The 42110-nt window shown below is 73.2% G+C and carries 23 protein-coding genes and 1 pseudogene; 9 read left to right on the top strand and 15 right to left on the bottom strand.

Features of this window, described 5'->3' with window-relative positions; all coding sequences use genetic code 11:
* Positions 1–625: 625 nt before the first annotated feature.
* The 4 genes from AB0903_RS29385 (at position 626) to argB (ending at position 4360) form a co-directional block, all read left to right on the top strand.
* Positions 626–1348, top strand: coding sequence for a DUF2470 domain-containing protein (locus tag AB0903_RS29385; RefSeq protein WP_366707754.1), 723 nt, complete (start codon positions 626–628; stop codon positions 1346–1348).
* A gap of 78 nt (positions 1349–1426) precedes the next feature.
* Positions 1427–2146 carry a siderophore-interacting protein gene (locus AB0903_RS29380; protein WP_366707753.1) on the top strand — a complete coding sequence of 240 codons (720 nt, stop codon included), beginning with the start codon at positions 1427–1429 and terminating at the stop codon, positions 2144–2146.
* Between the two features lie 109 nt (positions 2147–2255).
* Positions 2256–3293, top strand: a complete 1038-nt coding sequence (gene argC, locus AB0903_RS29375) for an N-acetyl-gamma-glutamyl-phosphate reductase (RefSeq protein WP_366707752.1) — start codon at positions 2256–2258, stop codon at positions 3291–3293.
* Between the two features lie 2 nt (positions 3294–3295).
* Positions 3296–4360 carry an acetylglutamate kinase gene (gene argB / locus AB0903_RS29370; protein WP_366707758.1) on the top strand — a complete coding sequence of 355 codons (1065 nt, stop codon included), beginning with the start codon at positions 3296–3298 and terminating at the stop codon, positions 4358–4360.
* 108 nt (positions 4361–4468) lie between these two features.
* Here argB and AB0903_RS29365 read toward each other — a convergent pair whose 3' ends face one another.
* The 6 genes from AB0903_RS29365 to AB0903_RS29340 all read right to left on the bottom strand — a co-directional run bounded on the left by AB0903_RS29365 (position 4469) and on the right by AB0903_RS29340 (position 10550).
* Positions 4469–5002: a GNAT family N-acetyltransferase gene (locus AB0903_RS29365; RefSeq protein ID WP_366707751.1), complete on the bottom strand. Its 534-nt coding sequence runs from the start codon at positions 5000–5002 to the stop codon at positions 4469–4471.
* 88 nt (positions 5003–5090) lie between these two features.
* The gene (locus AB0903_RS29360) at positions 5091–5735 is read right to left on the bottom strand and encodes a 4'-phosphopantetheinyl transferase superfamily protein (protein ID WP_366707750.1); all 645 of its coding nucleotides are present in this window, start codon (positions 5733–5735) and stop codon (positions 5091–5093) included.
* A 118-nt stretch (positions 5736–5853) separates the two neighbouring features.
* Positions 5854–7434 (bottom strand): amidohydrolase, encoded by a 1581-nt coding sequence (locus AB0903_RS29355; protein ID WP_366707757.1) that lies wholly within the window; start codon positions 7432–7434, stop codon positions 5854–5856.
* Positions 7435–7450: 16 nt separating this feature from the next.
* Positions 7451–8341: an ABC transporter ATP-binding protein gene (locus tag AB0903_RS29350; RefSeq protein WP_366707749.1), complete on the bottom strand. Its 891-nt coding sequence runs from the start codon at positions 8339–8341 to the stop codon at positions 7451–7453.
* Positions 8342–8373: 32 nt separating this feature from the next.
* Positions 8374–9477: an iron chelate uptake ABC transporter family permease subunit gene (locus AB0903_RS29345; protein ID WP_366707748.1), complete on the bottom strand. Its 1104-nt coding sequence runs from the start codon at positions 9475–9477 to the stop codon at positions 8374–8376.
* Positions 9474–10550, bottom strand: a complete 1077-nt coding sequence (locus AB0903_RS29340; protein WP_366707747.1) for an iron chelate uptake ABC transporter family permease subunit — start codon at positions 10548–10550, stop codon at positions 9474–9476. Before AB0903_RS29340 ends, AB0903_RS29345 begins: the two co-directional genes overlap by 4 nt.
* A gap of 251 nt (positions 10551–10801) precedes the next feature.
* Here AB0903_RS29340 and AB0903_RS29335 point away from each other — a divergent pair, with 251 nt between their 5' ends.
* The 4 genes from AB0903_RS29335 (at position 10802) to AB0903_RS29320 (ending at position 15064) form a co-directional block, all read left to right on the top strand.
* A complete protein-coding gene (locus tag AB0903_RS29335) occupies positions 10802–12499 on the top strand; it encodes an ABC transporter ATP-binding protein (RefSeq protein WP_366707746.1) in 1698 nt (565 codons plus the stop codon).
* Positions 12500–12585: 86 nt separating this feature from the next.
* Complete coding sequence (locus tag AB0903_RS29330) at positions 12586–14376, top strand: ABC transporter ATP-binding protein (protein ID WP_366707756.1); 1791 nt, start codon at positions 12586–12588, stop codon at positions 14374–14376.
* Positions 14377–14537: 161 nt separating this feature from the next.
* Entirely contained in the window at positions 14538–14810 is a 273-nt protein-coding gene (locus AB0903_RS29325) for a type II toxin-antitoxin system Phd/YefM family antitoxin (protein ID WP_366707755.1), read from the top strand.
* Positions 14807–15064, top strand: coding sequence for a Txe/YoeB family addiction module toxin (locus AB0903_RS29320; protein ID WP_366707745.1), 258 nt, complete (start codon positions 14807–14809; stop codon positions 15062–15064). The genes AB0903_RS29325 and AB0903_RS29320 overlap by 4 nt, the downstream gene beginning before the upstream one ends.
* A 68-nt stretch (positions 15065–15132) precedes the next feature.
* Here AB0903_RS29320 and AB0903_RS29315 read toward each other — a convergent pair whose 3' ends face one another.
* The 4 genes from AB0903_RS29315 to AB0903_RS29300 form a co-directional block, all read right to left on the bottom strand.
* Entirely contained in the window at positions 15133–15342 is a 210-nt protein-coding gene (locus AB0903_RS29315; RefSeq protein ID WP_366707744.1) for an MbtH family protein, read from the bottom strand.
* The gene (locus AB0903_RS29310; protein ID WP_366707743.1) at positions 15339–29558 is read right to left on the bottom strand and encodes an amino acid adenylation domain-containing protein; all 14220 of its coding nucleotides are present in this window, start codon (positions 29556–29558) and stop codon (positions 15339–15341) included. The genes AB0903_RS29315 and AB0903_RS29310 overlap by 4 nt, the downstream gene beginning before the upstream one ends.
* Before the next feature lie 242 nt (positions 29559–29800).
* A complete protein-coding gene (locus AB0903_RS29305) occupies positions 29801–30847 on the bottom strand; it encodes an iron-siderophore ABC transporter substrate-binding protein (protein WP_366707742.1) in 1047 nt (348 codons plus the stop codon).
* A 148-nt stretch (positions 30848–30995) separates the two neighbouring features.
* Positions 30996–32348: a lysine N(6)-hydroxylase/L-ornithine N(5)-oxygenase family protein gene (locus AB0903_RS29300; RefSeq protein WP_366707741.1), complete on the bottom strand. Its 1353-nt coding sequence runs from the start codon at positions 32346–32348 to the stop codon at positions 30996–30998.
* A gap of 260 nt (positions 32349–32608) precedes the next feature.
* On the opposite strand from AB0903_RS29300, the gene AB0903_RS29295 reads away from it, so the two are divergent.
* Complete coding sequence (locus AB0903_RS29295; RefSeq protein ID WP_366707740.1) at positions 32609–33556, top strand: methionyl-tRNA formyltransferase; 948 nt, start codon at positions 32609–32611, stop codon at positions 33554–33556.
* A 177-nt stretch (positions 33557–33733) separates the two neighbouring features.
* Here the strand turns inward: AB0903_RS29295 and AB0903_RS29290 are convergent, their stop codons facing one another.
* The 5 genes and pseudogenes from AB0903_RS29290 to AB0903_RS29270 all read right to left on the bottom strand — a co-directional run bounded on the left by AB0903_RS29290 (position 33734) and on the right by AB0903_RS29270 (position 42002).
* Entirely contained in the window at positions 33734–34441 is a 708-nt protein-coding gene (locus AB0903_RS29290) for an antibiotic biosynthesis monooxygenase (RefSeq protein ID WP_366707739.1), read from the bottom strand.
* A gap of 109 nt (positions 34442–34550) precedes the next feature.
* Positions 34551–34679, bottom strand: a pseudogene (locus tag AB0903_RS29285) (DUF4235 domain-containing protein); the annotation flags it as partial.
* Positions 34680–35032: 353 nt separating this feature from the next.
* Complete coding sequence (locus AB0903_RS29280; RefSeq protein ID WP_366707738.1) at positions 35033–36427, bottom strand: TIGR02679 family protein; 1395 nt, start codon at positions 36425–36427, stop codon at positions 35033–35035.
* A complete protein-coding gene (locus AB0903_RS29275) occupies positions 36418–40737 on the bottom strand; it encodes a TIGR02680 family protein (protein WP_366707737.1) in 4320 nt (1439 codons plus the stop codon). Before AB0903_RS29275 ends, AB0903_RS29280 begins: the two co-directional genes overlap by 10 nt.
* Positions 40734–42002: a TIGR02678 family protein gene (locus AB0903_RS29270; RefSeq protein WP_366707736.1), complete on the bottom strand. Its 1269-nt coding sequence runs from the start codon at positions 42000–42002 to the stop codon at positions 40734–40736. The genes AB0903_RS29275 and AB0903_RS29270 overlap by 4 nt, the downstream gene beginning before the upstream one ends.
* Positions 42003–42110 lie beyond the last annotated feature (108 nt).

Below are 42110 nucleotides of genomic sequence, written 5' to 3'. Positions count from 1 at the left end.
CATCGCCCGCACGGTCGCCAACTGGGCCTTCCGCACCTACCGCCGCAAACCCCTCATCATCCCCGTCATCATCGACGCCTGACGAGACCCGCACGGTCCGGTCGGGGACGCCACCGACGCCCCGGCCCTGTGGCCGGGAGCTCCCCCCGCCCCGCTCCTGCCGGTACCCGGGGCTCCGCCACTGCCCCCCGGGGCCGCGCCTCGGACGTCACCGGTCCGGCGCGCAGGGCCCCCGGGGCCGCCCGGGCCGGCACCGGTCCGCGGGGCCCGGGTGGGCCTGCGCGCCGGACCGGGGCGGCCGGGCGGCGCGGAACGTCACGCGCAGCAGCCGGTCAACGAGGACGAGCTCCACGCTTTGCGCACCCGTCACCGTCACCGCACCGTCCGGGGCGGCAGGGACGGGTGCGGCGCGTGGGGACGGTGTACGCGCGGACGAGGGCGCGATGGCGCACCGTGTCGTGGTCGGCGTTCACCCCTCCCGCGACGGACGGTCGACGTTCGGTGCGCGGCTGACGGGGAGCGGAGCAGACTCCCACAGCGAGAGTAAGTTAGGTTAGCCTTACCTCAAACAAGGGGCTGCCCTCAGACCCCTGCCCGGAGCCGCAACGTCCCGCGAGGAGTCGCCGTGAGTACCGCCGCAGACACCGCCCTGCCCGAGCAGAGCCCGGCGGAGCAGGTCCGCTCCGTGCTGGCCCGGGCCGTGTCCCTGTCACTCACCACGGACGGGCAGGAGTACGACCTGATCGGTATGCACTCCGTGGGCAGCAAGGGGCGGATCACCCTTCACCCCTCCACGGACAGCCCGTTGGCAGTCCAGGCCGCGGCCGCGCCGCGAGGCAGTCTCGCCGCCCTGCTGGAGTTCACCGACATCGCGCCGACGGCCCTGCGCGACCGTGTGCGCGCCCGGGTGACGATCTCCGGCTGGCTCGCTCCGGGCGGCGCCGGGGACGGTGACACGCTCCGTCTCGACCTGGCGCGCGTGACGCTGCGGACCGCGGCGGGGAGCCGGGACGTCGCACTCGACGAGTTCGCCCTCGCCGACCCCGACCCGCTCGCCGTCGAGGAGGCCGCGATGCTGACGCATCTCTGCGACGCCCACGAGGACATGGTGGCCGACCTGGTCGTCCTCGCCGGGTCGCGGCTCCCGCACGGCGTGGTGCGGACCCTGCCGCTCGCGGTGGACCGCTACGGCATCAGCCTGCGCTGCGAGTACCGCGAAGGCCACTGCGATCTGCGCCTGTTGTTCCCGGCCACGGCCCGGGACGCGGCCGAGGCCGGGGAGCAGGTCCGCCGGCTCCTCACGACGCCGCGCTGCGCCCACCAGCGGCACCCTTCCACCCGCCCCTGACCTCGGCACTCACGACCGACCGAGCGGCAGGCACACTTCCGGATCGACGCGTCTCCACACGCGACCAGGGGGCAGACCATGGGACACGGCTGGCAGGGCGTCGCCCTGAAACTCATGCGGGGCAGGGACTTCACCTTCACCGTGCGCTCGAACGAACGGGTCTCGGAGCACCTCCACCGGTTGACCTTCACCGACGGCGGCATGCTCGGCACGACGGGAACGCACCCCACGATGTGGGTGCGTCTCTGGTTCGACGACGCCGGACGGCCGCACCAGCGGGCCTACACGCTGGTGGACCCGGACCCCGGCGCAGGCACCTTCAGCCTGGAGTTCGTCCTGCACCAGGGGCGGGCCAGCGACTGGGCGCGCTCCGCGCAGGCGGGCGACACGATCGAGGCCACCGTCCAGGGCACCGGCTTCACCGTGCCCGATCCCGCGCCGTCGCGGCTGCTCGTGGTCGGTGATCCGGCATCACGGCCCGCCATCAACTCGCTGCTCGCGTCGCTGCCGTTGACCCCGGCCACCATCTGGTTCGAGACCTCGGAGCCCACGGACGCGGACGGTATCGCGCATCAGGGCACCCCGGGCCGGCAGGTGGTCCGCGTCCCCCGGCGCGACGGAGGAGCCGCGCTGGTGGAGACCGTGCGATCCGACCTCCCGGAGCAGCTGGACGCCGACTCCTACGTGTGGATCGCCTGCGACACGGTCACGACCCGCACGCTCGCCGCCTTCGCGCGCAAGCAACTCGGCGTGCCCAAGGAGCGGTTGCACGCGTTCGGGTACTGGCGAGCCGCTTGATCCGAGCCACCCCGGGAAAAGACTTCAGGTTAGGCTCGCCTAATCAATACTGTGCCGCGGCCGAGGTCCTGCCGCTCGACCTTCTGACGCATGAGAGAAACGGAAGAACATGACCGTAAGGGTCGCGGTGGCCGGTGCCAGCGGCTACGCGGGCGGAGAACTCCTCCGCCTGCTGCTGTCGCACCCCGGCGTGGAGATCGGCGCGCTGACCGCGCACAGCAGCGCGGGCCGGCCGCTCGGATCCGTACAGCCGCAACTGGCCACACTCGCGGACCGGGTCCTCGACGAGACGTCGGCGGCTGCCCTGCGGGGTCACGACGTCGTCTTCCTGGCCCTGCCGCACGGACAGTCGGCTTCGCTGGCACGGCAGTTGGAACCCGACACTTTGATCGTGGACTGCGGAGCGGACTTCCGGCTGCGCGACCCGGCGGCCTGGGAACGCTTCTACGGCTCCGCCCACGCCGGGACCTGGCCCTACGGGTTGCCCGAACTCCCCGGCGCCCGCGCCGAGTTGCGCGAAGCCTCACGGATCGCCGTACCCGGCTGCTACCCCACGGCCGTCACGCTCGCGCTGTTCCCCGCCTACGCGGCCCGGCTGGTGGAGCCGGAGGCCGTCATCGTCGCGGCCAGCGGGACGTCGGGTGCCGGACGGGCGCTCAAGCCGCAGCTGCTCGGCGCCGAGGTGATGGGCGCGATGAGCCCGTACGGGGTCGGGGGCGGCCACCGGCACACGCCCGAGTTGACGCAGAACCTCTCCCGCGCGGCGGGCGAGCACGTCACGGTCTCCTTCACCCCGACGCTGGCGCCCATGCCGCGGGGCATTCTCGCCACCTGCTCCGCCCGCCTCCGGCCGGAGGCGACCCCGGGCGGGCAGGACGAGGTGCGCGCGGCGTACGAATCCGCTTACGCCGACGAGCCGTTCGTACGGATACTGCCTCCCGGGCAGTGGCCCTCGACGGCCGCCGTGCTCGGCTCCAACACGGCCCAGGTGCAGATCGCCGTCGACCCGGACGCCGGCCGGCTGATCTGCGTGAGCGCCATCGACAACCTGACGAAAGGCACCGCGGGTGGCGCGGTGCAGAGCATGAACGTCGCCCTCGGTCTGCCGGAACGGCTGGGCCTGCCCATGAACGGAGTGACTCCGTGAGCATGACCGCTGCCCATGGATCCCTTGCGCACGGTGCGGCCGCCGGTGACGGACCGACCGCCGGCGAGCCGGCCGACGACGCCCTGGCGGCCGACGACCTGCCCTGGCTGGAGGAGCTCCAGGGCCGGACCGTCGTCATCAAGTTCGGCGGCAACGCCATGGTGGACCCCGCCCTTCACCGGACGTTCGCCCAGGACGTCGTCGAGCTGTGGCAGGCGGGGCTGCGCCCGGTCGTCGTGCACGGTGGCGGACCGCAGATCAGCGCCATGCTCGACCGCCTCGACCTGGACGTCCGCTTCGAGGCGGGCCTGCGGGTGACCACGCCGGAGACCATGGAGGTGGTCCGCATGGTGCTGACCGGCCAGGTCCAGCGGGAACTCGTCGGCGCGCTCAACGCCCACGGCCCCTTCGCCGTGGGCATGTCGGGCGAGGACGCGCACACGATGACCGCCGTACGGCGGCCCGCGTGGGTGGACGGCCGACCGGTGGACATCGGTCTCGTCGGAGAGGTCGTGGCCGTGGAACCCGGAACCGTGCGCAGCCTGCTGGAAGAGGGCCGCATCCCCGTGATCTCGCCCGTCGCACGGGGTGCGGACGGGGAGGTCTACAACGTCAACGCCGATCTCGCGGCGTCCGCGCTGGCCGTCGCCCTCGGCGCGGAACGGCTGGTGATGCTGACCGACGTCGAGGGGCTGTACGCGGACTGGCCGCACAGCACCGAGGTGATCGACCGGCTGACGGCCGGTGAACTGGCCGACCTGCTGCCGGGGCTCGCGAGCGGCATGCTCCCGAAGATGGAGGGCTGCCTGCGGGCGGTGCGGGCGGGTGTCCGCAGGGCCAGGGTGATCGACGGCCGGGTGCCGCACGCGCTGGTGCGTGGCGTCTTCGCCGAGGACGGTCCGGGCACGACGGTGCTCCCGGATCCGGGAGCGAGCCCCGGCGCGAGCCCCGGCACAGGTACCGGTCCGGGAGCGAGCCCCGGCGCGGGTCCGGGCGCGAGCCCCGGCACAGGCACAGGTACGGGCGCGGACGCTGGTGCTGGCCCGGAGGACGAGAGCGGCGCGTGAGCGCCGCCGTACGCGTTCCGTTCCACGAAGGGGCGGGCCCGGGAGCCGTATCGGCGATGCCGTTGGTGCCGTATCGGCTTCCGGGCCCGCCCCTTCACGTTCCTCGGCTCACAGGACGCGGGCCAGCACGCGGGCGTTGCGCCGGGGGTCCAGGGAGCGGGCCCAGGCCGCGGGGGCCAGGCTTGCGCAGGCCGGTGCGAAGCCCTGCCGGAGGAAGAGGTGGCCGCTGCCGGTCGTCGCCGTGAACACGGTGCGCAGCGACTGGTTCCGTGCCCTCGCCAGCGCGGAGTGCAGGAGCCGGACGCCCATGCCGCACCCCTGCCGGTGCCCGGCGACGCAGAAGTTGTAGAGGACGCCGGCGGCGGGCCGGCCGGCGGGCGGCTCTGCGGGATGGACGCTGAGCCCGAGGCACCCTTCGAGGGTTCCGTCGGCGGCCTCGGCGACGAGGAAGTCGCCCGCCTGGGAGGCGTACTGGGCCCGCGGACGCTCACGGAGCGCTCCCGATCGCACGAACGGCAGGGAGAGGGCGGCGAGCGCGTCGGCGTCGGCGGGCCGCGCGGGCCGGACGGAGAAGGCGCGGAAGCCGGTCGATGGGAGAGTGCGGGGTGACGGCGTGACAGGGCGCGGCGTGGCCGTGATCAAGGCATTCCTTCCTCGGATCCACCGTGCGGGAGGGGCGGTTGGATCACCGCATGACCCCCGGTGGACTTAGAACTAAGGTTAGCCTTGCCTAAGTCGAGAGCCAAGTCGGGTGATCAGAGCCGTCCTCCGTACGGAGCGCGCAGGCGGCCGCGTAGCCCGCAAGAGCCGGCACGTCGGTGACCGACCAACCCGGGACGGCCGCCGGAACGCCCCCGGCACCCACGTACGTGACGGACGGGTCCTCTCCGAGTCCGATGCCGACCCCCTTGAGGTACGCCTCCTTCCGCGCCCAGCAGCGCCCGACGGCGGCGGGACGGGCCGACGGCGCCAGCGCCGCCAGCTCGGCGCGCTCGGTGGCGTGCAGCAACCGCCCCACCTCCGCGGCTGCTTCGGGGCTCGGCCACTCCTCGACGTCGACGCCGACCGGCGCGTCCGCGAAGGCCAGCAGGACGGCGTCGCCGGCGTGCGAGAGGGAGAAGTGGAGCGGTACGGGCGAGGCGCCGGCCACGGCCGGGCGGCCGTGCGGCTCGCCGCACCCGGGACACGGCTCACGCCCGAGACGCACCCCCGCCGGGTCGCATGCGAGGTACGCGCCCAGCAGTTGACGAAGTGCCACATGGGCGACCCGGTACCGGTCCCGGTCGACCGTCCGCACGAAGCCCTGGCACCGGGCCCGCTCGCCGTCGTCGAGCACCGTGTGCAGCGCACCGGCCCGCGCGGCGTACTCGCTCACCCGCACGCTCCACAGCCTGGGCCCCTGCCCTCCCGGCCAGGGCGTCGGCAGGGGGTCCGCTCCCAGGCGCGCCGGGGCCGTCACCGTCCGCACGGCGGGCCCGTGCGGTCGTCGCGCCTCACAGCTTCCCACCCCGCGTCGCCTCGCGTCCGTCCACGAAGGTCGCGACGACCTCGATGTCACCGATCCGGGAGGGGTCGACGCTCCGCGGGTCGTCGCCCAGCACGACGAGGTCGGCGCGCTTCCCGGGGCCGAGGCTGCCCGCGCTGTCGTCCCACCGGCAGGCGTACGCGCCGCCGACCGTGTAGGCGCGCAGGGCCTCGTCGACGGTGACGGCCTCTTCCGGGCCTATCAGCCCGCCCGAGACGGAGGCGCGCTCGACCATGAACTGGACGGCCCGCAGCGGCGATCCGTCGGTGACGGGCCGGTCCGAGCTGCCGACGAGCGTGACCCCGTGGTCGAGGAAGCCCCGGCCGCGGTACATCCACGGCGCCCGGTGCGGGCCCATGATGCTCGCGTAGTCGTCGCCGAAGTAGCGCAGGAAGTTGGGCTGGACCACGGCGCTGAGCCCGAGCCGTGCGAAACGCGGAAGCTGGTCGGGCCGGATCAGCCCCGCGTGTTCGATGCGGTGGCGGGCGTCGGTGCGGGGCCGCAGCGCCTGGGCCCGCTCCAGGGCGTCCAGGGCGAGGTCCGCGGCCCGGTCGCCGATGGCGTGCACGGCGAGCTGCCATCCGGCGAGGTGCCCGTCCACGATGAGGGACGTCAGGTGCTCCGGGTCGTCCTGGAGCTGTCCCGTGTGGTCCGTACCCTCGTACGGGGCCGTGAGGGCGGCCGTACGCGCCATCATGCCGCCGTCGGTGTAGATCTTGAGCGCGCCGACGGACAGCCAGTCGTCGCCGAACCCGGTGCGCAGGCCGAGGTCCAGCGCCCGTGGGATGCCGTCGTCCTCATGCGCGCCGAGCGGCCGGAGGGTGTCGGCCCCCGGCATCAGCTGGACCCGCAGCGGCAGTCGCCCCCGGTCCCGCAGGAGTTGGTAGGCGCCGAGCTCGACGGGGCTGTGGCCGAGCAGGCCGGCGCCGATGCCCGCCTCGGCGCAGGCCGTGATCCCCTCGGCGAGGCAGACGCGGCCGGCGTACTCGATCGCGTCGGCGAGCTCCTCCTGCGCGTACGGAAGGCGCAGCCGCCGTACGGCGCCCATCGCGCTCTCCACGAGGAGTCCGTCCTCGTGGGGGACGCCGGGCGGGAGCAGGTCGAGGACGGCGCTGTTGACCACGCAGGCGTGGCCGGAGTCGTGCATCAGGAACACCCGGCGGCCGTGGCTGACCCGGTCCAGTTCGGCCGCGGTCAGATGGCGTCCGAGGGCCCGCTGGTCGTAGCCGCCGATGTGCACCCAGGCGCCGGGCGCGCCGTGGCGGGAGGCCGCCGCCTCGACGGCGGCGAGGGCGTCCTCGGCCCGCTCGCACCCGGCGATGCTCGGCGAGCTCGCCTTCAGGCCCGTCCATGCCAGGTGGACGTGGCTGTCGATGAACCCGGGCAGCACGGTGGCGCCTTGGAGGTCGACGACCTCGCGTGCGGGCAGGTCGGACACGGCCTCGTCCAGGCCCACGATCCGGCCCTGCCAGATGCCCAGCTCGCGGGCGACCGGGTGGTCGGGATCCATGGTGAGGATGCGCGCGTTCGTCAGCCTGGTGCACAGGATCACGGGCGGTCCGTCCCTAGGAGGTCTCGGCCAGCACGGCGTCGGCGGCGCCGGCCCTTTCGGCCCGCCGCGGGTCGCGCGCGCCGCCCTCCGCCCCGTACCGCCTGGGCGCCGCCGGCACCATCAGCGGCGTGCCGGTCTCGGGGTCGTCGATGATCCGGCAGGGCAGTCCGAACACGTCCTCGACCAGCTCGGCCGTCATGACCGTCGCCGGGTCGCCCTGGGCGGCGATGACGCCGCCGGGACGCATGACGATGAGGTGGGTGGCGTAGCGGCACGCCTGGTTCAGGTCGTGCAGGACGGCGACGACGGTGTGTCCCTTGTCCGCGTGGAGGTCGGCGCACAGGTCGAGCACCTCGACCTGGTGGGCGATGTCCAGGAACGTGGTGGGTTCGTCGAGGAGCACGATGGAGGTCTTCTGCGCCAGGACCATGGCGAGCCAGACGCGCTGGCGCTGGCCGCCGCTGAGGTCGTCCACGGGCCGGTCGGCGAGTTCGAGAACGCCGGTCTGCCGCATCGACTCCACCACGGCCGCCTCGTCCTCGGCGGACCACTGCTTCAGCAGCCGCTGGTGCGGGAACCGGCCGCGCGCCACCAGGTCGCCGACGGTGATGCCGCCGGGCGCGCTCGACGACTGCGGGAGCAGGCCGAGGCGGCGAGCGACTTCACGCGAGCGGTACGAGGCGATCGCCGCGCCGTCGAGGTAGACCTGACCGGCCTTGGGCTTGAGCATCCGTGCGAGCGCCGTGAGCAGCGTCGACTTGCCGCAGGCGTTGGGCCCGATGATGACGGTGAAGGAGTGGTCGGGGATGTCGACGTCCAGGGACGTGGCCACCGTCCGCTGGTCGTAGGAGAGCGTGAGGCCCTCGGCACGCAGCCGGGGCTGCGGGGCGTTCGTTGCAGTCATGCGCGGCTCTTTCGCGACTCGGTGAGTTGCAGTCATGCGCGGCTCTTTCGCGACTCGGTGATCAGCAGCCAGATGAGGTAGAGCCCGCCGATGGCGCCGGTCGCGGTGCCCACCGGAAGGAGGGCGGGCGCGAAGATCCGCTGGACGGCGAGGTCGCTCACGACGAGCAGGAGGGCGCCCATGAGGGCGGAGGGCACCAGCGCCGGCGCGGACGACCGGGTGAGCCTGCGTACCACTTGGGGTGCCGCCAGGGCGATGAACCAGATGGGGCCGGTCACCGCGGTGGCGAACGCGGCCAGGGCGACGCTGATCACGAGGAGGGCGGTGCGCGTGCGGGTCACGTTGACGCCGAGCCCCATGGCGGTGGTGTCGCCCATCTCCACCATGGCGAGGCGGCGGGAGAGGAGGAGGGCGGGTGGCAGCAGGACGGCCAGTGCGAGGCCGATGGCGTTGGCGTGGACCCACAGTCGGTTCCCCAGGCTGCCGATCAGCCATGCCTGGGCTTCCAGGGCCTCCTGGAACGTGGCCCGGGTGATCAGGTACGAGTTGACGGCGAGCAGCAGCGCGCTGACGCCGACACCGATGACGACCAGCCGGAAGCCCTGCAGCCCGCGGCCGATCATGAGGAGGTGGACGGCGAGGGCCGTGGCGAGGCCGCCGATCAGCGCTCCGAACGCGATCTGCGTCATGCTGCCGTGCAGCACGATGATGACGACGAGAGCGCCCACGGCCGAGCCGTTGGTGAAGCCGATGATGTCGGGGCTGCCGAGCGAGTTGCGGGTGAGGCTCTGCAGGATCGCCCCGCTCACGGCGAGGGCCGCTCCGACGAACACCGCGGTCAGGATGCGGGGCATGCGCAGCGTGTTGACGACGAAGTCGGCGGCACCGGATCCGTTGCCGGTCAGTGCCTGGAGAACCTCCCCGACGGTGAGCGGGAAGTCGCCGGTGGTCAGGGTGACGCCCACGACGAGGACGAGGGCGGCGAGCAGCAGCGCGGTGACGGCGACGGTGCGGCCCTGTACGCGCAGGGAGAATGCGCCCGCTCCGGTACGGACGACCCGGCCGCTGATGACACGGGTGACGCGGTCGTCCACGGGCCCGGGTACGGAGGTCTTCGCCTCCCGGACGTCGCTCACAGCATGACCAGCTTTCGGCGGCGGCACAGCGCGATGAACAGGGGTGCGCCGATGAACGCGGTGACGATGCCGACCTGCACCTCGCCCGGAGCGCCGAGCACCCGGCCCAGGACGTCCGACCCGATGAGCAGGACGGGTGCGAGGAGCATCGAGTACGCGAACACCCAGCGCTGGTCGGGGCCGACGACGAACCGGGCGATGTGCGGTACGGCGAGCCCCACGAAACTGATCGGCCCGGCCGCGGCGGTGGCGGCGCCGCACAGCAGCATCACGGCAAGGGCGGCCAGCACCCGGGTGCGGCCGACGTTCACGCCCAGGGCACGCCCCACCTGGTCGCCCATGGCAAGGGCGTTGAGGGACGGGGCCAGCAGGAGGGCGACGACCAGCCCGACGGCGACGAACGGCAGGATCAGGAGGACGATGTCGTAGTAGCGGCCCGCGAGCGAGCCCACGGTCCAGAACCGGAACTGGTCGAACGCCTCCGGATCGAACAGCAGCACACCCCAGTTGAAGGCGTACAGCACGGCGGTCACCGCCGCACCCGCGACGACGAGCCGGTCGGGGGTGGCGAGTTGACGTCCGGAGGAGCCGAGGAGGTAGACGCCCACCGACGCGGCGGCCGCCCCGGCGAGTGCGAACCACACGTAGCCGAAAGGAGCGGCCACGCCGACGAAGGCGATGGCCACCACGACGCCCGCGGAAGCGCCCAGGTTCACCCCGAGCAGCCCGGGGTCGGCGAGCGGGTTGCGTGTCAGGGCCTGCATCAGGGCGCCGGACAGCCCGAGCGCCACTCCGACGAGGAGGCCGAGGATGGTGCGGGGGATGCGGTAGTCGTGGACGATGACGGAAGCCTGCGACCCGTCAGGCCGCCACAGCAGGTCCCATGTCGAGACGAAAGGGATCCCTCGGGTGCCCACCCAGACACTGACCAGTGAGACGAGGACCAGCGCGCCGAGCGTCACGAGGAGTCCGAGACCGCGCAGAGCCACGGCCGCCGGGCGCACCGTCGGCACGACGGGCTCGGCAGGACCCTCGGTCCCGCTCCGGGACGCCGCCTGGGCTTCGACGGACAACGACCACTCCCCCTGGTGGCGGTTCGCGCACCGCACGGTACGCGAGACGCGAAATGAGCTGTGCTGCAAGCGACGTGACACGGCGGACGACGCAACTTAGGTGAGCCTAACCGTACAACTCCGGCAGGTCAATGTGGCCATACGGCCGACCCGGCCACGCCTCCCGAGGGGCCCCGCACGCACCCTTGGCACCAGCCATCATTAAGGTAGCCTTACCTAACCATCCGCTTATGTTCTTGTGGAGGCTCCGCATGCCCGCTGGAGGACCAACGGGAGGCCATGTCCTCCGAAGAGCGCTGGGTGATCAACGCCCCCGCATCGTCGGAGCGTCGCTCCTCGGCATGGCACACCAGGCGTGCGAGGCCCTTGTCCCCGTCGTCATCGGACTCGTCATCGACGAGGCGGTGGCCACCGGTTCCTCCGGTGCGCTCCTGCGGTGGCTGCTGGTGCTCGCCGTCCTTTTCCTCGTGCTGTCCACGTGCTACCGGAACTCCGCACGGCTCACCGAGGGAGCGGGCGAAGGCGCCGCGCACCGCATCCGGCAGGACCTCGCCGCCCGGGTGCTCGACCCGCGCGGCGGCGCCGACAACGGCCGGCTGCCCGGAGCGCTGACCGCCGTCGCGACCGGTGACGCCCGACGGGTCGGCTCGGTGGCCTCCGCCCTGCCGTACGCGCTGTCCGCGGTCGCCGGACTGGCCATCAGCGCGGTGGCCCTCCTGCGTATTTCCGTCCCCCTCGGCCTGCTCGTCCTCCTCGGCGTCCCGCCCCTGCTGTGGATCGGCCACCTCATCAGCCGCCCGCTCGAACGGCGCAGCGACGCCGAGCAGGAGCACGCCGCCCACGCCTCGGGGGTCGCCGCGGACCTGGTCGCGGGGCTGCGCGTCCTGAAGGGCATCGGCGCGGAACCGGCGGCGGTCTCCCGGTACCGGGGTACGAGCAGGAGCTCGCTCGCCGCTGCCCTGCGAGCGGCCCGCAGCCGGGCCTGGCACGACGGCGCGATCCTCGCCCTGACGGGCATTTTCATCGTGGTCATCGGACTCGTCGGCGCCCATCTGGCGATGCGCGGCACGATCAGCGTGGGCGACCTGGTGGCGGCCGTCGGCCTCGCCCAGTACCTCCTCGGACCCTTCCAGCTCCTCACCTACGTCAACGGCGAGTTCGCCCAGGGCCGCGCGTCGGCCGACCGGGTCGCGGAAGTCCTCGCCGCTCCGCACGCCGTCGCGCCCGGGACGGCGGCGCTCCCGCAGCCGGTCGCCGGACGGCTGCGGCTACGGGGCGTCACCCACGGCGCCCTGCGCGGCGTCGACCTCGACATCGCTCCCGGCAGCGTCGTCGGCGTCGTCGCCAAGGACCCGGCCGCCGTGAACGACCTGCTGCTCTGCCTGGGCCGCGAACTCGACCCGGCGGAAGGGACCGTGGAGCTCGACGGCGTACCGCTGGCCGACCTCGACCCGGGCGACGCCCGCCGGGCGATCCTGGTCGCCCACCACGACGCCGACCTGTTCGAGGACAGCCTCCTCGCCAACGTACGGGCCGGAGCGGACACCGACACGGCGGACGTGCGGCCGGCGCTGGCCGCCTCGGCGGCGGACGACGTCGCCCAGGCGCTGCCCGACGGTGTGGACACCGTCCTGTCCGAGCGAGGCCGTTCACTCTCCGGCGGCCAGCGCCAACGGGTGGCGCTCGCCCGCGCCCTGGCCGCCGACCCGCCGGTCCTCGTCGTCCACGACCCGACCACGGCCGTCGACACGGTCACCGAGGCCCGTATCGCCTCCCGGCTGCGCGACCTGCGCCGGGGCCGCACCACGGTCCTGGTCACCACCAGCCCCGCCCTGCTCGCCGGGACCGACGTCGTGGTGATGCTCGACGACGGCACGGTGGCCGCGGAGGGCAGCCACCCGGAGCTCGTCGCCGCCCACGAGACGTACCGCTCGGCGGTGCTGGCATGACGACCGTGCAGGACGGCGACGCACACAACAGCGACGCGCAGGACAACGACGCGCGAGACCGAGACGTGAAGGACGAAGGACGGACCATGAGCGGACCCGGCACGCCCGAACGCGAGCTCCTGCCCACCGCCACCGGCGCCCGGACCCTCTCCGTCGTCCGCGAACTGCTCCGCAGTCACCGCCTCCTGGCGGTGGCCGCGGTGACCGTCCTGGTCGTCGGCACCGGCATCGGGCTGCTGACCGCCCCGCTGCTGGGGCGGATCGTGGACCTGGTCGTGGACCGGCGCGGCACGGACGCGCTGACCGTGCCGATGGTCCTGCTCCTCACGGTGGCCGTGGCCAGGGGCGTCGCGACCGCGATCGGCAAGTCGCTCGTCGCCCGGCTCGGGGAGACGATCCTCGCCGACCTGCGGGAGCGGTTCATCGCCCGGGCACTGCGGCTGCCGCTCGAACGGGTCGAGCGGGCCGGTTCCGGCGACCTGACCTCGCGGGTGACGGGTGACGTCACCCTGATCGCGAAAGCGGTACGGCAGGCGCTTCCCGAGTTCGCCGGAGCCTTCCTCACCATCATCTTGACCCTGGTGGGTCTGACCGTCCTCGACTGGCGGTTCCTGCTCGCCGTGCTGGTGGCCGTGCCGGTCCATGTCCTGACGGTGCGCTGGTACATCCCGCGCGCCGCGAGGATCTACGCCGCGCACCGGGTGGCGACCGGTGCCCTCCAGCACCAGCTCCTCGACAGCGTCGGCGGAGTCCGTACGGTACGGGCGTTCCGTCTGACGGACCGGCACGCCGAGCTGGTGGAGCGGCGGTCGCAGACGGCCGTCGACCTGGCGGCGCGGGGCATGCGCCTGGTCTCGGGCTTCTTCTCCCGCCTCAACATCGCCGAGTTCATCGGCATGGCGTCGATCCTCGTCACCGGCTTCCTCCTGGTCGACGGCGGGTCCGTGAGCCTTGGTACGGCGACCGCGGCGGCGCTCTACTTCCACGGCCTGTTCAACCCGATCAACGCCGCGCTCTTCCTCATCGACGACGCCCAGTCCGCCGGGGCGAGCCTCGCCCGCCTGGTCGGTGTGTCGAGCCTCCCCGCCGAACGGGAGCCCGACGGGCCGGTCGCGGCGCCGGTCGACGGGTCCGTCAAGGTGACGGGGCTCGGCCACGCCTACGTGGACGGCCACCCGGTGCTGAGTGACGTCGAGTTGGACGTACGCTCCGGGGAGCGCGTCGCCCTGGTCGGCGCCAGCGGCGCGGGAAAGACCACCCTGGCGAAGCTGATCGCGGGCGTCCACGACCCGGCGGCCGGCACGATCTCTCTCGGCGGCGTGGACACCCGGGAGCTGGGCTCCGCCGGGGTACGGCGGGCGGTCACGTTGATCAGCCAGGAGGTCCACGTCTTCGCGGGGCCACTGGCCGAGGACCTGCGGCTGGCCCGCCCCGAGGCGACGGACGAGGAGCTGCGCGCGGCACTGGCCCACGTGGATGCCCTGGAGTGGGTCGACGCGCTCCCCGACGGCCTGTCCACGGTCGTCGGCGAGGGCGCCCACCGCCTGACGGTGACCCAGGCCCAGCACCTGGCCCTCGCCCGTCTCGTCCTCACCGACCCGCCCATCGCCATCCTCGACGAGGCCACCGCCGACGCCGGCAGCGCGGGCGCCCGCGTCCTCGAGACCGCCGCCCTGCGGGCCCTGGAGGGCCGCACGGGCCTGATGGTCGCCCACCGCCTCCCCCAGGCGGCCACCGCGGACCGCGTCGTCGTCCTCGACCAGGGCCGCGTCGTCGAGACCGGCACCCACGACGAACTCGTCGCGGCGGGCGGACGCTACGCCGAACTGTGGTCGGCCTGGTCCGACAGCCGCCGGGAGCCGGCGGTCCCGGCGTAGGGCGCGTAGGGCGCTCTCTCGTCCGCCAAGGCTCCCGCCCACCAGCGCGTGGTCGGGAGCCTTGCGGTGCGATGCCCTCTCGCATTCCCTTACCGTTGGTACCCGAAACTCGTACGACACTGGTACCGTTTTGTCGTACGACTCGGAGAGAGGGCATGATCATGACCATAAGCGCCAGTGAGGCCCGCAGGGACCTCTTCCCGCTCATCAAGCGCGTTAACGACGATCATGCTCCAGTGCGCATCAGCTCCAAGGGCGGCGACGCCGTCCTGATGTCCGCCGAGGACTACGATTCCTGGCAGGAGACCGTCTACCTGCTGAAATCCCCTGCGAACGCTCAACGCCTGATGGAAGCCGTCGCGCGCGACAGGGCCGGCGTGGTCACGATCACGAAGACGATGGAAGAGCTTGAAGCCCTGGCGGGTGAGGGGTGAGGAGTGTCCACTTCGACCCGGCCGGATGGGAAGACCTTCTGTTCTGGCTGAGCTCGGACCGCGGTACGGCCCGCAGGATCACCAGGCTGATCACCGAGATCCAGCACACCCCGTTCACCGGTATCGGCAAACCCGAGCCGCTGAAAGGCGACCTGTCCGGCTACTGGTCGCGCCGTATCAACGACGAGCACCGGCTCGTGTACCGGGTGGACGACAAGGAAGTCAAGGTCCTCAAGGCCCGCTACCACTACTGACCGCTCACCGACACCGCCGCCCGTGGAGGAGAACCTCCACGGGCGGCGGTGCGTCGCGGCGTGGGCCGTCAGCCCTGCCGGGCCACGAGGCTCGCGGGGCGCAGGTCCGTCCAGTGGGACTCCACGTACGCCAGGCACGCCTCGCGCGTGTCCTCGCCGAAGACGCTGCGCCACCCGGCCGGCACCTCCGCGAAGGACGGCCACAGCGAGTGCTGGTTCTCCTCGTTGACCAGGACCAGGAAGCGGCCCTGCGGGTCCTCGAACGGGTTGGTGCTCATGCGGTTCCACTCCTTGTGGACAGTTCGGTCATGGCGGTGAACAGCTCCGAGAGCGGCTGCTCCGGGTCGGCTGCCACGGTGCGCAGCAGCCTGAGTAGTTCGTCGGCGAGCCGCTGTGCCTTGGCGGTGCCGAGCAGGCCGGTCGCGTGGATCAGCCCGCAGTGGACGGGGCCCTCGCCCCGCGGTTCGTAGAAGCTGAGCGTCAGTTGCGCCCGCGTCGAGCCGGTCGGCACGGCGTCGAGTGAGCCGACGCCGCCCTCCAGCTGCTCCAGGTCCGCCTGCTCATGGTGGATCACCATGACCTGCGGGCCCTGTGGAGGCAGACCGGTCGCCCGGACGATCTCCTCGAAGGGGACCTCCTGGCGGTCGAGCGCGCTCAGCGTGGTCTCGCGTACGCGCGACAGCAGCTCCGCGAACGTCGGGTCGCCCGCGGTGTCGGTGCGCAGCACGACCGTGTTGAAGAAGCAGCCCACCAGGTCGGCCAGCTGGTCGTCGCTGCGGCCGGCGACCATCGTACCGATGGGCAGGTCCGTGCCCGCGCCGTGGGCGGTGAGCAGCGCCGCCAGGGCGGAGTGCAGCACCATGAACATGCTGGTGCCGGTCGCCCGGGCCAGGTCGTCCACCGCCGCGTGCAGCCGCTCGTCGAGGACGAAGCCGACGTGGTCGGCGCCGGGCGCGGACGAGTCGGAGCCGTCGGCCGGGAGCGCCAGCTCGGCCGGGACGTCCTTCAGCGTGTCCCGCCAGTAGGCGAGTTGGCCCGCAGCGCGGCTGTCGGGGTCGTCCGGGGCGCCCAGGACCTCGCGGGCCCAGCGGCTGTAGTCCGCGTACGAGACCGGCAGCGGCTCCCATTCGGGTGCCCGGCCCTCCGCGCGGGCCGCGTACGCCGCCGTCAGGTCACGGAAGAGGGGGACGACCGACCATTCGTCCACCGCCAGGTAGTGCATGGTCAGGAGGAGCGCCTGGCTTCCTGCGGCCTCCGTCAGCAGGTGAGCCCCGAGAGGTGCCTCGCGGTCGGGCCGCGGTGCTCCCGCGGCCAGCTCCGCCAGGCGGGTCTCCAGGTCCGCGCACTCCTCACGCGTCAGTGCCGGGGGCTCGGCGTCCCGTTGGTACAGCGCGCCGTCCCGTTCCGTGAACGCCGTCCGCAGCGGTTCGTGGCGGGCAGCCACATCGGCGAGCGCGGCCGCCAGGGCGTCCGCGTCCAGACCGCCGGGCGAGCGGAGCACGAGTGCGTGGTCGAAGCCGGGTGCGCGGCGGTGGGCGTCCCAGTGCCAGCGCTGGACGGGGGCGGCCGGGAGCGGTTCCCTGTGGTCCCTCGCGGGACGGAGCGCCGGACGGGCGGTCGCCGCGCCCTTCAGCTTGCCCTCGATGCCGGCGACCGTCAGCGCGTCGAAGACGTCACGGATGCTCAGCTCGACCCCGAACTCGGCGCGGATGCGGCCCAGGAGCCGCATCGAGGCCATGGAGTGGCCGCCGAGTGCGAAGAAGTTGTCGTGGACGCCGACCTTCTCCAGCTTGAGGATCTCGCAGAACAGCTCGGCGAGCTTGGCCTGCGTCGCCGTCGCGGGGCGGGCGTCACCCGTCATGGCCGCCCAGTCCGGCGCGGGCAGCGCCTTGCGGTCGAGCTTGCCGTTGGGCGTGAGCGGCAGCGGGCCGTCCAGCGGGACGACGAGCGCCGGGACCATGTACTCGGGCAGGACGCCCGCCACATGGGCGCGCAGCTCGTGCGGGGCCGCCTGCCCGGCCTCTCCCGCCTCCAGTACGGCGTAGCCGACGAGACGGACGATGTCGCCGTCGCGGTCGGGCACCACGGCGGCCTGGGCCACCGACGGGTGCGCGGTGAGCGCCGCCTCGATCTCGCCCAGCTCGATACGGAAGCCGCGCACCTTCACCTGGGTGTCGACGCGTCCGAGGAAGTCGAGGTTGCCGTCCGCGCGCCAGCGGGCACGGTCACCGGTGCGGTACATCCGGCTGCCGGGCGGGCCGTACGGGTCGGCGACGAACCGCTCCGAGGTCAGCCCGGCCCTGCCGAGGTAGCCGCGCGCGAGGCCGCGTCCACAGACGTACAGCTCGCCCGTGACACCCGGCGGGACGGGCCGCAGGTGGTCGTCGAGGACGTAGCAGCGGGTGTTGGGGTCGGGCCGGCCGATGGGCACCCGGCCGGACGGGCGGCCTCCGTGCTCACGGGCGGGCCACAGCGTGGAGTTGACGGTCGCCTCGGTGAGCCCGTACGCGCAGATCAGGTGGGCCGTGGCTCCGAAGCGTTCGAACAGGTCCGGCGGCACGGTCTCCGTACCGACGAGGACGGTCGACCCCTCGGGCAGTTCGCAGCCGGGCGGCAGCGCGGACACGAGGGACGGCGGCAGGATCATGTGGGTGATCCGCTGGTCGGCGAGGAAGTCGGTGAGCGCGGGGCCGGCGACCCGGGCCTCGTCGGTGATGAGGACGAGGCGGCCGCCGTGGCAGAGCGCCATCGACAGTTCGAAGGCGAAGACGTCGAAGCCGATCGAGGCGAACTGCAGGACACGGCTGTCCCGTTCCAGGCCCATCCGGTCGACCGCGGTGGCGACCAGGCTGGCGATGCCCTCGTGGGGGACGACCACGCCCTTGGGGCGGCCCGTCGAACCGGACGTGTAGATCACGTACGCGGCCTGGTCCAGGCCCGTCGGCTCGCCCCCGAGGGCGGTCTCCGGCAGGGCCTCCAGCTCGGCGGCCACCGAGGGCTCGTCGAGCAGCACCACCGGCACGCCCGCCACCTCGGGGATCTTGCCCGCCACCGGCTCTGTGCCGACCACGAGGGCGGCCCGCGAGTCCTCGATCATGTAGGCGAGGCGGTCGGCCGGGTGGACCAGGTCGAGCGGCAGGAACGCGGCGCCCAGCTTCAGCGCCGCCAGCACCGCGGCCACCATGTCGACCGAGCGGGGCACGGCCACACCGACCACGCTCTCGGCACGCACACCGCGGGCGGCCAGCAGCCGGGCGATGCGGTTGGCGCGGGCGTCCAGCTGCGCGTACGTCACGGAGCGGGAGCGGTCGACGACGGCGACCGCGTCGGGGCGCTCGGCGAGCCTGCGCGCGAACAGGGCCGGGAACGACTCCTCCTCGACGTCGCGGGCCGTGGCGTTGAAGCCCTCCAGGACCAGGCGCCGCTCGTCGTCGCGCAGGATCCCGGCCTGCGAGACGGGCCGCTCGGGAGCGGCCACGAGCTCCGCGACGAGCGCCCGGAGGCGGTCGCCGAGACGCTCGGCGGTGTCGTGGTCGAACAGCTCCGTGGCGAACTCCAGACGGCAGCCCAGGGAGCCCGTGCCGCCGTCGGCCGGGGTGTGCTCGGTGAAGCTGAACACCAGGTCGAACTTGGCCGAGCGGATGCGGAAGGGCACGTAGTCGGCGTGGAGGCCGGGCAGTTCCAGTCCGTCACCCGTGCGGGCGTGGTAGCCGACCATCACCTGGAACAGCGGGTTCCTGGACAGCGACCGGGTCGGGTTCAGCTTCTCGACGACCGACTCGAAGGGCACGTCCGCGTGCGAGAACGCCGCGAGGTCCGTCTCCCGTACCCGGCCGAGGAGCTGCGTGAAGCTCGGGTCGCCGCTCAGGTCGGTACGCAGCACCAGCGTGTTGACGAAGAAGCCGACCAGGTCGTCCAGCGCCTCGTCGCCGCGCCCCGCGATGGGCGAGCCGAGGGGGATGTCCGTCCCGGCGCCCATGCGGTGCAGCAGGGCGGCCACGGCGGCGTGCACCACCATGAACATGCTGGCACCGGTCCGGCGGGCGAGCCTCTTCAGACCCTCGTGGACGTCGGTGTCGAACGTGATGTCCAGTTCGGCGCCGGTGAACGCCGGCCGTGCCGGGCGCGGCCGGTCCGTGGGCAGCTCCAGTTCCTCGGGCGCGCCGTCCAGCGTCGTACGCCAGTACTCCAGCTGCCGGGCGGCCAGGCTGTCCGCGTCGGCCGGGTCGCCGAGGAGGCGCTGCTGCCACAGCGCGTAGTCGGCGTACTGGACCGGCAGCGGCTCCCAGTCCGGTGCGGAACCGGCGACGCGGGCGGCGTAGGCGGTGGCCAGGTCGCGCAGGAACGGGCGGTCCGACCACTCGTCGGTGGTGATGTGGTGGAGCAGCAGAACGACGACATGGTCCTCGGGGGCCAGCTCCACGACCGTGGCGCGCAGCGGCAGTTCGGCGGCCAGGTCGAAGGGCCTGCCCACGGCAGCCTCGACGATGCCGGGCACCTCGTCCTCGGTGGCACGCAGCCGCTCGACCACGGGCCGCGCCTCGTCGGCGGGCAGCACACGCTGGAACGCCTGGCCGTCGCGCTGCGTGAACACCGTGCGCAGGGCCTCGTGCCGGGCGGTCACATCGGCCAGCGCCGTGCTCCACGCGTCGGTGTCGAGGGCGCCGCGCAGCCGCATCACCAGCGGGAAGTTGTAGGCGGCCGAGGTGCACTCGATCTGCTGGATGACCCACAGCCGCTGCTGGGCGTGGGACAGCGGCAGCTCGTCGGGCCGCTCGCCGGCGGTCAGCACCGGCCGGGCGGCGCCGCCGGAGCGGGCCGCCCGCTCGACCAGTTCGGCGACGGTGGGCGCCTCGAACAGGTCGCGGATCGCCAGTTCGGCGTCGAGCGCCGTACGCGCCCGGCTGACGAGGCGGGTGGCGAGCAGCGAGTGGCCGCCCAGCTCGAAGAAGTCGCCGTCGATGCCGACGCTGCCCTCGGGCAGGCCGAGCACCTCGGCGAAGAGCGCGCACAGCGTCTCCTCCCGCGGTGTGCGCGGCGCGCGGCTGGTGCCCCCACCGGCGAAGTCGGGGGCGGGCAGGGCCCTGACGTCCAGCTTGCCGTTGACGGTCAGCGGCAGCGTGTCCACGGGGACGAGCGCGGACGGGACCATGTAGTCGGGCAGCCCGGCCTTCAGGTGGTCGCGCAGCCGCTGGAGCAGGTCGTCGCCCGGCTCCGTGCCGTCCTCCGGTGCGAAATAGCCGACGAGGCGCTTCGTGCCGGTGCTCTCGTTGACGACGACCGCCGCGTGGGCGACATCGGGATGCGAGGAAAGGGCGGTGGAGATCTCGCCCAGTTCGATGCGGTAGCCGCGGATCTTCACCTGGTCGTCGGTGCGGCCGAGGAAGTCGAGGAGGCCGTCGGGCCGCTGCCGTACGAGGTCGCCCGTGCGGTACATCCGCTCCCCCGGCTCCCCGAAGGGGTCCGCGACGAACCGCTCTGCGCTCAGGCCGGGACGGTCGTGGTAGCCGCGGGCCAGGCCGGTGCCGGAGATGTACAGCTCGCCGGGGCAGCCCGGCGGGACCGGGCGCAGCATCGTGTCCAGGACGTAGGCACGGGTGTTGCGGATGGGCATGCCGACCGTCGGGGTCGCGCTGTCCGTGGTCGAGCCGCCGAGGGTGTTGATCGTGTACTCGGTCGGCCCGTACAGGTTGTAGCCGTAGGTGCCCTCGGTGCGGCGCAGCTTCGTCCACACCGTGTCGGACACGGCCTCGCCGCCGAGCAGGACCAGCGCGGGCCGGTGGCGGCCCGTGTTCTCGTCCTGGTCGAGGAGGCCCTCCTCGATGAGGAGCTGGGCGTACGTGGGCGTCACGTTGACCACGTCGACCCGGTGCCGGTCGCAGTAGGCGACCAGGGCCTCCGCGTCACGGCGCAGCTCCTCGTCGCAGACGTGGACCTCGTGGCCCTCGACGAGCCAGAGCAGCTCCTCCCACGACATGTCGAAGGCGAAGGACACGGTGTGCGCGATGCGCAGCCGCCGCCCGCCGGCCGAGGCGATGGCCGGGTCGAAGATCTCCTTCTGGTGGTTGAGCTGCATGTTCGTCAGGCCCCGGTAGGGAGTGACGACGCCCTTGGGCCTGCCGGTCGAGCCGGAGGTGTAGATGACGTACGCCGGGTGCTCCAGGCGGCCCGGCACGTCGTGTGCGAACGCCGGCCGCTCGGCGTCCGTGATCCCGTCGCCGGGCAGGGCGGCCAGCTCGGCGGCCACGGCCGCGTCGTCCAGGAGGAGTTCGGGGGCGACGGGGCCGTCAGGTCCGCGAAGCGTCGGGGCGACGGCCGTGGTGGACACCAGGCACAGCGGGCCCGTGTCCTCGGCCATCAGCCGCAGCCGGTCGGCGGGGTGGTCCAGGTCCAGCGGCAGATACGCGGCGCCGGTGCGCAGGACGGCGAACAGCGCGGCCACCATGTCGATGGAGCGGGGCAGCGCCAGCGCCACGACCTTCTCCGGTCCGGCACCCCGGGCCAGCAGCAGCCGGGCTATCCGGTTGATGTGCGCGTCCAGTTCGGCGTACGTGAGGGCGCGCTCGCCGAAGACCAGCGCCACCGCGCCCGGGGTACGGGCGACCTGGGCGGTGAGCATGTCGGCGATCGTCTCGTCCGGCACGGGCTCGCGGCTGCCGGCCCACTCGGCCGTCAGGGCGGCGCGCTCCGGCGGCAGCAGCAGGTCCACGCCGACGGTCCGGGCCAGGGCGGCGTCCGGGGCGGCGAGGGTCTCCGCGAGCCGCTCCAGGACGGTCGTGAACCGGCCGAGGATCGTGGTCGCGGCCTCCGCGTCGAACAGGTCGGGCCGGGCCGCCAGGGTGACCCGCAGCCGGGTCTCGGGCGTGACGATCAGGGTCAGCGGGAAGTGGGTGCCGTCCACGTTCGACACGTCGGTGATGCCGTGCCGCTGCCGGAGCGCCGCGGCGCGGTCCTCTCCGTCGGCGGAGCGGAGCACGAACAGCGTGTCGAACAGACGGCGGTGGCCGGTCTCCTGCTGGAGGGTGCCGAGGCCCACGTACTCGTACGGCATGACCGCGGCCCGCTCGGACTGCATGCGCCGCAGCAGGTCGAGCAGGGGTTCGTCCGGGGCGAAGGCGACGCGCGCCGGGATGGTGTTGAGGAACATGCCGATGATGCCGGCGACGTTCGGCACGTCCGCGGGCCGTCCGGCGACCGCGGTGCCGAAGGCGACGTCGCCGCGGCCGGTCATCGCGGAGAGGACCAGGCCCCAGGCGGCGTTGAGCACCGTGTTCAGGGTGAGGCCGTGGCGGCGGGCCAGGGAGCGCAGCCGGTCGCTGGTCTCCCGGGTCAGCAGCGCGTCGAAGTCGGCCGGGATGACCGGGCCCGCGTCGCGGCCCGTCGGGGCCACCAGGGTCGGCTCGTCGAACCCGGCGAGCGCGGCGCGCCACGCGTCGACGGCCCGGGTCGTGTCCTGCTCGTCCAGCCAGGACAGGTACGCGCGGTACGAGCCGGGGGCGGGCAGACCGGTGGTGTCGCCGGCCCGCTCGTACAGCGTGAACAGCTCCTCGAGGAACAGCCACGCGGACCAGCCGTCCCACAGGATGAGATGGTGGGTGACGACGAGCCGGTCGCGTCCGTCACCGAGCCGGATCAGCTGGAGGCGGCACAGGGGCGGCGCGGACAGGTCGAAGCGCCGGCGGCGGTCGGCCGCCAGCAGCTCGTCGACGCGGGCGCGCCGCTCGTCGGCGGGCAGGGCGGACAGGTCGCTCTCCACGAGCGGGATCTCAGCGCCGTCCGCGACGAACTGCACGGGCCGCGGCAGGCCGTCGCTGGTGAAGCCGGCGCGCAGGCCGGCGTTGCGTTCCAGCAGAGCCCGGCACGCGGCGCGCAGCCGGTCGGCGTCGAGGCGGTGGTCGAAGTCCAGGGTCTCCTGCGACAGGTAGACGTCGAGGGCGTCGCCCGTGTCGTAGGTGGCGTGGAAGTACATGCCCTCCTGGAGCGGCGAGAGCGGCCAGATGTCGGCGACGGGCAGCCCCGCGACGGCCTCGACGCGGGCGGTCTCCTCCTCGGTCAGCTCCAGTCCGCCCAGGGGGGCGGAGGCGGCCGGGGGCTGGGTGCCCGCGGCGGCGGTCAGCTGATCGAGGAGTGCCTGGAGGGCGGGGTCGACCGCGGCACCGGGGCCCTGCTGCGCCAGCATCGCCTGGAGGGCGGCGGCGGCCTGCCCGGCGTCGGTGGCCGAGACGGTCACGGCCGGGGTCTCGGTGCTGTCCTGGGAGTCCGGAGCCTCGGCGGCCGCCGCGGCGAGCGCGGCGGGCGTACGGTGCTCGAACACGTCACGCGGGCTGATCGTCAGTCCCCTTTCCCGGGCCTGGGTGACGACGGCGATCGAGGTGAGGCTGTCGCCGCCGAGCATGAAGAAGTCGTCGTCGGCCCCGATCCCCTGCATGCCGAGAACGGCGGTGAAGATCTCGCACAGCGCGCTCTCGCGCTCGTCGCGGGGCGCGCGCCCACCCGCCCTGGGGGCGGCGGCCGGCGCGGGCAGGGCGTTCTGGTCGAGCTTCCCGCTGGGCGTCAGCGGCAGTTCGTCCAGGGCGACGACGGCGCCGGGCACCATGGCCTGGGGCAGCACGCCGGCGAGCGCGTCGCGCAGGGCGTCGGTGTCGAGGGCCGGCGTGTCCGAGGCCGCCACCGCGTAGCCGACGAGCGCGCCGTCGCGGACGACGACGGCCGCGCGGGCCACGCCCGGCGAATTCGCGAGGGCCGCCTCGATCTCGCCCAGCTCGATCCGGTTACCGCGGATCTTCACCTGCCGGTCGGTGCGGCCGAGGTACTCCACGGCGCCGTCGGCACGGCGCCGGACCAGATCACCGGTGCGGTACATGCGGGCTCCGGGCTCGCCGAACGGGTCGGCGACGAACCGTTCGGCGGTCAGGCCGTGCCGGCCGTGGTAGCCGCGCGCCAGTTGGACGCCCGCGAGGTACAGCTCGCCCGGCACCCCGTCCGGGACGGGCCGCAGGAAGGCGTCCAGCACGTGGAGGCGGGTGTTCCAGACGGGCCGGCCGATCGGGACGGCGAGCTCGGTGCCGCCCTCGTACGGGAAGTACGTGACGTCGACCGCGGCCTCGGTGGGCCCGTACAGGTTGTGCAGCGGTACGGGGCCGCGGCCGTGGCGGGACGTCAGTTCGGACCAGCGCCGGGCGTCCGGGCCGGTGAGCGCCTCGCCGCTGCAGAACACCCGGCGCAGGCTCGCCGCCCAGTCGGGGGCACCGGTGCCGGCCTCCATGACCTGGACGAACGCCGCCAGCATCGACGGTACGAAGTGCATCGTCGTGACCCGCTCGGTGCGGATCAGCTCGGCCAGGTACGCCGGGTCGCGGTGGCCGTCGGGCCGGGCGAGAACGACGGTGGCGCCCTCGACCAGCGCCCAGAAGAACTCCCACACGGACACGTCGAAGCTGGACGGGGTCTTCTGGAGCACCCGGTCGCCGCGGTCGAGCCCGTACTCGCCCTGCATCCAGGCCAGGCGGTTGACGATCGCCCGGTGGGTGACGGCGACGCCCTTGGGGCGGCCCGTGGAGCCGGAGGTGTAGATCAGGTAGGCGGGGTGGTCGGCTCCCGCCTCCACGCGGGGCGTGTCCGGTGCGACCTCGTCGTGGTCCACACGGACGTGTTCGAGGCCCGGCACGTCGGGCAGCCGCCCGGTGGATTCAGCGGTGGTCACGACCGTACGCGCCCCGGAGTCCCCCAGCATGAACGCGACCCTGTCGGCGGGGTAGTCGAGGTCGACGGGCAGGTAGGCGGCGCCCGCCTTGTGGACGCCGAGCAGCGCGACCATCAGCTCGGCCGAGCGGGGCACCGCGACGGCGACGAACCGCTCGGGGCCTGCGCCGCGAGCCCGCAGCCGGCGGGCCAGGGCCTCGGCGCGCCGGTCGAGCTCGGCATACGTCAGGGTCGTGCCCTCGAACACGACGGCGGGCGCGTCGGGGGTCCGTGCCACCTGGGCGGCGAAGAGCGACGCGAGGGTGGCGTCCGGGTCGGGGAGCGGGCGAGCGGTGGCGTTCAGCTCGGTGATGCGCTCCTGCTCACGGCCGGACAGCAGGCCGACGCGGGCGACGCGGCGGCCGGGGTCGGAGACGACGGTCCGCAGCAGCGTCTCGAACCGGTTGGCGAGGACCGCCACGGCCAGTTGGTCGAGCCGCGCGGCGTCGTACTTGAAGCGCAGCGACAGATGGCCGTCGCGCGCCTCGACGATCAGCGCGAGCGGGTAGTGGACGGCGTCGAACACCTCGGCGCCGGTGACGAGCGGCGTGGCGGACCCGCTGCCGGCCGTGAGGTCGCCGGACGGGTAGTTCTCGAACACCACCAGGGTGTCGAAGAGTTCCCCGCCGCCCGTGATCCGCTGGATGTCGGCGAGCCCGAGGTGCTGATGGTCCAGGAGGGCCGCGTGCTCGTCCTGGACGCGCCGCAGCAGGTCGGTGAGCGACTCGTCGGCGCGCGGGCTCACACGGGCCGGGACGGTGTTGATGAACAGGCCCACGGCAGTGGCCAGGCCCGCGACGTCGGTGGTGCGCCCGGACACGGTGGTGCCGAAGACGACGTCCCGGCTGCCGGTCAGCCCGCCCAGCAGCAGCGCCCAGGCGCCGTTGACGACGGTGCTCAGGGTGAGGCCGTTCGCGCGGGCACGGGCCGTCAGGTCGGCGGTGAACGCCTCGGGGAGCCGTACGTCCACGTGCTCGGGGCGGGCGGGTGCCGCGGCCGGAGCACCGTCCGTGAGCGCGTCCGGCAGCCGGGTCGGCCCGTCGAGTCCGGCCAGGGCGCGGCGCCAGGCGTCGCGGGCGGCGTCCCGGTCCCGGCCGGCCAGCCAGGACAGGTAGGCGTGCGGGTCGACGGGCTCGGGCAGGGCGTCGCCCTGGTAGGCGGCGGTCAGTTCGCGCAGCAGCACGGACACGGACCAGCCGTCCGCGATGATGTGGTGCAGGGTGAGCAGCAGCCGGTGGCGCCGCCCGTCCCGCACCAGGGTGGCCCGCATCAGCGGCGGCTGTGCGAGGTCGAAGCCCTCGGCGCGGTCCTTGCGCAGCAGTTCCTCCAGCGGCGTCCGTTCGGTGTCGGCCTCCCGCCACGGCAGCGCGACGCGCTCGGCCGTCCGCTGGACGACCCGCCCGCCGGGCAGCTGCCGGAACGCGGCCCGCAGCAGGGCGTGCCGGTCCAGAAGCCGCTGCAGCGCTTGCCGCAGCCGCTCGGGGTCCACCGTGCCCGCCATGTCCAGCAGCTCCTGAACCACGTACAGGTCCCCGGCCTCCCGGTCGAACTCCGCGTGGAAGAAGAACCCCTCCTGGAGCGGGGAGACGGGCAGGGCGTCGGCGTCGAGCTCGACGACCGGGGCGGCCACCGCCCGCGGAGCCTCCCCCGCGGCCCTGGCCAGCGCGGCCACCGTGCGGTGCCGGAACACGTCGCGGGGGGTGAGCGCGAGACCGCTCTCGCGGGCGCGGTTCACCAGCTGGATCGCGACGATGCTGTCGCCGCCCAGTTCGAAGAAGCTGTCGTGGACGCCGACCGAGGGCAGGCCGAGCACGTCGGCGAACAGCGCGGCGAGCGCGCTCTCCGCGGGGGTGGTGGGCGCGTCGTCACCCGCCATCGCGGTCCACTGGGGTGCGGGCAGGGCGCGGCTGTCGAGCTTGCCGTTCGGGGTGAGCGGCAGGGGGCCGTCGAGGCGTACGAGCGCGGACGGGACCATGTAGTCCGGGAGACTCTCCGCGATCCGGGTGCGCGCCGCGGCCACGGAGGTGTCCGGGTCCGTGCCGGCCTCGGGCACGAGGTAGGCGACGAGGCGCTTCACGCCCCGGTGGTCCTCGCGGACGAGGACGGCGGCCTGGGCGACACCGGGGCAGGCCATGAAGGCGCTCTCGATCTCGCCCGGTTCGATGCGGTGGCCGCGTATCTTGATCTGGCCGTCGGCGCGGCCGAGGAACTCCAGGTTGCCGTCGGCTGCCCAGCGCACCCGGTCACCGGTGCGGTACATGCGGGCGCCGGGCTCCTCGGCGTACGGGTCGGCGACGAAGCGCTCGGAGGTGAGCCCCGGCCTGCCCCGGTAGCCGCGGGCCAGGCCGCGCCCGCCGACGTACAGCTCGCCCTCGGCTCCGACGGGCACCGGGCGCAGCGCCGAGTCGAGCACGTAGGCGCGGGTGTTGGGGTCGGGACGGCCGATGGGCGCGGCGCCGGGCCTGTCGGCCTCCGCGAGCCACAGCGTGGAGTTGACGGTGGCCTCGGTGAGGCCGTACGCGACGACGACCTTCACACGTCCGGCCCAGCGGGCGATGAGCTCGCTGGGCACCGCCTCCGTGCCGACGACCAGTACGGCGCCGTCGGGCAGTTCGCACTCCTGCGGCAGCGCCGAGACGAGAGACGGCGGCAGGATCATGTGGGTGGCGCGGTGGTGTGCGATGTAGTCGGTGAGGGCGGGCCCGGCGACGCGGCGCTCGGTGGGGACCATGATGACGCGGCCGCCGACGCACAGTGACATGACCAGGTCCCAGACCGTCACGTCGAACCCGGCGGACGCGAACTGCACGACGCGGCTGTCGGCGGTGATGCCGATGCGGTCGGTGGCGGTGGCGATGAGGCTGCCCACACCGTCGTGCGGGACGACGACGCCCTTGGGGCGGCCCGTGGAGCCCGAGGTGTAGATGACGTACGCGGCCTGGTCCAGGCCGGCGGCGACGCCGAGGTCCGAGGGGTCGAGGGCCGCGCACTCGGCGGCCACGTCGGGCTCGTCGAGCAGTACGTGCTCGACCCCGGGCGCGTCCGGCAGGTCGGCGGACAGGTCGCGGGTGGTCACGACCGTACGCGCGCCGGCGTCGTCCAGCATGTAGGCGATGCGGTCCTGCGGGTGGTCGGCGTCCAGCGGCAGGTACGCGGCTCCCGCCTTCATCACGGCCAGCAGGGCGACGACGAGCTCCGGGGAGCGGGGCAGCGCCACGGCGACGACGTCCTCGCCGCCCACGCCCCTCGCCACGAGGAGGCGGGCGAGGCGGTTCGCGGCGCCGTTGAGCTCCGCGTACGACAGCTCCCGGTCCTCGCGGACGAGCGCGACGGCGTCGGGGGCGTGACGCACTCGCTCCTCGAAGGCCGCGGGCCAGGTCGTCTCGGGCGAGGGGCGGGGCGCCACGCCGAACTCGGCGAGCAGCCGGGCCCGTTCGCCGCCCGACGTCAGTTCGATGTGCCCGATGGGCAGGCGGAGGTCCGAGGCGAGCGTCTCGAGCACCATGAGGAAGCGGCGCTGGTGCTCGGCCAGCGTCCGCTCGTCGCAGACGTCGGCGTCCGCGTCGAGGTGGATGCGCAGGCCGTGGCCCTCCTCGTAGTCCCCGAACGTCAGGGCGAGGTCGCTGACCGGGCCGAGCCACAGCGGGACGAACTCGGCTTCCGCGTCGCCGAAGCGCAGCGCTTCCGGCTGGGGAAGGATGTTGACGGTCGGGCCGACCAGCTCCTGCACGCCGTCGACCAGGCCGAGGTCCCTGGCGAGGTCCTCGGCGCGGTAGCGGCTGTGGGCGACGGTCTCGGAGACCGCCGTGCGGACGGTGTCCAGGAGCTGAGCGCCGGTCATGTCGGGGCGGACGGTGAGGCGCAGCGGCAGGATGTTGGACACCATGGCGGGGACGCGCCGCGTCGCAGGGTCCAGGCGGGTGGTGACCGGCAGGCCGAGGACCAGGTCCTGCTCGCCGGTGACGCGGTGCAGATAGGCCGCGGAGGCGGCCAGCAGAAGGCGTGACAGCGGCATGCGCGATGCCGTCGCCAGGGCGCGCAGCGGGGCGGCGGCCTCGGGCGCGAGCTCCGTGGTGCGACGGACGCGGCGCTTCATCGGCGTGGCCGCGCGCTCGACGAGGCGGACGGGCTCCGGCAGGCCGGCCATCCGCTCCAGCCAGTACGCCCGGTCCTCGGCGTACTGCTCACAGGCGCGGTACGCGGTGTCCGCGTCGACCAGCCTGGACAGGGTCCAGTCGGGGGCGGCGGCCTCGTCGCCGACCGTGTAGAGGTCGCCGGCGCGGCGGGTCATCTCGGCGATGCCGGCACCGTCGACGACGATGTGGTGGTAACGCTGGTACCACCAGACGCGGTCGTCGGCGAGCCGGAGCAGCACCTGCGCGAACAGGGGGCCTTCGGCCAGGTCGGCGGGGCGGTCACGGTCCGCGTCCATCCACCGGTGGGCCGCGTCCTGCGGGTCGGGCTCGCCCCTCAGGTCGACGCAGGGGACCTCGACGGGAAAGCGCGTGGGCACCTGCCGCGGCGCGCCCTTGATGTCGGCGAACCGGACGTGCAGGCTCTCCGCTTCCTCCGTGGCCTGCCGGACGGCGGCCGTCAGGCGGTCCAGGCCGATGTCACCACGGAGTTGGAGGACGAACGAGATGTTGTAGGCCGAGCCGTCCGGCTCGATCTGCTGGGCCAGCCAGATGCCGGACTGCCCGCCCGTGAGGGGTGTCCCGGAAGCGGACGTCCGGTCCGACTCGACGTCAAACATCGTTCGAAAGGGCCTTTCCCTGGTGGTGCGTCAGTGATGTGTGGTGATCGGGGCGCGGTCACGCGGAGCGTTGCCGCCGCCACTGCCTGATGGCCTCGAGCCGCACCACGGCCTCGTACCGGCGGACACCGTGGACGGCGGGTACGGGGCCTTGCCTCTCAGGGAGTCGTGCGGTGCGCGCCCCGCCCGTCCGCGGGGTGGGCCGGCGGACGGGCGGGACGCACGATCGGGGCGGCCGGCGGCTACTTGACGGCCGTCAGCAGCGGCTCGATCTCGTCGATGGCGTAGGGGATCGACAGGACCGTGTTGAAGGAGAAGGCGGCGCCGATGTCCGGGTCCTGGTACGGAACGAACAGGTCGCGCTTGTCCTGGTTGACCTTCAGCTTCTTGTAGAGCGGTTCGGCCTTGATGCGGTCGTTGGCCTCGGTGCTGGAGGTGACCCAGACGAGGCGGTCGACGTCGAGCACGTTCAGCTTCTCCGCGCTGAGTTCGGCGACGTTCCAGCCCGGCTTGGCCATGGTGTCGATCTCGGGCTTCAGCTTGAAGCCGAGTTCGGAGAAGAAGATCGACTTGGGGTCGGTCTTCGTGAAGGCCGAGTACTTGCCGGCCTCGAAGCTGTCGGCGACGGCGAGGGTCTTCGTCGCCCACTCGGGGTGCTTGTCGCGGACGGCCTTGAACTGGGCGTCGACGCCGTCGATCAGCTTCTCGGTCTCGGCGTCCTTGCCGAGCGCCTTGCCGATCTGGCGGGTCATGACCTGCCAGGGGGCGCCGTAGTCCGGGTGCTCCTTGGGCTGGGCGACGACCTTGGTGAACTTGGAGAGCGTGTCGTACTGCTCCTTCTTCATGCCCGAGTACTGGGCGATCACCAGGTCCGGCTTCAGCGCCGCGATCTTCTCGATGTTGTACTCGTCGCGCTCGCCCACGATCTGCGGCGGCGTGTCGCCCCACTTGTCCTTGGCCCACGGCCACTTGCCGTAGGGGTCCTCCTTGAACCAGTCCACGGAGCCGACCGGCTTGATACCGAGGGCGAGCACCGCGTCCTGGTCGGACAGGCCGAGGGTGACGACCTTCTTCGGCTCCGCGTCGATGGTCGTGCTGCCGTACTTGTGGTCGACGGTGACCGGGAAGGCGGCGGACTTGGCGGCGCCGGCCTCGGCCGACGGCTTGGACTCGCTCTTCTCCGTACCGCCCCCACAGGCGGACAGAGCGAGCGCGGCGACGGCGGCGACTGCCACGCGGGGGACGTTTCTGACGAACCGCGTCAGCGCGGGGCGTGTACCAATGGACACGGATGTTCCTTTCACGGGGGTTTCACAGTGCGGCCACGCCCTGCCCGGGTACGACGGCGCTACCCGGTGGAGCACGGCTGTGTGGGGGGCTGGACCTGGGTCGGTCCGCGTGGAGCCTACGCGGGACCTGCTGGGACCTGCGCGGGACCTAGCGGGCCGTGCCGATTCCGTCGGCGACCGGACGGACCGCGTCGACGGATGCCTTGAGGCCCCGGTCGAGGACCGAGTCGAGGATCTCGCCGACCCGGATCGCCGTGTTCGACAGCAGGGAGGACGTGATGCCGTGGGTGTGTTCCGTGCCGCCCTGCAGGTAGATACCGCAGCGCAGTTCGGGGTCGGTCGCGAGGCGGTAGTCGCGCTCGACGCGGACGCGGCCCTGCCCGTCCCGGTGGCAGCGGTCCGCGACCGGGCCGAGGAGGCCGAGGGCGTCGGCGCTCGCGTAACCGGTGGCGCAGACGACGACATCGGCGTCCAGCCGGCTCTCCTCCCCGGTGACCAGGGAGGTGATGGTGGCGCTGACCGTGTCGTCGTTCTCCGCGACCCCCGTCAGACGGGACACGTTCAGGAAGCGGAGGCGCTCGGTGCCCAGGACCTTCTCCTGGTACGCCTGCCGGTACAGGTCGTCGATCAGGTCGATGTCCACCACGGAGTAGTTGGTGTTGCCGTGGTAGTCCATCAGCTTGCGCTTGATGTCGTCGGGCGCCGTGTAGTACTCGTCGACCGCCTCGGGGTCGAAGATGCGGTTGGCGAAGCTGCTGTCGTCGGCGGGGCTGTAGCCGTAGCGCGAGAAGACGGCGCAGACCTCGGCCTCGGGGAACCGGCGGTGCAGATAGGCCACGTTCTCGGCGGCGCTCTGGCCCGCGCCGACGACGATGAACCGGGAGGGGTCGGTGCCCTCCAGGCCGTCCACCTTGGCGAGCAGGTCGGAGTTGTGCCAGACGCGGTCGGTCCGCTCCACGCCCTCCGGCATGAGGGGGCGCAGCCCGGTGCCGATGACGAGGTTGCGGGCCCGGTGGACGACGGTCTCCGCGCCGGAGCGGGCCGTCACGTCGAGGTACTCCACCACACCGTCGCGTACGACGGGCTCGACGGAGACGACCTCGTGGCCGTACGAGACCATGTCGTCGACCTTCGCCGCGGCCCACTCGAAGTAGTCGTGGAACTCCACGCGCAGCGGGAAGAGGTTCTTGTGGTTGACGAAGTCGATCAGTCGGCCCTTGCTCTGCAGGTAGCAGAGGAAGCTGTACTCGCTGCTCGGGTTCCGCAGCGTCACCAGGTCCTTGAGGAAGGAGACCTGCATGGTCGCGTCGTCGATGAGCATGCCGCGGTGCCAGCCGAATTGGGGCTGCCGCTCGAAGAAGTGAGCGGTGACCGCCTCCTGCCTTCCGACGCTTGCGTTGTGCTCGCTGAGCGCGATCGCCATGGCCACGTTGGACGGCCCGAAGCCGATACCTATGAGGTCGTGGATCAGTGGTGCGTCGTCAGGAAGAGCCTGTGACATGTCACTCCCATCGTGCGGGACAGCCGCCTGTCAGGCATGCTGTCAGGCGTGGGGGAAAGGCGGAGCCCGAGCACACCGGTGAGCCGGCCGCCGAGCGAACTTAGGTAAAGCTAACCTGATCTGGCCAAGCTGTCGACGGGGCAAAACGGACACCGCGACCGTTCATGGGCCAACTGGGCGGCGAATTATGGCGCGTTGCATCCTTAGGTAAGGCTTGCTTTACTTGTCGCCGGTCATTCGCTTTCTGAGGAGGAACCCCCATGCGGGTCGTCATGTTCGGTTATCAGACCTGGGGCCACCGCACGCTGCAGGCGCTCCTGGACTCCGAGCACGACGTGGTGGCGGTGGTGACGCACCCGAAGAGCGAGCACGCCTACGAGAAGATCTGGAGCGACTCTGTCGCCGACCTGGCGGAGGAGCACGGCGTCCCCGTCATCATCCGCAACCGGCCCGACGACGAGGAGCTGTTCCAGCAGCTCAAGGAGGCCGACCCGGACATCATCGTGGCCAACAACTGGCGCACCTGGATCCCGCCGCGCATCTACACCCTCCCCCGGCACGGCACGCTGAACGTCCACGACTCGCTGCTGCCCAAGTACGCCGGGTTCTCGCCACTGATCTGGGCCCTCATCAACGGCGAGCCCGAAGTCGGCGTCACGGCCCACATGATGGACGAGGAGCTCGACGCCGGCGACATCGTCATGCAGCACGCGGTGGCCGTCGACCCCACGGACACGGCGACCGACCTCTTTTACAAGACCGTCGACCTGATCGCCCCGGTCACCATCGGCGCCCTCGACCTCATCGCCTCCGGACAGGCCGAGTTCACCAAGCAGGACCGCTCGCAGGCCACCTTCTTCCACAAGCGCGCCGAAGAGGACATCCGCATCGACTGGACCTGGCCGGCCGAGGACCTGGAGCGCCTGGTCCGCGCCCAGTCCGCCCCGTACCCGAGCGCCTTCACCTTCCACAAGGGGAAGCGGCTCGAGATCGTCTCCGCCGTCGTCTCGGAAGGCCGCTACGGCGGCACCCCGGGCCGCGTCTTCTACCGGGAGGGCGAGGGCGTGGCGATCGTCGCCGGTGGCGACGCCCGCACGGGCCGCAACCACGGCCTGGCCATCACCCGCGTACGCACCGACGACGGCCGCGAGCTGCCCGCCACCGAGTACTTCACCTCGATGGGCGGCTACCTGACCAACCGCCCCTGAGGCACGGGCGCCTGGAGCCCGGACGGCCCCGGACGGTCCCGGGGCCGTCCGGGGAATTGCCCAGCGGCCTGACCGCCCGGCCCGGGGCCTGGCGCCGGCATCGCCCCGCGGCGCCGGTCGCGTGCGCGAAGCTTCCTGCGCTTCCGCCCGTGGGACGGAGCCCGGCCCCACATCCCTTTACGCGCCCGCGCTGAGGCTCAGCGCGGGCACGTACCGCTGAACACCGCTGTGCACCAGCCCCGGGTAACCTTGCACCTTCTTCCACTGCGGGGTCACGGATCCGATGCCGTCGCCGGGCGCGGCGAGGGCGTCGATATGTGCCTGCTCGCTCTCCCACTCCGCGTAGTTGAGCACCCGGGTGCCGTCCAGGCTGGTGTGGAAGTGGCCGGAGATGGCGCCGGGGTGGGTGACGGGATCGGTGTCGACGGCGTCGAAGACCCGGTCCACCCAGTCCCGCTGCCGACCGGGGTCCGGCCCGTCGAACTCGGCCTCGACGATCACCACGCACCCCGGGACCCGGGCCTCTCTCCCCGTCAGGCTGCGGTAGAGGGCGTACGCATGGATGGCGACGCGTTCGACGCCGGGCACCGCCGCGTCGATCTCGGCGTTCCGATCGTCCTGGTGGGAACGGACGAACGTGTGGTGGTCCTCCTCGCTCCGCCACTGCGAATAGTGCAGCAGGGTGTCCCCGTCAGAGCCGATGTGGATGCTGTACGAGAGCAGCCCCTCGTCCGGCCAGTCGCGGCTCTGCCACGCCCGGGCGATGGCGTCGACAGCGGCGCGCTGGCGCTCCGGTGTGCCGACGCGCCACGTGCTGACCATGGCGACGCCCGCTCCGGGGCGTCCGATGCGGGGACGGGCGTGCGGTTCGGCGGTCACGGACATGGCTCGGCCTCCTCGGTCGCCGCGCGGTGCGGCACGCCACCATCCTCAAACCTGAACCTGAGTTGAGGTCAAGAAGGCAGGAGGCCAAGGGCTCGAGCCCGTTCGGTCGTCATCCTCCGCGTCGGGCGGGCCACGTTCCGGTGGGCAGGCGGACACCGGCCGCGCCACCGCGGTCGACAGCCGCCCTGACCACGGCGAAGATCGCGTCGCCCCGCAGGACCGCTGCCGGCAGGATCTCGGGCAGTTCGTGGGAGAGCCGTGCACGCCAGTGCCGATGTCGCAATCCGCAGAACACCGGCGCGCTTGACGTGGCCCTCCCGGCTGACCGACTGCGCACGATCACCGACGCGTCCGTGGTGCCAGTGCGCCGGGGGCGTCCTGTCCGCAGAGCCCGTACCGCCGTCACCGCCGTCACCGCCCCAGCACCGCGAACCGCACCGCTGATCGCCCCCAGCCATCCCAGCAGTCGCTGCCCGACGAATCCGCCGCCCGCGGTGAGGATCAGGCCCATGGCAAGGACCCCTGCGGTGTGGGTGGCCGTGACCGTTGTCCCCACCGCCAGGGCGGCGCGGACGCCGCCTGGGAGGCGCCTCAACGAGCCCGTGTCTCCAAGTCCGACAACAGATCGTCGAGCACCATTTCCTCTTCCACACGAACACGGTGCTCGGCGAGAGCGACGGCCAGCTCCGGATCCCACGGTGTAGCGGCGGGAGAGCCCGTCATTCCCGGCACCTCGGCCACCTTGGCCACCGCTGCTCGGTAGTGGCGGGTCGTGTAGCGCCACGGCCGCCAGTGGACGCTCCGCCGCAGCGCCGTGGCGATGCGCACACCACCCCAGTCGAAGTCGCCGTGGTAGAGAAGGACGGCTCCCCGCGCGGACAGGCCGCGCAGCAGCGTGAGGGCAGCGGCTGAGGGCTGTCCCTGGAGGCATACCATGGGCGGGCACGCCGGGCCGAAAGTGTCGGCGGCGGCGGACAGCACGGCCGGGTTCTCACAGACGTGGACGGTTCCCGTCGCCGGGACGGCGGGAGCCGGTGTGTGACGGGCGAGACAGCGGAGCGTCAGGACGACGGGCTCACCGGCGTCGGCCATCCAGTCAAGAGCCGGAGTGCCGCGCAGGTTGAGGGAGAGGACGGTCGACGAGACGTCGTCCTTGAGCAGACCGGCCGACGCCCATGCTTCCCGTCGCCATTCGGCACCGGCGCCGTCGGGGAAGCCCGTGAGAGCACGAATTCCCGACAGAACAAGGGTCGCGAGAGGTGTCCCGTCGTCCAGAGCGTGGGCGCCCCCGAGAACGCGTGCCGCGAACGTCGCGCGTGACGTCGGAGGCACGACGGGCAAAGCACACAGCGCCCGCACGGCGGCGTCCGCCAAAGGACCGGCGGCCTCCGGAGTGCGCGCGAGTCGCCGTACGAGACCGTCCCTGCGGATCCGCTCCGCCCACTCGGCCAGCTCGTCATCCAGGACACCGAAAGGGGCATGCGCACTCTCCCAGGCCCGCTCTGCTCTGTCCCGCGCCTCTGCGTGAAGGGTGACGGGGCCGGTGAGTGCCACGACGGCAGGCACCAGTCCGTCAGGGCTGACACCGGAGCGGCGCAGGATCGCGTCCACCGTCTCGAGACGTACGCTCAGGGAGCGACCTGCGCCCGGTGCCCGCCCCAACAGACTTTCGACGCATCGACGTTGCGATTCGGCCGGGTTGGACAGGCTGACCAGGCCGGTGAGCGGCTGGGCACGCGCGATGCGCTGCCGTATGCGCTCCACGAGCCAGGCGAGGGCGGGGTCACCGAGCAGACGGGTGAGGCGTTCGGCGTCGACGGCGGTCCGGTCGCCGTCTGGTGACGGCCCGGCCGAAGCCACGCGGTCGCCGCCGGATGACCGCCCGGCCGGGGCCGCGTCCACGGTGGCGTCCGCCGGAGCCGCCCGTCCGGTTGCCGCCCCGACCGGGTCGTCGGCGGGCGGAGTCGCACGCGGGTTCACGTCCACAGGGACTCCTGTGCGCCGGTGCCGTCGTGGACGGTGATCCGCCCCGGCTCGCCGACGGAACCGACCTGCCCGGCGGCGGCCTCGCCGGCGCCGTCGGCGTCGGCGTCGGCGTGGGAGTTTGCCCCCGACGCCCCCGACGCGCCCGCCCGCGCGCCGGGCTCCACGCCATGCCGCCGATCACGGCCGTCCCACTCCCACCGCGTCACCAGCACGGCGGCGATGTCGTCGACACGCGAGAGCTGGGCGATGGCGATGCCCGGCACCTGCGGGTAGCAGGCCCATTCCCGTTCGCTGGTCATGACGACGTCGAGGTCGAAAGCGCGCAGCAGGCCCAGACACTTGGCGCGCGAGTCGTCGTCGACGCCGGCGAACGCCTCGTCCAGGGTGACCAGGCGCGGGGCGTGGAGGCCGCCCGCGCTCGCGTAGTGGGACGACGCGGCGGCGAACAGGGGCACGGACGCGGCCAGTACCCTTTCACCGCCCGAAGCGGGCCCGGTGGCCGGCACCCACTTGCCGTGCTGGTGGCGTTCGACGCCGAACTCGTGCCAGGCCCGGTAGTCGAGTGCGGCAGTGAGGTCCTCCAGCCAGCTGCCGGCGCTGTCGTCGGCCTGCCGGCGGGCGATCTGCTCCTGGAGGAACGCGCCGACCGCTGCCCGGTCCTCGAGCGACCATGCGTCGGCGGACTGGCGCAGCCGTTCACGGGCCTGGGCCAGCCCCTGCGGTGCCCGGCGGGAGGCCCGCCACACCAGCCGCAGCTTCATACCGGTCGAGGTCGGGCGCTCCTCCAGCTCCTTGTTCATGGCGCCGACCTGTCGTTCGGCGGCCCCGATCAGCTCCTGGAGCGTCCCGGCGACCTCGGTGATCAGGTGCGTCTGAAGGATCTCGCGTTCGTGTGCGGACAGGATGCGGGTCAGTTCGGTGACCTCGACGGCCAGCGCCTCGGCGAGTTCGGGCACGGCCCGTTCCCGGCCCTGGTAGACGATGTCGACCCGCATGCCGTCCTCACTCGGACGGGCGGTGGCGGCGTGGCCGTGCCGGGACAGCGCGTCCTGGAGCCTGCCGAACTCCTCGCTCAGCCGTTTCTGCACGCGTTCCCAGGCCGCGTCGGAGTCGTCGACCGACGAGAGCCGGGACTCGACTGCGCGCGCGAGAGCGACGGCGGGGGTCGCCGCCCATGGTGCTCCGTCGTCGTCCGGTACGTCGATGTCGGGGAGGGCCACGGCGAGCAGCCCCGTCGCGGCGAACCGCTGGAGCGCCGCGACGGCTTCCTCACGCGCGGCGGTCACGTCGGTGACGTCCTCGGCGAGCCGCTCGATGCGCCCCTCGGCGCGGCTGGCCCGCCGGTCCGCGTCACCGAAGTCCGCCTGTGCCTGCCGCCGTTCGCCGTCGCAGACACGAGCCGCCTCCGCCGTCTCCTCCAGCCGCCGCTGGAGTTCGGCGACGGCCGCTCCGACGGTGGAGCGCAGGGTGGTGAGGTGTTCGTCCGCGGCGGCGGCGCCCCGGGCGGCCTCCGTCGCCCGTTCCGCGAGTTCGGACAGGCGGAGTTCGGCCCGGTCGGCCTCCACCTGCTCGTCGGCCACCGCACGCCCGGCGTCGGCGTGTTCACGCAGCGCGGGCCACAGCGCCGTCAGGAGGACCGTGTGATCGGCGAGCGTCTGGCGTACGGAGCCCAGTGCCGCCGTGTCGGCGGAGAGATGCAGGGCGGCCGCGCTCTCGGCGAGTTCGGCCGCCGCACGGTCGGCCTGATCCGCCGCCGGAGCCAGCTCCGCGGCCCGCTCGCCCTGCCGGACACGGGCCCGGTGGGCCGCGTCGGCGGCGGCGGTGACACGTGCGTGGGCGTGGCGCAGATCGTCGTCGCCCGGCAGTGCGGCGAGTTCGGCGTCCAGCACGGCGCGGCGCGCGGCCACGGCACGGGACTCCTCGGCCAGTCGGCCCCGCTCGGTCGCCAACGCGTGCAGCTCGGTGCCCAGTTCCCCCATCCGCACCCGGCGTGCCTGTTCCCGCGCTCCTTCTCCCACGTACTGGGCGCTCTTCTTGGCCCAGCTTCCGGTGAGCGCACCGACCCGGAAGCGCCCGTCCGCGCAGACCCAGGTGTCGTGGCCCCCGGCTTCCCCGGATGCGTCCTCGGACCGGTCCCGGTTTCCCGCGGCCAGCCCGATCGAGGCCAGCAGGCGCGCCACCCTCTCCTCGCCCACGGCGGCGGCCCCCACGTCCGCGGGGTCGACCGCCGGGCACAGCGCACCGTCAAGGCCGGTGCCGCCGAGCAGCCCGACCGGGTCGATCAGCACGTCGTGGCCGTCCGCCGCGACCGCGGAGCCGTCCGGCCGTACCCAGGCGTCGAGGAGCCCCGACGCCTCCAGCGCGGCTTCCAGGCCCGCGCGGTCGGCCTCGGCGACGTGCGGTCGGAAGTCGACGAGCCGCCACAGCGGGGCGCCGAGGGCCCGGTCCCGCACGTCGGGCGTACGGGTGTGCGGCACCGACGGGCCGCGCTCGCCGCCCGCCTCGAGGGCGGTCAGCTCCCGGGCCGCCAGCCGCTGCCGTTCCGCCCTGTCCGCCTCGCGGCGGGCAAGCCCGGCAGCCTGGTCGGCCAGGCGGGAGGCTGCGGTGCGATGGGCCTCGGACGCCGCCGTACGGGCCGGCAGGGGGCCGTCCAGACCGCTCACCCAGTCCTGCACCGCGTCCAGAACCCCGGGCAGCCCGCCCACCCTCAGCTCCACGCATCCGGCGAGGTGCTCCCGCACGGCCGTGACCAGTGCCCGTCCCTCCCCGGCGGCCTTCTCCTCCGCCTCGGCCAGCCGCTCCCCGCTGTGCACGACGTCCTCGTCGGCCTCGTCCGAGCGCAGCCGGGCGACCCTGCGCTGCTCGTCGGCGCGCTCGGCGCGCGTGGCGAGTTCCGCCACGTGCTCGACGGCCCGCCGCCTGGCGGCCGTCGCCTCTTCCGCCTCCCGGCGCAGGACCGCTTCGGGGGCTCCCGCGGTCCGCGGGACGTCGAGCCGGGCCGCCGCGGCACTCTGCGCCACCCGGTCCCGGATGTCGTCCAGCGCCTCCTGGGCCGCCGTGAGCCGGTTGCCCGCGGTGGCGAGCCGGCCCAGGGCCCGGGTGTGTGCTTCGGCCGCCGTCCGCCGGTCGGCCTCGGTCCGGGTCAGCTCTACGGCCGTACGGGAGGCGTCGGCCGCCGCCCGGTCGAGTGCCTGGGCATCTCGCATCTCGGGCCCGGACCGCAAGGCGGCGTCCTGGGCGGCCAGCCGCGCGGCCCGCTCACCGAGTGCGGCGCCCCTCGCGCGGGCCTCCTCGCGGTCCGTCAGGGCCTGGTCCCTGTCTGCCTGTGCCTTGGCGAGTTCCCGCTGGAGGTTCTCGTAGCGGGCGTGCTCGCGACGGGGCAGGCGGGCGCGGCGCCGGGAGGCGAGTCGGGCGTAGCGCCGGTAGTGGTCGAGGAACGCCGAGGAAGCCTGCTCGGCCTCGCGGGCCGCCCGCAGTTCCTCCTTCTCCTCGTCCAGCGACCGGAACGCCTCCGCCGCGTCGGCGACGACCGCCTGGTCCATCGGCGGCAGCGCCTCGGTCAGCGCCCGGGACAGGGCGGCTTCGTTGGGCCGCTTGGACAACTGCGGCTGGCGCAGCTGGATCAGGAGGTCGACGAGCGCTCCGTATCGCCGTTCCCCGAGCCCGAAGAGTGCTTCGTCGACCGCTCTGCGGTACGTCCTCGCCGTGTCGTACACCATGCCGTGACCGCCGATCGCCTCGGCGAGCCGGTCCCGGGACAGCGCCGTACCGGTGGCGTCCAGCAGGTCGAGGCCGACGCCGATCCGCTGGTCCGTCACCGCGAACCAGTGACGGGCGATACCGCGTCCGGCGACCGCCTTCAGCCCGCACAGCAGCGTGCGGAAATGCGCCTCGCCCGAGGTCTCGTCGAGCCGTCCGAACTCGATCCAGGTGTAGCCGAGGCGTTCCGGGTGCGGGTGTTCACCGCCCAGGAGCAGGTTCCACTCCATCCGCTTGCCCGGGTCGCCGTCGGGTTCGACGCGGCGGGCGGAGAGGTCGCCGTCGAGGAGGAACGGCAGGGTGAGGGCGAGCACCTTCGACTTGCCGGTGCCGTTGTTGCCGCGCAGCAGCAGCCGGCCGTCGCGGAACCAGAACTCCTCGACGTCGTAGTGGAACAGGTCCACCAGCCCGATGCGCAGGGGCCGCCACCGGCCGGGTGCGGGGAGTGGCAGCGGCGCGGGGCCGGCGGGCAGCGGCGCGGAACCGGCGGGCGGCGCAGGGTCAGCGGGCAGCGGCGCGGGGTCGGGCAGCGCGGTCACGGCGCGGTTCACCTCTCGTCCTTCATGTCGTTCTGCACGGTCGCTTCCGCGGGCGCGGGAGCGACCGGGTGGTGACGGGTGGACCCCGGTTCCTTGACCACGGGCTCGCCGACCGCGTACCGCGCGAGCGCAGGGCGCGGTACGACGCCCCGCTCCGTACGCTCGGCGAGTCCCAGTGCCACCAGTTTGGTCAGCGCCCGCTCGACGAGTTCCGGCTCCGTGCCCGGCTCCCGTGCCGACTTGGACCAGAAGCCGCCGTGCTCCACGGCCAGTTCCCGTACGCGTGCCGCCAGCTCCGCCGGTTCGACGGGCCCGGCGGCCCGCGCCAGGTGCCCTGCCAGCAGCAGGGTGATGTGACCGTGCGTGCCCTGTTCCGGCATGCGTACGTCCGTGAGGTCGTCCAGGGGATCGACCATGGCGATGCCTTCGGCTCGGACCTCCGGGACCAGCCCGGTCAGTTCGCTGATGCGCGCGGTGATGAAGCCGCGCTGCCGGGTGAGGTAGGCCAGTTCGTCGTCGGCGAGGTCGTCGTAGTAGAGCACCGGGTCGTCCAGGAGGCGGCGGGTCAGCTTCCAGCGGATCGCGCGGAACCTGAGCTCGTCGCTGTCGAGCGCGCTCTGCGCGGTCATCTCCGTCAGGCGTTCCTCGAAGTCCTCGGCCCCGACCAGGGAGGGGCCGCGCAGGGTGGCCGGCATCCCGGCCAGCACGCGCCGCCGCACGTCGTACAGCACGTCACCCGAGCCGCTGACGTACGCATCCTCGTCGCCGGCCACCCGCCGCAGCACACCGAGCCGCAGCAGCAGGCGGACGACGGCCGCCAGGTCGAGGCGCTCGTCCCGCCGCTCCAGGGTGAACGTGATCCCGGCGGCGAGGAGTTCGGGATCGGCGGCGGCCAGCACGACCTGCTCGGCGAGACGTCCGAGCGCCACCTGCGACTCGCCCCGCTCCAGTGCGGCCAGCGTCAGGCAGAGCAGGACGTAGCGGCGGCGGGTGAAGGGCAGCGCGGTCCGGGTGGCCTCGCGGGCCGGGTGCGTGGCATCGGTGAGGGTGCCCGGCGTCTTGCGCAGGCGTGCGGCGTCGGGGTCCGTGCGCAACGACCAGCCGACGTTGCGCTCGAACCACTCCCGCAGCTCGGCGGTGTGCCGGCGCACCAGCCGGAAGGCGTCGGCGTGCGGTCCGTCGGCGGTGAGCAGCGGCTCCTTCAGCAGCGCTCGCGCGGCCCGTTGCAGGTCGGCCTGGTGCTGGCCGTCGAGGACCTCGGCGAGGGGGCCGGTCATCGGGTCTCCGGGAGAAGGTGGGCGGGCGGGGAGGGCTGGAAGGGGCGCTTTCCAGGGCGCCCTACAAGGCGCTTTCCAGGGCGCCTCGGGGGGCGCCCTGCAAGGCGC

Origin of the sequence: Streptomyces sp. NPDC048389, from assembly GCF_040706335.1 — a bacterium.
Taxonomy (GTDB): Bacteria; Actinomycetota; Actinomycetes; order Streptomycetales; family Streptomycetaceae; genus Streptomyces.
This window is presented reverse-complemented; position numbering and strand designations above follow the sequence as displayed.

Coding starts and splice junctions, on each gene's coding strand:
- AB0903_RS29380 (WP_366707753.1), top strand. CDS start 1,427: ATGGGACACGGCTGGCAGGGCGTCGCCCTGAAACTCATGCGGGGCAGG.
- argC (WP_366707752.1), top strand. CDS start 2,256: ATGACCGTAAGGGTCGCGGTGGCCGGTGCCAGCGGCTACGCGGGCGGA.
- argB (WP_366707758.1), top strand. CDS start 3,296: ATGACCGCTGCCCATGGATCCCTTGCGCACGGTGCGGCCGCCGGTGAC.
- AB0903_RS29350 (WP_366707749.1), bottom strand. CDS start 8,341: ATGACTGCAACGAACGCCCCGCAGCCCCGGCTGCGTGCCGAGGGCCTC.
- AB0903_RS29335 (WP_366707746.1), top strand. CDS start 10,802: ATGCCCGCTGGAGGACCAACGGGAGGCCATGTCCTCCGAAGAGCGCTG.
- AB0903_RS29330 (WP_366707756.1), top strand. CDS start 12,586: ATGAGCGGACCCGGCACGCCCGAACGCGAGCTCCTGCCCACCGCCACC.
- AB0903_RS29325 (WP_366707755.1), top strand. CDS start 14,538: ATGACCATAAGCGCCAGTGAGGCCCGCAGGGACCTCTTCCCGCTCATC.
- AB0903_RS29315 (WP_366707744.1), bottom strand. CDS start 15,342: ATGAGCACCAACCCGTTCGAGGACCCGCAGGGCCGCTTCCTGGTCCTG.
- AB0903_RS29310 (WP_366707743.1), bottom strand. CDS start 29,558: ATGTTTGACGTCGAGTCGGACCGGACGTCCGCTTCCGGGACACCCCTC.
- AB0903_RS29300 (WP_366707741.1), bottom strand. CDS start 32,348: ATGTCACAGGCTCTTCCTGACGACGCACCACTGATCCACGACCTCATA.
- AB0903_RS29295 (WP_366707740.1), top strand. CDS start 32,609: ATGCGGGTCGTCATGTTCGGTTATCAGACCTGGGGCCACCGCACGCTG.
- AB0903_RS29290 (WP_366707739.1), bottom strand. CDS start 34,441: ATGTCCGTGACCGCCGAACCGCACGCCCGTCCCCGCATCGGACGCCCC.
- AB0903_RS29270 (WP_366707736.1), bottom strand. CDS start 42,002: ATGACCGGCCCCCTCGCCGAGGTCCTCGACGGCCAGCACCAGGCCGAC.